Origin of the sequence: Pseudoalteromonas sp. CO325X, assembly GCF_004208955.1 — a bacterium.
GTDB classification, from domain to species: Bacteria; Pseudomonadota; Gammaproteobacteria; order Enterobacterales; family Alteromonadaceae; genus Pseudoalteromonas; species Pseudoalteromonas ruthenica.
Genome location: NZ_SGPG01000026.1, coordinates 1 through 57,671 on the forward strand (window position 1 = coordinate 1; position 57,671 = coordinate 57,671).

The 57,671-nt window shown below is 47.0% G+C and carries 49 protein-coding genes and 1 riboswitch (1 of these 50 running past the window's edge); of the genes, 27 read left to right on the top strand and 22 right to left on the bottom strand.

The window, feature by feature from the left end; all coding sequences use genetic code 11:
• The first annotated feature begins 525 nt into the window (after positions 1 to 525).
• The 3 genes from EXT46_RS14070 to EXT46_RS14080 are packed head-to-tail and all read left to right on the top strand — an operon-like array spanning position 526 to position 4,425.
• Positions 526 to 1,140 (top strand): trimeric intracellular cation channel family protein, encoded by a 615-nt coding sequence (locus tag EXT46_RS14070; protein ID WP_130148005.1) that lies wholly within the window; start codon positions 526 to 528, stop codon positions 1,138 to 1,140.
• 36 nt (positions 1,141 to 1,176) lie between these two features.
• A complete protein-coding gene (locus EXT46_RS14075) occupies positions 1,177 to 2,688 on the top strand; it encodes a YifB family Mg chelatase-like AAA ATPase (protein ID WP_130148007.1) in 1,512 nt (503 codons plus the stop codon).
• A gap of 60 nt (positions 2,689 to 2,748) precedes the next feature.
• Positions 2,749 to 4,425, top strand: a complete 1,677-nt coding sequence (locus tag EXT46_RS14080) for an SEL1-like repeat protein (protein WP_130148009.1) — start codon at positions 2,749 to 2,751, stop codon at positions 4,423 to 4,425.
• On the opposite strand, the gene EXT46_RS14085 is transcribed toward EXT46_RS14080, so the two are convergent.
• The 3 genes from EXT46_RS14085 to EXT46_RS14095 form a co-directional block, all read right to left on the bottom strand.
• Positions 4,422 to 5,132: a response regulator transcription factor gene (locus EXT46_RS14085; protein ID WP_045980468.1), complete on the bottom strand. Its 711-nt coding sequence runs from the start codon at positions 5,130 to 5,132 to the stop codon at positions 4,422 to 4,424. The genes EXT46_RS14080 and EXT46_RS14085 overlap by 4 nt on opposite strands.
• 224 nt (positions 5,133 to 5,356) lie before the next feature.
• On the bottom strand, positions 5,357 to 6,580 hold the full coding sequence (locus EXT46_RS14090; RefSeq protein ID WP_022946695.1) for an EAL domain-containing response regulator: 1,224 nt from the start codon (positions 6,578 to 6,580) through the stop codon (positions 5,357 to 5,359).
• A 111-nt stretch (positions 6,581 to 6,691) separates the two neighbouring features.
• Positions 6,692 to 7,996 (bottom strand): TIGR00366 family protein, encoded by a 1,305-nt coding sequence (locus EXT46_RS14095; protein ID WP_130148011.1) that lies wholly within the window; start codon positions 7,994 to 7,996, stop codon positions 6,692 to 6,694.
• A gap of 202 nt (positions 7,997 to 8,198) precedes the next feature.
• Between EXT46_RS14095 and EXT46_RS14100 the strand changes: the two genes are divergently transcribed.
• Complete coding sequence (locus EXT46_RS14100; RefSeq protein WP_022946693.1) at positions 8,199 to 8,423, top strand: hypothetical protein; 225 nt, start codon at positions 8,199 to 8,201, stop codon at positions 8,421 to 8,423.
• A 363-nt stretch (positions 8,424 to 8,786) separates the two neighbouring features.
• Positions 8,787 to 11,723: a TonB-dependent receptor gene (locus EXT46_RS14105; RefSeq protein ID WP_022946692.1), complete on the top strand. Its 2,937-nt coding sequence runs from the start codon at positions 8,787 to 8,789 to the stop codon at positions 11,721 to 11,723.
• Between the two features lie 47 nt (positions 11,724 to 11,770).
• Here the strand turns inward: EXT46_RS14105 and EXT46_RS14110 are convergent, their stop codons facing one another.
• Positions 11,771 to 12,685: an AEC family transporter gene (locus tag EXT46_RS14110; RefSeq protein ID WP_130148013.1), complete on the bottom strand. Its 915-nt coding sequence runs from the start codon at positions 12,683 to 12,685 to the stop codon at positions 11,771 to 11,773.
• A gap of 137 nt (positions 12,686 to 12,822) precedes the next feature.
• Between EXT46_RS14110 and EXT46_RS14115 the strand changes: the two genes are divergently transcribed.
• Positions 12,823 to 13,179, top strand: coding sequence for a YacL family protein (locus tag EXT46_RS14115; protein WP_130148015.1), 357 nt, complete (start codon positions 12,823 to 12,825; stop codon positions 13,177 to 13,179).
• Here the strand turns inward: EXT46_RS14115 and EXT46_RS14120 are convergent.
• The 5 genes from EXT46_RS14120 to glnA form a co-directional block, all read right to left on the bottom strand.
• Complete coding sequence (locus EXT46_RS14120; RefSeq protein WP_045980464.1) at positions 13,176 to 13,637, bottom strand: cyclic nucleotide-binding domain-containing protein; 462 nt, start codon at positions 13,635 to 13,637, stop codon at positions 13,176 to 13,178. The two genes, EXT46_RS14115 and EXT46_RS14120, sit on opposite strands and share 4 nt — an antisense overlap.
• Before the next feature lie 22 nt (positions 13,638 to 13,659).
• Positions 13,660 to 15,051, bottom strand: coding sequence for a nitrogen regulation protein NR(I) (gene ntrC / locus EXT46_RS14125; RefSeq protein WP_022946688.1), 1,392 nt, complete (start codon positions 15,049 to 15,051; stop codon positions 13,660 to 13,662).
• 19 nt (positions 15,052 to 15,070) lie between these two features.
• Positions 15,071 to 16,123 carry a nitrogen regulation protein NR(II) gene (gene glnL, locus EXT46_RS14130; RefSeq protein ID WP_045980463.1) on the bottom strand — a complete coding sequence of 351 codons (1,053 nt, stop codon included), beginning with the start codon at positions 16,121 to 16,123 and terminating at the stop codon, positions 15,071 to 15,073.
• Positions 16,124 to 16,218: 95 nt separating this feature from the next.
• Positions 16,219 to 16,752 carry a DUF4124 domain-containing protein gene (locus EXT46_RS14135; protein ID WP_026111369.1) on the bottom strand — a complete coding sequence of 178 codons (534 nt, stop codon included), beginning with the start codon at positions 16,750 to 16,752 and terminating at the stop codon, positions 16,219 to 16,221.
• A gap of 165 nt (positions 16,753 to 16,917) precedes the next feature.
• A complete protein-coding gene (glnA, locus tag EXT46_RS14140) occupies positions 16,918 to 18,324 on the bottom strand; it encodes a glutamate--ammonia ligase (protein WP_022946685.1) in 1,407 nt (468 codons plus the stop codon).
• A gap of 442 nt (positions 18,325 to 18,766) precedes the next feature.
• On the opposite strand from glnA, the gene typA reads away from it, so the two are divergent.
• Positions 18,767 to 20,593 (top strand): translational GTPase TypA, encoded by a 1,827-nt coding sequence (gene typA, locus EXT46_RS14145; RefSeq protein ID WP_022946684.1) that lies wholly within the window; start codon positions 18,767 to 18,769, stop codon positions 20,591 to 20,593.
• Between the two features lie 298 nt (positions 20,594 to 20,891).
• On the opposite strand, the gene EXT46_RS14150 is transcribed toward typA, so the two are convergent.
• Positions 20,892 to 21,533, bottom strand: coding sequence for a DUF2959 domain-containing protein (locus EXT46_RS14150; RefSeq protein WP_026111368.1), 642 nt, complete (start codon positions 21,531 to 21,533; stop codon positions 20,892 to 20,894).
• Positions 21,534 to 21,621: 88 nt separating this feature from the next.
• Here EXT46_RS14150 and EXT46_RS14155 point away from each other — a divergent pair, with 88 nt between their 5' ends.
• The 3 genes from EXT46_RS14155 to dtd are packed head-to-tail and all read left to right on the top strand — an operon-like array spanning position 21,622 to position 23,896.
• Positions 21,622 to 22,515 (top strand): virulence factor BrkB family protein, encoded by an 894-nt coding sequence (locus tag EXT46_RS14155; protein WP_130148017.1) that lies wholly within the window; start codon positions 21,622 to 21,624, stop codon positions 22,513 to 22,515.
• A 2-nt stretch (positions 22,516 to 22,517) separates the two neighbouring features.
• Complete coding sequence (locus EXT46_RS14160) at positions 22,518 to 23,471, top strand: alpha/beta fold hydrolase (RefSeq protein WP_130148019.1); 954 nt, start codon at positions 22,518 to 22,520, stop codon at positions 23,469 to 23,471.
• Entirely contained in the window at positions 23,459 to 23,896 is a 438-nt protein-coding gene (dtd, locus tag EXT46_RS14165; protein WP_130148021.1) for a D-aminoacyl-tRNA deacylase, read from the top strand. The genes EXT46_RS14160 and dtd overlap by 13 nt, the downstream gene beginning before the upstream one ends.
• Here the strand turns inward: dtd and EXT46_RS14170 are convergent.
• Positions 23,893 to 24,582, bottom strand: coding sequence for an SAM-dependent methyltransferase (locus EXT46_RS14170; protein ID WP_053910221.1), 690 nt, complete (start codon positions 24,580 to 24,582; stop codon positions 23,893 to 23,895). The genes dtd and EXT46_RS14170 overlap by 4 nt on opposite strands.
• Positions 24,583 to 24,723: 141 nt before the next feature.
• Between EXT46_RS14170 and EXT46_RS14175 the strand changes: the two genes are divergently transcribed.
• The gene (locus tag EXT46_RS14175) at positions 24,724 to 25,623 is read left to right on the top strand and encodes a bifunctional GNAT family N-acetyltransferase/hotdog fold thioesterase (RefSeq protein WP_130148023.1); all 900 of its coding nucleotides are present in this window, start codon (positions 24,724 to 24,726) and stop codon (positions 25,621 to 25,623) included.
• A gap of 35 nt (positions 25,624 to 25,658) precedes the next feature.
• Here EXT46_RS14175 and EXT46_RS14180 read toward each other — a convergent pair whose 3' ends face one another.
• The 5 genes from EXT46_RS14180 to dapA all read right to left on the bottom strand — a co-directional run bounded on the left by EXT46_RS14180 (position 25,659) and on the right by dapA (position 30,816).
• On the bottom strand, positions 25,659 to 26,696 hold the full coding sequence (locus tag EXT46_RS14180; protein ID WP_022946676.1) for a phospholipase A: 1,038 nt from the start codon (positions 26,694 to 26,696) through the stop codon (positions 25,659 to 25,661).
• Positions 26,697 to 26,842: 146 nt separating this feature from the next.
• Positions 26,843 to 27,955 carry a succinylglutamate desuccinylase/aspartoacylase family protein gene (locus tag EXT46_RS14185; protein WP_130148025.1) on the bottom strand — a complete coding sequence of 371 codons (1,113 nt, stop codon included), beginning with the start codon at positions 27,953 to 27,955 and terminating at the stop codon, positions 26,843 to 26,845.
• Between the two features lie 2 nt (positions 27,956 to 27,957).
• Positions 27,958 to 29,160: a PLP-dependent decarboxylase gene (locus tag EXT46_RS14190; protein WP_130148027.1), complete on the bottom strand. Its 1,203-nt coding sequence runs from the start codon at positions 29,158 to 29,160 to the stop codon at positions 27,958 to 27,960.
• Positions 29,160 to 29,900 carry a 2,3,4,5-tetrahydropyridine-2,6-dicarboxylate N-succinyltransferase gene (locus EXT46_RS14195; protein WP_130148029.1) on the bottom strand — a complete coding sequence of 247 codons (741 nt, stop codon included), beginning with the start codon at positions 29,898 to 29,900 and terminating at the stop codon, positions 29,160 to 29,162. Before EXT46_RS14195 ends, EXT46_RS14190 begins: the two co-directional genes overlap by 1 nt.
• Before the next feature lie 28 nt (positions 29,901 to 29,928).
• Entirely contained in the window at positions 29,929 to 30,816 is an 888-nt protein-coding gene (gene dapA, locus EXT46_RS14200; protein WP_130148031.1) for a 4-hydroxy-tetrahydrodipicolinate synthase, read from the bottom strand.
• 122 nt (positions 30,817 to 30,938) lie between these two features.
• Positions 30,939 to 31,130: riboswitch (Lysine riboswitch) on the bottom strand.
• Between the two features lie 148 nt (positions 31,131 to 31,278).
• Between dapA and EXT46_RS14205 the strand changes: the two genes are divergently transcribed.
• Together EXT46_RS14205 and EXT46_RS14210 are read left to right on the top strand one after the other, a co-directional pair.
• Positions 31,279 to 32,274 (top strand): histidine kinase dimerization/phospho-acceptor domain-containing protein, encoded by a 996-nt coding sequence (locus EXT46_RS14205; RefSeq protein WP_130148033.1) that lies wholly within the window; start codon positions 31,279 to 31,281, stop codon positions 32,272 to 32,274.
• Between the two features lie 7 nt (positions 32,275 to 32,281).
• Positions 32,282 to 32,989 carry a response regulator gene (locus EXT46_RS14210; RefSeq protein ID WP_130148035.1) on the top strand — a complete coding sequence of 236 codons (708 nt, stop codon included), beginning with the start codon at positions 32,282 to 32,284 and terminating at the stop codon, positions 32,987 to 32,989.
• On the opposite strand, the gene EXT46_RS14215 is transcribed toward EXT46_RS14210, so the two are convergent.
• The gene (locus EXT46_RS14215) at positions 32,964 to 33,851 is read right to left on the bottom strand and encodes a TraB/GumN family protein (RefSeq protein WP_130148037.1); all 888 of its coding nucleotides are present in this window, start codon (positions 33,849 to 33,851) and stop codon (positions 32,964 to 32,966) included. The two genes, EXT46_RS14210 and EXT46_RS14215, sit on opposite strands and share 26 nt — an antisense overlap.
• A 483-nt stretch (positions 33,852 to 34,334) precedes the next feature.
• Between EXT46_RS14215 and ilvG the strand changes: the two genes are divergently transcribed.
• From ilvG to can, 8 genes are all read left to right on the top strand, one after another.
• Complete coding sequence (ilvG, locus tag EXT46_RS14220) at positions 34,335 to 35,996, top strand: acetolactate synthase 2 catalytic subunit (protein ID WP_130148039.1); 1,662 nt, start codon at positions 34,335 to 34,337, stop codon at positions 35,994 to 35,996.
• On the top strand, positions 35,993 to 36,235 hold the full coding sequence (gene ilvM, locus EXT46_RS14225) for an acetolactate synthase 2 small subunit (protein ID WP_130148041.1): 243 nt from the start codon (positions 35,993 to 35,995) through the stop codon (positions 36,233 to 36,235). The genes ilvG and ilvM overlap by 4 nt, the downstream gene beginning before the upstream one ends.
• A gap of 54 nt (positions 36,236 to 36,289) precedes the next feature.
• Positions 36,290 to 37,213 carry a branched-chain amino acid transaminase gene (locus EXT46_RS14230; RefSeq protein ID WP_130148043.1) on the top strand — a complete coding sequence of 308 codons (924 nt, stop codon included), beginning with the start codon at positions 36,290 to 36,292 and terminating at the stop codon, positions 37,211 to 37,213.
• Between the two features lie 86 nt (positions 37,214 to 37,299).
• Positions 37,300 to 39,156, top strand: a complete 1,857-nt coding sequence (gene ilvD / locus EXT46_RS14235; RefSeq protein WP_130148045.1) for a dihydroxy-acid dehydratase — start codon at positions 37,300 to 37,302, stop codon at positions 39,154 to 39,156.
• Complete coding sequence (gene ilvA, locus EXT46_RS14240; RefSeq protein WP_130148047.1) at positions 39,156 to 40,715, top strand: threonine ammonia-lyase, biosynthetic; 1,560 nt, start codon at positions 39,156 to 39,158, stop codon at positions 40,713 to 40,715. Before ilvD ends, ilvA begins: the two co-directional genes overlap by 1 nt.
• Before the next feature lie 47 nt (positions 40,716 to 40,762).
• Positions 40,763 to 41,824, top strand: coding sequence for an ABC transporter substrate-binding protein (locus tag EXT46_RS14245; protein ID WP_130148050.1), 1,062 nt, complete (start codon positions 40,763 to 40,765; stop codon positions 41,822 to 41,824).
• 81 nt (positions 41,825 to 41,905) lie between these two features.
• A complete protein-coding gene (locus EXT46_RS14250) occupies positions 41,906 to 43,108 on the top strand; it encodes a methyltransferase (RefSeq protein ID WP_130148052.1) in 1,203 nt (400 codons plus the stop codon).
• Positions 43,105 to 43,770, top strand: a complete 666-nt coding sequence (gene can, locus EXT46_RS14255) for a carbonate dehydratase (protein ID WP_022946622.1) — start codon at positions 43,105 to 43,107, stop codon at positions 43,768 to 43,770. Before EXT46_RS14250 ends, can begins: the two co-directional genes overlap by 4 nt.
• Positions 43,771 to 43,801: 31 nt before the next feature.
• Here the strand turns inward: can and EXT46_RS14260 are convergent, their stop codons facing one another.
• Entirely contained in the window at positions 43,802 to 44,074 is a 273-nt protein-coding gene (locus tag EXT46_RS14260; protein ID WP_053910192.1) for an accessory factor UbiK family protein, read from the bottom strand.
• 223 nt (positions 44,075 to 44,297) lie between these two features.
• Here EXT46_RS14260 and rep point away from each other — a divergent pair, with 223 nt between their 5' ends.
• Entirely contained in the window at positions 44,298 to 46,313 is a 2,016-nt protein-coding gene (rep, locus tag EXT46_RS14265) for a DNA helicase Rep (RefSeq protein ID WP_130148054.1), read from the top strand.
• Here the strand turns inward: rep and EXT46_RS14270 are convergent.
• The 3 genes from EXT46_RS14270 to elbB form a co-directional block, all read right to left on the bottom strand.
• Positions 46,300 to 48,864 (bottom strand): diguanylate cyclase, encoded by a 2,565-nt coding sequence (locus tag EXT46_RS14270; RefSeq protein ID WP_130148056.1) that lies wholly within the window; start codon positions 48,862 to 48,864, stop codon positions 46,300 to 46,302. The two genes, rep and EXT46_RS14270, sit on opposite strands and share 14 nt — an antisense overlap.
• A 134-nt stretch (positions 48,865 to 48,998) precedes the next feature.
• Positions 48,999 to 49,391: a cytochrome c5 family protein gene (locus EXT46_RS14275; RefSeq protein ID WP_022946626.1), complete on the bottom strand. Its 393-nt coding sequence runs from the start codon at positions 49,389 to 49,391 to the stop codon at positions 48,999 to 49,001.
• A gap of 166 nt (positions 49,392 to 49,557) precedes the next feature.
• Positions 49,558 to 50,208 carry an isoprenoid biosynthesis glyoxalase ElbB gene (gene elbB / locus EXT46_RS14280; RefSeq protein WP_130148058.1) on the bottom strand — a complete coding sequence of 217 codons (651 nt, stop codon included), beginning with the start codon at positions 50,206 to 50,208 and terminating at the stop codon, positions 49,558 to 49,560.
• A gap of 491 nt (positions 50,209 to 50,699) precedes the next feature.
• Here elbB and polA point away from each other — a divergent pair, with 491 nt between their 5' ends.
• From polA to EXT46_RS14295, 3 genes are all read left to right on the top strand, one after another.
• Positions 50,700 to 53,432 carry a DNA polymerase I gene (gene polA / locus EXT46_RS14285; protein WP_130148060.1) on the top strand — a complete coding sequence of 911 codons (2,733 nt, stop codon included), beginning with the start codon at positions 50,700 to 50,702 and terminating at the stop codon, positions 53,430 to 53,432.
• A gap of 432 nt (positions 53,433 to 53,864) precedes the next feature.
• The gene (locus tag EXT46_RS14290) at positions 53,865 to 54,449 is read left to right on the top strand and encodes a YceI family protein (RefSeq protein WP_240701145.1); all 585 of its coding nucleotides are present in this window, start codon (positions 53,865 to 53,867) and stop codon (positions 54,447 to 54,449) included.
• Complete coding sequence (locus EXT46_RS14295) at positions 54,439 to 54,984, top strand: DUF1285 domain-containing protein (protein WP_130148062.1); 546 nt, start codon at positions 54,439 to 54,441, stop codon at positions 54,982 to 54,984. Before EXT46_RS14290 ends, EXT46_RS14295 begins: the two co-directional genes overlap by 11 nt.
• Here EXT46_RS14295 and yihA read toward each other — a convergent pair.
• Positions 54,948 to 55,595, bottom strand: coding sequence for a ribosome biogenesis GTP-binding protein YihA/YsxC (yihA, locus tag EXT46_RS14300; protein WP_022946631.1), 648 nt, complete (start codon positions 55,593 to 55,595; stop codon positions 54,948 to 54,950). The two genes, EXT46_RS14295 and yihA, sit on opposite strands and share 37 nt — an antisense overlap.
• Positions 55,596 to 55,850: 255 nt before the next feature.
• Between yihA and EXT46_RS14305 the strand changes: the two genes are divergently transcribed.
• Positions 55,851 to 56,483 (top strand): c-type cytochrome, encoded by a 633-nt coding sequence (locus tag EXT46_RS14305; RefSeq protein ID WP_022946632.1) that lies wholly within the window; start codon positions 55,851 to 55,853, stop codon positions 56,481 to 56,483.
• A 573-nt stretch (positions 56,484 to 57,056) separates the two neighbouring features.
• Positions 57,057 to 57,671 carry the 5' portion of a class I SAM-dependent methyltransferase gene (locus EXT46_RS14310; RefSeq protein ID WP_130148064.1) on the top strand. The gene runs 39 nt beyond the window's last position, so 615 of the gene's 654 nt are visible here — the first part of the coding sequence; it begins with the start codon at positions 57,057 to 57,059; its stop codon lies off the right edge, out of view.

A 57,671-nucleotide genomic window follows, 5' to 3' on the forward strand; every position in this document is an offset into this window, starting at 1 on the left:
GTGAAACGGAACTGCGCCGATGATAGTGTGGGTTCGCCCATGTGAAAGTAGGTCATCACCAGGCTCCTAATTAGAGAGACCCGTTGCACCAGTGCAGCGGGTTTTTTTATGCGTGCAGAAAAGCGCTCTCCCAAACCGCCCGTAGGCAAGGCTTCAGCCTTGCAGCATCTAGTCAGGGTAAACCCTGACCTACAACACAGCGAAATACTCGTCACCATATCTATATCTGTAGGCCAGGCTTTAGCCTTGCAACACCCCAGTCAGGATAAACCCTGACCCACAACACAGCACCACCGGTTACCAAACCTGTAGGCAAGGTTTTTAGCTTTGCGACACCCAGTCAGGGTGAACCCTGACCTACAACACATCTAAACATCCATTACCAAACCTGTAGGCAAGGCTTTAGCCTTGCATACCCCAGTCAAAGTAAACCCTGACCTACAACCAAATATACCATTCTTCCTTCGCGGGGCGCCTATTGGGTGCTATCTTACTGTTTACTATAGAGCAATTGAGTATTGAGAAATGGGAGAACTCTATCATTGGTTTGACTTGCTAGGAGTCGCAGTCTTCGCTATTTCCGGCACTTTGTTGGCGCACGAAAAATCAATGGATGGCTTTGGTGTTATCGTACTCGCTTCGGTCACAGCAATAGGCGGCGGTACACTGCGAGATCTCATTCTCGATATGCCAGTGTTTTGGGTGCATGACACCAGTTACTTTATAACCATATTAGTGACAGTGGCGGCAACTATAGTGTGGTTAAATATTCGCCAAAGCTTTCCTCATTTCTTATTGCAATTGGCAGATGCCCTGGGGATAGCCTTCTTTGCAATTATGGGGGCGCAAAAGGCATTGGGAGCAGGGGTGCCAGTGATGACGGCGGTGATCATGGGAGTTTTGACTGGCTGTTTTGGCGGTATGATCCGTGATGTGCTAGCAAGAGAAGTACCTATGCTGCTTAAAGGGCCGCTTTATGCGATTGCCTGTGCTATTGGGGCCGGCTTGTATGCACAACTAGTTAGTATGGAAATAAACCAACAGCTTGCTATGTGGATTGGCGGGCTGACGACACTGATGGTGCGCCTTGCCGCTATAAGATGGCAATTAAGCTTACATGTTTTCCGTTATCACAACTAAACTCTATAGAGAACTAACTAGTGTAGGAACAAGGATGTGTCACTGGCTCATGTATTTACTCGTGCTCAAGTCGGTATAGAAACACCACAGGTGACGGTTGAGGTCTATCTTGGCTCCGGGTTGCCCGCATTCAATATAGTTGGGCTTCCTGAGACCTCGGTTAAAGAGGCCAAAGATCGGGTACGCAGCGCATTGGAAAACAGTCACTTTGCGTTCCCCAGTCAAAGAATAACGGTGAATTTAGCCCCCGCTGACTTACCTAAGGAGGGTGGCCGTTATGACTTGGCTATCGCTATAGGCATACTTATCGCCTCTGGGCAGCTAACTGTGTCGCAACCCTTGGCTTGTGAGTTTTTAGCTGAGCTTGGGTTAGATGGTAAGTTAAGGCCTGTACGTGGGGTGTTACCGGCAATGATGGCGGTGAGAAATGCGCAGCGTACAGCATATTTGAGTTCAGAAAATGAAAGGGAAGCTGAACTTGTCGCTGATGCGCAGTGTAAATGTGCAAATTCACTGCACCAAGTTTGGCTAGACCTCAATAATCAGCAGTCGCTACCTTTGCTCCTGCCACAGTCCGAGATGGTTAATGCCAGCCCTGAACTGCCAGTTGATTTTAGTGAGGTGAAGGGCCAAGAGTTGGCAAAACGTGTACTCGAGATAGCTGCTGCCGGTGGACACAATGTCTTGTTTACAGGTCCTCCTGGCACTGGAAAATCAATGTTAGCGCAGCGCATGGCAACGATTATGCCACGGATGACGACGGATCAGGCATTACAGACCGCAGCCGTATATTCGGTTTCAGGACACGATATTGATTTGGCGAGTTGGCGGCAGCGACCTTTTCGTTCTCCACATCATACCTGCTCAGCAGTAGCCCTTGTTGGCGGCTCATCAAAGCCAAAGCCCGGAGAAATATCACTGGCACACAACGGTGTGTTGTTTCTTGATGAGTTGCCAGAGTTTGAGCGCAAAGTTATTGATAGTCTGCGCGAGCCCATGGAAACAGGTGTCGTCACTATCTCTAGAGCCGCGATTCAAGTTGAGTTCCCTGCGCGCTTTCAACTTATTGCAGCGTTAAACCCAAGCCCAACAGGACATCATACCGACAAAAGAGCCAACCCTGAGCAAGTGCTCCGCTATTTGTCTCGTATTTCTGGTCCATTTGTTGACCGCATAGACTTACAGATAGAGTTATCTAGAATCCCCAGTACTGAGTTATTGAAAGACAGTAAACAAGAGTCAAGTGCTACGGTCAGGAAGCGCGTTGAGCAAGCTTATGAATTCCAGCTGCAGCGCCAAGGGGTTGTTAATGCCTTATTATCCAATAAAGAGCTCAGCCAACACTGTCGGTTAGATGCGAAAAGTCATGAATATTTGGCGCTAGCTAGTGAGCGCTTACAGTTATCTCCGCGCTCGCACCATCGTGTGATAAAAGTAGCTCGAACTATTGCCGATTTGAATGCGATGGCGAATATCCAAGTAGAGCATATTAAAGAAGCGCTAAGCTACCGTGCCTTTGAACGTCTACTGGCTCGGCTTGGGGAATAGCCATTGCGCGGTTATTTACCAGCTGTTAACATTGGCGCTTAGAACTGCTAGGAGTGAACAATGAAAGCGTGGATTTTAACCATAGCGCTTACCCCCATGTTAAGCTGGGGTAATGCCAATGAAGCGATGGACCTGTATTTAAATCAAGATTATCAACGCGCCTTTACTCTTTTTGAAAAGACGGCCGAGTTAGGCGATGGCCGCAGCCAATTTAACTTAGCTGTACAGTACCTACGTGGTCAAGGCGTTAAGGCCGACCCCGTTAAAGCGTATGCATATTTCTCCGTGGCGATGGCCAACGATTTCAAAATGGCGCAACAGGCCCGAAAGTCTGTTATTAAGCGTCTAAGCAGTGATGAATTACAACGGGCACAGCGCCTAGCTCAGCGGCTGATTGCCGAGATTGGTCGTCAAGGTAGCGCCACTGTGCGCTATGAGCTAAGCCGTGCATTGACATATAACCCCGCACCAAGCAAACGCATTAATCCACCTACTGAATACCCTAGCGGACTAAAGAGCGATGGGGTCCCTGGTGTCGCGAGCTATATTTTTGATATAGATAGCCAAGGTATTCCGAGGGATTATATTTTACTGCACAGCTACCCTGCACCAGAGTTCGCACAAAGTATTGCCGAAAAGCTGGATGAAACACGCTTTAGTTATTCAGGTGAAGTATTTCATAATGCGGTTATACGAGGGGTGTTTAGTGGCTCACCTGATAGTGAGGTGATGCAGCAGTTACGCACCAAGCAGCAACACTTATTACAGCAAGCCCGGCGTGGAGATGTTGATGCTCAAGCTGAGTTGGCTGAACTGCTAAGAGTGCTCGATTATCAACCTGAGTTATGGCCAGTGGATAGCGACGTGCAAGTTGTGGCAAAGCAAGCGCCAATGGTTCGTTTTAATTCGATTACACAGCCTGATTTTACTCCTACAAAAACGATTGACCCCAGTTACTATAATTTCAACTATCTAGTGAACGTTGATAATCAGGGGCGTGTTCAAGAAGTGTCGGCCTTTGAGCATATTGATATCCCCGTTCAATTAGACGAGCATGCGCGAGAAGTGATGAGTCAGTGGTCACTGGGTGCAGAGCAGGGATTGTTGGGTGATAGCAACTGGTATTTAGCACGGTTTTTTTACAACAACCAAGAGCAACAGGCGAGCTATGAGAACCACAGCGTAGTAGCTTACGCTGATGTAAAACCTTTGGTTAATAAAGAGAAGGAGCAGCAATGGCGCTATTGGCAGCTCAAAGCTGCGGCAGCTGGGCATAGCGATATGCTTTATCAACTCGGAATTAACTGTAACCAACGATTGCTACTCGAAGCCGCCGAGCGCCAGCATAGTCGTGCCCAGCTCCAGCTTGGTCGTTGTTTACTTACGCAAGCATCAGGGCAACGAGAGCAATTAGAGCTAGCTCGCTACTGGCTTAATGAAGCCGCTAAGCAGGGTGAGTTAATCGCGATGCGAGAGTTAGCTGGGTGGTATGTTCGCTACTCCGATAATGGCGCACAGCTCAAAAATGCTATTGCCCTTGCGGAGCGGGTCAGTGATGAGACCGACCATCCTTTAGCGTACGCCTATTTAGCGGCCGCCCACGCGAAGTTAGGTAACTTTGATGAGGCGATCGACTATCAAGAACAGGCTTTGAGTGAAGCAGAAGATCAGTCTTATGCGCAACAGCCTTTTGAGCAAACTCTAGCGGCTTATCAAAAGGGGCAGCTCATTTTTTAGCTAGAAGAGAGCATATAACCCTTGCCACGAACAGTGACAATACGTTTTTGCTCTTTTTCATCCCCTAACTTTTTGCGTAACCTGCCGATAAGAACATCTACCGTTCTATCGGTTGGGCTCCAATCTGGCTGGCCTATTTCTTCCGATACTTTCTCCCGTGATGTTGCCTTGCCAGCATTGGCAATCAGGCAAATAAGCACCTTATGCTCGGCTTCGGTTAGGCGCATCTCCTCACCTGTTGCGGTAACGAGAGTGCGATTATCTGGATGAAGCTTGAAATCTGCATATTCAATGTACTCGGTAGAGTCTTCTTGACTTGCCGAGCCGTTTAAGCGCTTATAAACCGCACGCATTCTTAACTCGAGCTCTAACAAATCGACAGGCTTACAAATATAGTCGTCTGCGCCTTGTGCAAGTCCGGCAATACGATCGGATTGTGAGTCTCGGCTTGAGAGCACGATAACGCCGATTTCTGTCAAGGTAGTCAGCTCTCTAGCTAGCATCAGGCCATCCTGCTCTGGTAATACAATATCGACAATGGCCAGTTGAATCGGCTGCTGGCCAGTTGCTTGTGAGGCTTGAACCATAGGCAAAGCATTACTACCCGTAGTATCTACGTGGATAGTAAACTCAGTGCCGGTGAAGTGATTCTCTATGCGCTTTACCAGCAACTCATCATCTTCAACAAGTAATACATTAATCGACATTCAAATACACCTAGAATCAAACAGACAGCAGCGACTGCATTCAATATTATCAGCTTGCTCAATGGGAACAAATTTCAACCATACTTTACGATAAAGTTGAAGTTTTTGCATTATTCTCTGGCTGCATGGGGGCAGCCTAGGAAAGAAGAATATCTGAATGTTGGTTCAATAAACAGTAGTTGGCACGCTTAGATTGTTAACAACTGTTTCAAAGGTGGGTTCACTCAGTTGCTAGCTTGTGTTGTTTGTTGTTCAAGCCAGACGAGTAAATCCTCTCGAGAAAGCGGCTTGCACACCAGTGGCCCCTGAACATACATATGTGGAAAGCGTTGAGCTAAGTAGTCTAACTCCTGCGTGCTGCTTAATCCAACGGCACATAAGCGTAACTTGCGGTCAGTGGCCAAATCATCCAAGCGATAGACTATCTGTTGCGCAAAATTGTCGCGTTCAATATGAGAAATGAGAGGTTGTCCCACTTTGATTTCATCAAGTGGCAAACTCCTCAGTTGCTCCTCCTCAGTAAAACCACTGCCGAAGTCGTCTAAAGAAAGCTCAAATCCACGCATTTTCAAGCGGCTAATGGTCTCTAGAATATGTTTATCATTAAGTGGCTGATGCTCTGTCATTTCAATCAAGATGTCTGCTGGAGCAAGTTGATTAAGTGATAATATTAACGCTAACTTGTCAGGGCAACTAAGGTCTGCGAGCTGGCAAGGGTGGAGATTAATTGCCAGTTTTAGGTGCGAGCCATACGCGTGCCGAAAAGAACTTAAATCTTTGGCAGCCTTCTCAATTAGCTGAAAGGTCAATAAGTTAAGTAACTCATTGTCACGAGCAACGTCAACGAAGCACTCAGGCATGGAATCACTATCTTGATAGCGGGGAAGTATGCGTGACATCACTTCTAGGCTCACCACTTTACCGTTACTAATGTGTCGCTTGGGCTGGTAAAGAGGAAGGACACGGCTGTGACTAATGGCGTCTAAAAGAGCGATTTCAGAAACGGTGCGCAAAGGGTCTCTAGAAGAAGCATGTAAACATTCAAGTTTCTGAATTAGGTGCTCAACATAATGCAAGTGCACGGGTTTTTCTATATTTCCCAACAAATGTACTTGGTGCTGCCTAGCTACGCGTGCTGCAAGGGCAATTATCTCTGGATGCATCTCGGATACAATGACAACAGCTCCTCCGTATTTGAGCTCCCCGAGTTTACGCATAAAAGCCATACCGTCCATGCCGGGCATGTTCAGATCTGTTAACACAATATCGTAAAGGCTAGGCGCTTTTTCGATCGCCGCATAGGCCGACTCAGCGTCATCGAATGTAGACACTTCCTCAATACCTAGTTCATTAAACACCGCGCGCAGCACCACTAAAATGGCTGGTGAGTCGTCGACGATGGCAACACGGTATTTATGTTGCAGATTGGCTTGCGTGTAGGTTTTCATCCATTCTCCCTCTAATCCCTTATTGTAATGTAGAAGTGGTTGCTAAGCCCTGCAACTAAATGACACGAGAATTATTGGTAATTATCTAAAAACCCACCCTTTTGTATTGTTTTATGCCACTGTCAGCAAAATAACACTGATGTAGCCACCAGTGATTAATAATTGAATGATACAAAAGCCCATGATGTCTTTTGCTTTTAACCCAGCAATCGCCAGTACAGGGATAGCCCAAAAAGGTTGAATAAGGTTAGTCCAAGCGTCTCCCCAAGCGACAGCCATAGCCACCGAAGCGATAGGGACTTCTAACGCTTGTGCGGCAGGAATAACAAGAGGTGCTTGAAGCGCCCACTGGCCTCCTCCTGAGGGGACAAATATGTTGACCAATCCAGCGCTCAAGAAACTTAAAAGAGGCAGCGTTTGGCTATTCGCTAAAGACATCAGTGTGGCCGATATATTCTCAGCAAGTCCGCTATCACTCATTATGGCCATCAGCCCTGCATAGAAAGGAAATTGGATAACAATGCCACTGCCACTGCGAACAGCCTCATACAGATGCTCGAGCAGAGAGTGTGTGCTGTGATGTAGTAGAAAAGCGCAAAATAAAAACAGCGCAATAACGACATTAAGATTAAGCCCGCCCTGCTGTTGCACAAAGAAATGAGCTAGGTAGCTGAGACCCAGTAAGCCAACTACAACACACGGCCAACGAGCGTGGTCTATTCCTTTCGCTGGCGGTTTTACAGTTTTATCCTTGGATTGTAAACGTGTACGGTCTACATAAACGCTGTGCTGTGGCTTAGGTAATAATAAATAATTGATAGTAGGTAGTAAGATAGATAACCCCAGCAATAAAGACAGGTTCAGGGCTGAAAATAGCGTATCACTTGTGGGTAGAAGACCAATTTCACTTTCGCTGAAGTGTCCTGGTGTCGCTATAGTCAATGGCACAGAACCAGAGAGTCCACCATGCCAAACAATAAACCCAGAGTAAGCGCTGGCCACTAAGACGCGATAGTCGATACGGCAGTATTGTGCCACGGCTTTGGCAAATAATGCACCAGCGACCAAGCCAAAGCCCCAGTTAATCCAACTTGCTAGCATAGCTACAAAGGTTGTTACTATGACTGCTAAAGCAGGTGATTTTAATCGCCGCGCCACGGCATGTAAGTAACGTGATACAACGGGCGTTGTGGCCAATAGGTAGCCGCTGACTAACACCAATAACATCTGCATTGCAAAGCTCAGTAGGTTGCTTAAGCCACTTCCCCACATAGTCAATATGGCAGTTGGCGAGTGAGGTGTAGAGAACAAAGCACTGAACATCGCCAAGAATGTAAGCAAGATCACTATAACAAGAGGGTCGGGTAAGTACTTCTCCACTAGCGCAGCGAGTGGACGAGATAATGTTGTTAACATAGCCTGATGATGTATTTTTATTCTGTATGAACCTGTATTAACATATTTCATGGTCAGCAAAAAAGGCTAACTTTTAGCATGAACAACTAAATTATGCTTTTGTTATCCAAGTGTTTATTTTTAACCTGTTGAAAATAAAGCTTTTTTACTTGGCCTGAAACTTGATAAGTAAAAGAGAAACTAACTATATATTGAGGTAATTATGTCAGGACAAGGCTCTGGTGGTAATGTCATTGCGGCGCTATGTAACGTGTTTTTCCCTGGGTTAGGACAACTTGTTCAAGGTCGCATCTTAGCCGCGCTGCTTTTTGCGATTTTTGTTTTCGGTGGTGCGGCACTGTGGTGGTTGATTGTGCCGGGAATCATCGCCGCAATTGCCTATGTGTGGGCCATTATCGACGCTGCGAAGTATCGCCGAGATTATTAGAATAGCCGCGATAATATGCCCCCTCAATGTTGGGGGTATTCACCCAATTATCAATTTAGCAACATTTTGAGGTTAAAAAATTCTATTGTTGCTTAAAAAACACCTATCCACGCCATCCACTTATGAACTCCTTTTTTTTGTAAATAAACATCGAAAATTTAAGCTGTATTCTCATTAATTTAACATTTTTGGCTTTTATTGTTCTGATTTTGGTCTTTTGATATGGCTCGTAACGCCATGTGGATGTTGAGTTTTTATTCTTTGTGATTAATATTATGTTCACCTTGTTATCTCAAGGTGAACATAATATTGGGTTTGTTTTTATTATATCTTTATAATGGAAACCTTACAGGGAAAAACAAAATGAAGAACTATAGCAAATTATCAACAGGTATAAAGCTGGCACTCTGTGCGGCTAGCTTAGGTGCATACTCTGGTTTATCCTATGCGGCTGAGGAAGGTGTTGAAGAAGTAGAGCGTATTCAGGTTACCGGATCGCGGATTCGTTCAGCCGAAGCAATGTCAGCTTCACCGATTCAAGTACTTGACGGTGCCAGTATTGATAAGTCTGGTACTCTAAACCTACAAGACTTATTAATGGAAAATCCAACCTTTGGTACTCCAGCAATAAGTCGAACTAACTCTAACTTCTCTACATCCAGTGGTGGTGTTGCTACTGTTGATCTACGTAACTTGGGTACAGCGCGTACCCTAGTGCTAGTTAATGGTCGCCGCTACGTTTCAGGTGTTCCTGGTAGCTCGGCTGTCGATTTAAATACTATCCCAGCGCAATTTGTTGAACGCGTAGAAATTATGACCGGTGGTGCGTCTTCGGTATATGGTTCAGATGCTGTAGCTGGTGTTGTTAACTTTGTGCTCAAAGATGATTTTGAAGGTATAGAGTTTGAAGGTCAGTATGGAGAATCTGCAGAGGGTGACAATACTGAGAAGCAATTTTCTGTAACAACCGGAACAACAACTTCTGATGGTGCAGGTCAAGTTATGTTCCACCTCGGCTATTCTGACCAGGGTGCAGTATATTCACGTGACCGTGATATCTCAGCTGTTGACCAAATTTCGGCTATCTATTTCAACGACCCGTATGAAAACCCAGGTTCAATTTTTGAATATGTCCGCCCTTACTACTCAAGCTTCTCACCTCAGGGTCGCTTTGATGCTGGCGATACACGTTTCACTTTTGATGAAAACAACAACTTAAAAGAAGGTTTTGACACCAACGGTGATAACGGTCCTGCCGATGGCTTTAACCGTTCTGGACGTCGTACTATTGCGATCCCAACCGAACGTTACCTTTTCGCATCCAATGGTAGTTATGAGCTTGATGATAACCATAAGTTCTTTTACGAAGCGACCTATGCAGCGACAACATCGGTAACTGAACTCGAGCCTTTCCCGTTCGCATCAGATGATATTTACAGCAATGGTCGGGTACCTATTGAGTTTATGCGAAACGGTGAGCTTCTGCGTAACCCATATGTTCCAGATGCCATTTATAACAGCGCTACAGACACTGATGGCGATGGTATGAGGGATATTTTCTTCGCTAAGCGTCTAGCTGACATTGGTAACCGAGGCTATCAGGCTGATCGTGATACCTTCCGCTTTACTACAGGTTTTGAAGGCCAAATCAGTGATAACTGGTACTATGATGCTTATTACATCTACGGCAAAACGAAAGAAAACCAAGTTTCTAATGGCCTAGTTAACGTGCAAAACTTCCGCTATGCATTAGAAGCGGTTACAGATACCCAAGATCTCGATGGCGATGGCATTACAGACGAAGCAATCTGTCTTGATGAGACAGCACGTGGTTTCGGGTGTACACCAATTAATGTATTTGGTTTTAACTCAATCACTAGCGACGCATTCGACTATGTTAAAGCGCCAAGTATGTTGTCAACGCGAGTAGAGCAGGAAATTATTGGTGCTAACTTCACTGGTGAGCTATTTGAACTGCCTGCTGGTTATGTTGGTGTGGCGTTCGGTGCAGAGTACCGTGAAGAGTTCTCACGCAGTGAGTTCGATGCCCTGCAGCAAGCTGGCTTGAACGCAGGTAATGCTATTCCTGCTACAGAGGGTGAGTTTGACGTTACCGAATATTATGTTGAAGCGAACGTTCCTGTATTAGATAGCTTGTCACTCAAAGCAGCAGTGCGCCTTTCTGACTATTCTACAGTAGGCAATACTGAAAGCTGGAACGTGGGCTTAGATTGGACAGTCGTTGATGGTGTGCGTGTTCGTGCAACGCGCGCTCGTTCAACTCGTGCTCCTAACATCGACGAGTTGTACTCACCACCTAGCCAGACTTTCCCAAGTGACCTTATCGACCCTTGTAATGGTGTCACTGCTTCTTCAAGCGGCGCAGCAGCAGATGCATGTCGTGCTGATGCTGGCGTAGCTGCGAACATCGCTGAAAACGGTGAGTTCACACTGAATCAATCTGATATTCAAGGTATCAGTGGTTTCAACCGTGGTAATACTGAGCTTACCGAGGAAGTGGGTGACTCTTTCACGGTCGGTATCGTGTTAACTCCTGAGAACATTATCTCAGGCCTAGATATCACTATCGACTATTTCGATATTGAAATCGAAGATGCAATTGTATCGACTCCTCGTCAATTCATTCTTGATCAATGTTATGGCGGTGGTGATACAAGCTTCTGTGATTTCATAACACGTCGTCCAACGAATGCCGGTAATAACAGTGCGGGCTCTATTGAGTTTATCGATTCAGGCCAATCAAACAGTGGCGGTACCGCAACTGAGGGTGTCGACTTAACTGCAACTTACTCAACGGACCTAGGTCCTGGTATGTTCAAGTCGCGTCTAGCTTATACTTACCTAATTGATGGTTACGATATTCCATTACCAGGTGCTGATAAGGACAACTGGGCGGGAGAAATTGGTTACTCTGAGCACAAAGCAAACTGGACGTTTGGCTATGACGTCGATGATTTCAGCTTCAACTGGTCAATGACCTATATTGGCGCAGCTGACTTTGATGATCAATTCTTAGCTGGCCTTGTAAGCGACAGTGCGCCAGATGGTTTACCTGCAGGCTATATCGGTATTGGCAGTGAGGTTTACCACGATATTCAGCTATCTTACTACATCACTGAGCAATACGAGCTATATGGTGGTGTTGATAACTTACTTGATAATGAAGCTCCACGTATCCTAACGGGTATATCAGGCAATGACACTGGCACAGAAACTGATGCGGGTACTTATGATCCTATCGGTCAGCGCTTCTATGTTGGTATTAGAGCTAAGTTCTAATTATTGCCCTTAAAGCGTTCTATTAAGCCCCTCGCAGAGGGGCTTTTTTATGAACTTAATACAGCCAGCCATAAAACAAAGCTCACCACACTTAATAGCGTGCTGAGCACAACCGTACTGGCTAAGGTGGCTGATTCTCGTTGCAATTGCTTGCTCACTAAATATGCATTAACCCCTAAAGGAGAGGCGCTAAGTAGCACCAAAAGCAAGGTTTGCTCTTGGGCTAAAGCAAATCCGTAGGTCGCGGTTAGGTAAACAAGCGTCGGCAATACCGCGAGCTTTAACAAGGTTAACGTAAGAGCCGATTTGATACCCGGCTTGATCTGATAATGGTGTAGGTTTGCCCCAAGCACAAATAAGGCGCCGGCGATGGCTGGCTCTGCCAGTAATGTCAGTCCTTCATTGATTACCTTGGGTAGCGCTAAATTGACTGCATTCGCTAACAGCCCTAGGGCAATTGCCAGTATTACCGGGTTGATAACTAATTGCCGGATGATGTTTGGCCAAGTAACGCGCTGCTCTTTACCGGCGAAGCTGTAAGTTAGCAAAAACAATAACGCACTATGAAAGGTAATGATGACGAAAACCGTTGCGGCTACGTGCTTACCGAGTGCTTGCATCGCGATAGGTAAACCGATAAGTACAGTATTGGAATAACACGCCCCAAGCGCGCGAATGGCGCTTATACTCCACTGCCCACAGCGGCACCGATAAAAACCCAGTACCAGTAGATACAGGCCGATAACGGGAAGATAGAAGCTAAGCATGACATCGAGGCTGACTGCTTTGCTGAGCTCAGCTTGGGACATATTAACAAACAAAAAAGCCGGAATGCTGATGTAAAATACAAAGCGGCTTATGCCACTAAGGTGTTCGGCTGTTAAAAACGAGCGTGCTGCACTAATGTAACCGGCTGTCGCCACGAAAATGAGTGGAAAAATTATTGCTAGGGTGTTGAACATAATCGATATAGGAAGCCGACAGGGTAGGCGTATACTAACATGATGCCGTTAGTGCTGATATCGCAGTACAATGAGCAGCTCGATTTAGCGTATCGATATTGCTATTATGCGCGCCGCATCTTTTTGGCAGCACTATTATGGAATACCAACTCTACTCAGACCCAACATGGGGTAAGCGGGTAAAAATATCTGACGAACACCGGCTTATTGCCCGTTGGTTCAATGACGAGCTCTATGAAAACGATGAGCTCGTTGAAGCGTTTTTTGCCGCTCTTGATAGCACTGCAGAGCAGCTCGTGCAGGGACGAGAAATGAGGTTGCTACTCGGTGATGGTGAGGCATGTTTTCAAAGTCATGGTTTATTTCATGACGACGAGCAGATATTGGCGCTTTATAGTGGCGATGACCTCGCACTTGATGAATCGGAGCTGCAAGCATGGTGCGGAGTCGAGGATTTACGTGCGTTAGCCAGTGCGTGGCGATATTTTCGCTAGGGAGTATGGCGCTCTAACAGGCTACTGAGGCGGGCGATGCGCTCGCTCATACCGAGTATCAATTGATCTTTTATTTTCTCACGCACCACCACAGGTAATTTAGTTAAAGCCAGTGGCTCAATAGCTAACACTATGGTGTCGGTGAGCGCTTTGGCATTGGTGCTGCGCTCGCGGTGGGCAATAAAGGCACCTTCACCGACAAAGTCGCCAGGTCGAATATGGCCCAGTTCTTTATGGTCAGATTGGCGGAACACTACCAGCTCGCCGCTTAACACGATATATAGCTGCTGGCTTTGCTCGTGCAACTTGAATACGTAGCGCCCTTGTTGGCATAAGTACAGCTGCGAAAATGACTCTAAGAGCATTTGCCGCTCGGCTAACTCAAAGCTGCGAAAGAAAGGCACGCGATTGATAATCTCCATGCGTTTATACATGGCAATATGTTCAATCAGCTTCATGCCTATCCTCTTCGTCGGTGCGTCAATTGGCGTTTATATTGCGCTCTTTTAGCTTACGCGTCAACGTGTTGCGGCCCCATCCGATGCGTTGAGCAGCATCCTGTTTATGCCCTCCACAGCTAGCAAGGGCCGATTTAATCAGCCTGGTTTCCAGCTGTGCTTGAATTTCTGGCCAGACATTGTCTTTGCCTTGCTTAAACTCATTGTTTAGCCATTGTTGGAATAAATCCAACCAATCGGCATCAACTTGAGACGTTTGCGCATTGAGTATTTCTGGCGGCAAGTCTTCTGCGGTTACGTACTCACCGGGAGCCATTACCGTTAGCCAGCGACAGGTGTTTTCAAGTTGCCGCACATTTCCAGGCCAATTGAACAAGCGCATTTGATCGCATGCTTGAGGGCTTAGCGTCTTGCTATCAATTTTTAACTCTTGTGCGCTTTTATTGAGGAAGTACTCTGCCAGTTGCTCTATGTCCTCTGGGCGTTCTCGCAAAGCTGGCAGCTTTAAGCGAACCACATTTAAGCGGTGGAACAAGTCTTCTCGAAACTTACCTTGTTGAGCTAAACGTTCTAAATCCTGGTGAGTGGCAGCGATGATGCGCACATCAACTTTTATACTTTGATGGCCGCCCACACGGTAGAATTCGCCATCGGCGAGTACACGCAGTAGGCGAGTTTGCACATCAAGTGGCATATCGCCAATTTCATCAAGGAAGAGCGTTCCGCCATTTGCTTGTTCGAAGCGCCCTTTACGAACGCTGTCAGCCCCAGTAAACGCGCCTTTCTCGTGACCAAATAACTCTGACTCCACCAAATCCTTAGGGATGGCCGCCATATTTAAGGCGATAAACGGATTGTCTTTACGTGGGCTGTGCTGGTGTAAGGCACTGGCAACCAGCTCTTTACCGGTGCCAGACTCGCCATTGATAAGTACGCTCATGCTTGATGCGCTCAACTTGCCAATGGCGCGAAACACCTCTTGCATGGCGGGGGCTTCACCGATAATAACTGAACGCTTTTGTTCACTATTGGCCTTTTTCGCTTTTTTCTGCGAATGCGCACGCATGGCTCGCTCAACAACACTAACAGCTTCTTCTAAATCGAAGGGCTTAGCCAAGTATTCAAAGGCGCCTTTTTGGAATGCCTGCACTGCAGAGTCTAAATCTGAATGGGCCGTCATAATGATCACCGGCAGATTGGGATTATCTTCGCTGATCTGCTCCAATAAGCGCATGCCATCCATACCCGGCATGCGCACATCCGAGAGCAACACGGCCGGTTTTGAAAACTCCAAGGCACTGAGTACATCATGAGCGTTGGCGAAACTTTCTACCTCATAGCCTGCACGGGAGAGTGCTTTTTGTAATACAAAGCGAATTGACGCATCATCATCGACTAGCCAAACAGATTTCATCGTATACCTCGTGGCCCAATTACAGTGGCAAGTATAGTGTAAACTCGGTATGGCCCGGCCAGCTATCACATTCGATAAACCCTTGGTGTTGGTCTATGAGAGTTTGGGCGATAGATAACCCTAACCCTGAGCCCCCCTCTTTATTGGTCACCATGGGGTAGAACAAGGTCTCTCTAACCTCCGGAGCAATGCCCGGGCCGTTATCAGTTATTTTGATCTGCAGGGCTTTTTTTAGTGTCGTATCGTGTCGGCGTACATGGTATCGCACTCGGGTTTTAACATTAATATGGCCCCCTTCACTGAGTGCTTGCATAGCATTGCGCACGATATTGAGAAGCACTTGTTGCAACTTATCACCATCAGCTTTTACATCTGGAATGCTCGGATCATAATCTTTGTGCAAGGTAATTGCCTTGCTGCTATCCAAAGTGCAAAGGCGTAAAACATTCTCCAGTGTTTGGTGAATATTAATAGCCTGTTTTTGTAAACGCTGATTCGGGCCGAGTAACTTGTCTACTAAATGGCGTAAACGGTCAGCCTCATCAATAATAAGCTGTGCACATTCATCCCGCTCCTGCTGATCAACCTCATATTGCAATAATTGCGCCGCTCCGCGTATTCCTCCTAAAGGATTTTTAATTTCATGAGCAAGGTTACGAATTAAGGTACGCGCCGCTTGGTGTTGATGCATTTGGTTAGACGCCTGATCAAGGCGAATTTCTTCGTCGGTTTGGCGAATTTCAAACAGCAGAAAATACTGATCTTGGTGGCTTAAACGCCGACAGTTGAGCGCCAAATTGGCATGGCGAGAGTCTACGAATACCACGTCAGCTCTGTGTTGGTGGCAATCGACCCCTTGTTTAAGGGTATAGTCAGCGATGCGCTCTAATTCTACCGAGTGGTAATTAAATAATGCTTTGAAAGGCTGGCCCACGATGCGCTTTAAGCCTAGCCCAAGGAGTTCGGTACAGCTGGTATTGGCATACACCAGATTGAAATCTTGGTCTAAGACTAAAATAGCGGTATGTAGGTTTTCCCACATTTGTTGGAAAAAATCACGAGGAAGCTTCATTATTAATTTCGGTGTTGCACCAATTTGGTGCGAGTTATCTTAGCAGTATTTAGCCGGGTTGCCCAATCGGTGCGCAACCCGGAGTGATATGCAGCTTAAGGGCCTGTGATCACTGAACGGCGATGCAGATAAAATGTCACAGGTTCAGAAGTGGCCAGCTGTTTACCATTGCCATCCACTAGGCGCAACCGTACTTGATGCGCCCCTCTATCAACATTACGCATCACAAACACCGTTGATGATTGTGGTTTATCGTAAGGCTTTCCATCGAGCATAAGTTGCACGCGGTGGCCTTGCATAAAGCGCGGTGATACTTGGCCTGTAACATGTACAGAGCCTGTGTTATCACGAATTGTTTCTTCTTGATTTGGAGTGGTAATAGCGACGGAGAAATTAACTCCTTGGTCAGCGCTATTATCTTGCTCAAGAATTTGCGTGTCAGTTGAGGGCATACTCATCGCTGGGGAGTTTAACTTTACCTTCTCAGCTCCTTTTCTTGGAGAGTCAGAAAAAACTAATACACCATTCTCATCCTTCCATACATAGATGCTTTTATTGGTTGCGTTGGCGTTAAAGGCACTCAAACCCAGAACCATGAAAACGCATAAGATAGACCACTTCGTTGTCACGCTACTTCCTATTTTACGTTTATTATTCTTATAGTTAGCCGAAAATTAACCAATTACTTGGTTAAACCCTAACTTTAGTCTATTTACAACTTTTTTACCATAAAAAAAGCCTGCTAAGCAGGCTTTGAGAACACACATGATATAACTAAGTGGTAGTTATGCGGTTTACACGCTGTAGTACATTTCAAATTCTACAGGGTGTGTAGTCATGTTGAGCTTTTCTACTTCAGCTGATTTCAAGCCGATGTATGCATCAATAAGGTCGTCAGTGAATACGCCGCCTTGCGTCAAGAATTCACGATCCGCATCAAGTGAATCAAGAGCTTCTTGCAATGACGCTGCCACTGTTGGAATCTCTGCTGCCTCTTCTGCAGGTAAGTCATATAGATCTTTATCCATGGCGTCGCCAGGGTGGATCTTGTTCTTAATGCCGTCAAGACCCGCCATTAGCATCGCTGAGAAGGCAAGGTATGGGTTCGCCGTAGGGTCAGGGAAGCGTACCTCAATACGGCGAGCTTTCTCTGATGGAACCACAGGGATACGAATAGACGCTGAGCGGTTACGTGCTGAATAAGCAAGCATAACAGGTGCTTCGAAACCCGGAACAAGGCGCTTGTATGAGTTTGTCGAAGCGTTGGCAAAGGCGTTAATAGCTTTGGCGTGCTTGATGATACCACCAATGTAGTAAAGCGCTTCTTCTGATAGGCCACCATACTTGTCGCCTGCAAAGATGTTTTTACCATCTTTACCTAGAGATTGGTGACAATGCATGCCTGAACCGTTGTCGCCAACCACAGGCTTAGGCATGAAAGTAGCGGTTTTACCATATAGATGCGCCATGTTGTGAATAACATACTTCATCTCTTGAATTTCGTCCGCTTTCAAAACCATGGTGTTAAAGCGGGTGGCGATTTCGTTTTGGCCAGCTGTTGCTACTTCGTGGTGATGAGCTTCAACGACTTGGCCGAGTTCTTCAAGCACCATGCAAGTGGCACTACGCCAATCTTGTGATGAGTCCACTGGAGCAACAGGGAAGTAACCACCTTTGACGCCAGGACGGTGACCGGTGTTACCGCCTTCGTAATCTTTATCTGAGTTCCAGCATGCTTCTTCAGCGTCGATTTTATACATTGACCCAGACATATCTGTTTTGTACTTAACATCGTCAAAAAGGAAGAATTCTGGTTCAGGGCCAAACAGAATCGTATCGGCAATACCTGTTGAGCGCATATATTCTTCAGCACGCTTAGCCACAGAGCGAGGGTCGCGCTCATAGCCTTGAAGAGTTGAAGGTTCAACAACGTCACAACGTACGATAAGTGTGGTTTCTTCGGCGAACGGATCAAGCTTAGCGCTTTCAGCATCTGGCATCAGCACCATGTCTGACTCGTTAATGCCTTTCCAGCCTGCAATTGAAGAGCCGTCAAACATTTTACCGTCTTCAAAGAAATCTTCATCAGCCTGGTGATGAGGAATAGAGACATGCTGCTCTTTACCTTTGGTGTCGGTGAAACGAAGGTCAACGAATTTTACGTCGTGCTCTTTAATAAAATCTAATACCGATTGTGACATGTGTCCTCCAACTATGGATTATTATTTGCTGCAATTTACTGCATTTGTGCATGGGTAAGCTTAAACCATGCCAAAAGTATAAGTATCTGTTTAGTAGGGGGTTACTTTCTATTTGGTAATCTCAAACTTATTTTTTGCACCAATAGGGTGCGAACTTGCTACATTGTAGTGCAAATTTTTCAGGCTGCATTGTCATGTATCAAGGGATGACTCAAATAAGGCAGTGAGCGCACTAAAAAACACTGATAACACAGTCTCGGTGTCATTTTTATGTCAAGCGACTAGGCTATGTTAGGCACGGAAGTAAATTAATTAGCTGGATAAACTTTCATCTAGTGGCGTTATAAGGGATAATACGCGACCTTTTAAACTCGACACAGGTGGCCCGCGCCGCTGGGTGTGGATCATTTAGGAAATATGGGGTTAGCCTCTAAGTAAATATATGAGCATCGAAAAGTTAAGAAATATCGCGATTATCGCACACGTTGACCATGGTAAAACGACTTTGGTTGATAAATTGCTTGAGCAATCGGGCACACTACAAACCCGTGGTGGCAACGAAGAGCGAGTGATGGACTCGAACGATCTTGAAAAAGAACGTGGTATTACCATCCTAGCTAAAAACACGGCAATCAACTGGAAAGACTACCATATCAATATCGTCGATACCCCTGGGCACGCCGACTTTGGTGGCGAGGTAGAGCGCGTACTTTCGATGGCTGACTCCGTACTATTACTTGTTGACGCACAAGAAGGGCCAATGCCGCAGACGCGCTTTGTAACGCAAAAAGCGTTCGCGCAAGGGCTGAAGCCAATCGTTGTTATTAACAAGGTTGATAAGCCGGGTGCACGCCCTGATTGGGTTATGGACCAAGTATTTGACTTGTTCGATAACTTAGGTGCAACCGACGAACAGTTAGACTTTAAAGTTATTTATGCATCAGCGATTAATGGTTGGGCAACGCTCGACTTAGATGAGCCTTCTGACAACATGGAACCAATGTTTGAAGCCATTGTTAAAGAAGTTGAAGCACCAGATGCGGATCCTGAGGGGCCGCTACAGATGCAAATTTCACAGCTTGACTACAACTCGTACGTTGGCGTTATCGGCGTAGGCCGTATTAAGCGTGGTACTGTGAAAGTAAATCAGCAGGTTACTATTGTCGGTGCTGATGGCAGTAAACGTAACGGCAAAGTGGGCCAAGTGCTTACTTACCTAGGTCTTGACCGTCATGATGCGACAGAGGCAACTGCCGGCGACATCATCGCGGTGAGTGGCCTGGGCGAGTTGAAAATCTCTGATACCATCTGTGATGTCAACACGGTTGAAGCGTTACCAGCACTGAGTGTTGATGAGCCTACTGTTACCATGACGTTCTCTGTAAACACCTCACCTTTTGCTGGCCAAGAAGGTAAATACGTCACCTCACGTAATATCCTTGAACGTTTGCAAGCCGAGCTAGTTCACAATGTGGCGTTACGCGTAGAAGAGACCGATAACCCTGATAGCTTCCGTGTATCAGGCCGTGGTGAATTACACTTGGGCGTACTTATCGAAAACATGCGTCGTGAAGGCTATGAACTTGCCGTGTCTCGTCCAGAAGTTATTTTGCGTGAAGTTGATGGTGAAATCCAAGAACCTTACGAAACAGTGACTATCGACTGTGAAGACGAGCACCAAGGCTCTATCATGGAGCAACTGGGTTTACGTAAAGCAGAAATGACTGATATGTCTCCAGATGGTAAAGGCCGTATTCGTATGGACTTTATGATCCCAAGCCGTGGCTTAATTGGCTTCCAGACTGATTTCATGACGTTAACCTCAGGTTCTGGTTTGATGTACCACACGTTTGATCATTACGGCCCACACAAAGGCGGTAAGATCGGCCAACGTATGAACGGTGTATTGATAGCGAATGCCCAAGGTAAGGCGCTGACTAACGCGCTATTTAACCTGCAAGAGCGTGGTAAGCTATTTATCGGCCATGGTGTTGAAGTCTACGAAGGTATGGTTATTGGTATTCACAGCCGTGACAATGACCTTACGGTTAATGCCCTAAAAGGTAAACAGTTAACCAACGTGCGTGCTTCAGGTACTGATGAAGCGCAAACACTTGTGCCACCTATCAAGATGACCCTTGAGCAAGCGCTTGAGTTCATTGATGATGATGAGCTGGTAGAAGTGACTCCGGAAAGCATCCGTATCCGTAAGAAATTATTGACTGAGAGCGAGCGTAAGCGCGCATCTCGTGAGTCAAAGAAGAGCTAATTAGCCCTTAATTTGAAAAACCCGCACTGTGTTGCGGGTTTTTTTATGCCTAAAGCAAATGCTCTGGGTGTTGTTACCTGTGCGAAATCGTTGGAATAAAGTCTTGCTCATTTCACACTTTTCCTAGATAGGCAAGAACATTTAGTGCTGGATATGCGGTGAACACATGGCGATGGCCAAGGGGCATGGCCATTCACCATGACTATTGAAAAGTTAGATAGTGGGGTGGGACAGTTTACTGTAGTACAACAAGTAGAACATGCCCGCCATCAAGCGGGCAGTGGGTTATCAAAGAGAGTTAGCTTTGATTCATTTGCTCAATAAAGCGGTTAGAGTCTTCGATTGAACGATTCATATCATCAATAAGTACTTGAATGTCGCGCTTAAGATTCGTGAATTCACCTTTTATCGCGGCGATTGCTTGCGCGTTGAGGTTGTGCTTAAGGTAGAGCACGTTGTCTTGTAAAGACTCTAACACGGGTTGCATCTTCGCCTCGCTGGCACGCATAGAGCGTAGGAGCTGCTCAAATTGGCGTTCCGTGGCACGCAATTTTTTACTGCTTTCGCGTTTCAGAGCGGCGCTTTGGTACTCTTCTAGTTCATCGGCCCATTCGTCAAATAGAGCCTCTGCCACATCTTCTACTTTATCAATGTTAGTTGAGACCTCATCAGCCGCCGCTAGGCTTGACTCATAGTCATCATTGAGCTGCTCGTACGCGTCTTGTAAATCACCGCCATCGAAATTAATTAACGTACTTAAACGCTCCAATGCTGACTGAAATTCCTGCTGTGAATCCTGCTGTGACTCTTTCGTTTCCTCAACACGATCAACAAGGATATCTCGTTTATGTACGCCGACAGATTCCATTGCCGAATAGTAAGCTGACTGACACGCTGTGAGCGTCATAAATGCAGTAGCTAGCGCGATTTTTTTAATCATTTTCAACCCTTGTATGGATACTTGATACTGTAAATTATGTGGTCGATTGCTATGATAAGCAAAAGGTTTTTCATATTTTAGGTAACTCATGCAGTTCAACGGTGAGAAAATCAAAGCGCAACTCTCCATCTGGGTAAAAGCACAGCCGCGCTGGTGGCGGTATTTTTTTACTCGGTGTATGGAAGATCAAATCACTGTTAACGCAGGCTATCTAGCCTATGTAACCCTGCTTTCCTTAGTGCCTTTAATTGCTGTAGGTGTGGCCATTTTCTCGGCTTTCCCTGGCTTTGAAGATACCCGTATTGCTATCGAAAGCTTTATTTTTAATAACATGGTGCCCACCTCAACGGATGTAATTAAAGAGCATATCGGCGCATTTACAGGAAATGCGAATAAAATGACCGCCGTGGGGGTCTCTTTCTTGGCTGTTGTGGCGTTATTTTTAATACGTAATATCGATCTCACCTTAAACCGGATTTGGCGTATCAAAAAGAAACGCCCTGCGGTTATTTCTTTCGCTATTTATTGGATGGTGCTGAGTTTAGGGCCAGTATTGCTTGGGTTAAGTATTGGTGCCACGTCTTACATTGTGTCTTTGGTGTCTTTTGCTGATGGTGGCATTCCTGGTTTTAGTGGTTTTGTTTTAAAGTCGCTTCCTTACGTTATTTCTACTGTTGGCTTTGTGATGCTCTATACTCTAGTACCAAATACACGAGTTCCATTTAGAGCAGCGGTTCCCGGGGCTATTTTTGCAGCACTGTTATTTGAGCTGACAAAAAAGGGGTTTGCTATGTACATCAGTCATTTCCCCTCATATGAAGTGATTTATGGGGCGCTAGCGACAGTACCTATCTTATTTGTGTGGGTGTATCTGTCGTGGGCTGTGGTACTACTCGGTGCAGAGTTCACTGTGTGTATCAGTGTGAGCAAGCCTCCTATCGATGATATTGTCGCCGAGGAGAAACGCGCACTTAAGGAGTAACAATGGCATTGAGCTACCCCGTTAGTGCGCCACGGAAAACCCACCATGTCTTGGTCGGACAAGGGCACCAACTAGAAATTGAGGAACATGGCAGCGGGGATGGCTTGCCGGTGATTATCTGTCACGGGGGGCCTGGTGGAGGGCTCAGTCGCTTTGAGTGCGCACACTTTAATCCCGAGCACTACCGAATTTTACTTTTCAGTCAACGAGGGTGTGGTAATTCCACCCCTCATAGTTGCGAGCATAATACCCTCGAACATTTGATTGGCGACCTCGAGTGCATTCGCCGTCATTTGGGAATTGGCCGCTGGGTTGTGTGTGGTGAGTCTTTCGGGGCTACTCTAGCGATGGTGTATGCTTTGCGACACCGTGAGCACGTAAGCGCCTTGATGCTTTGGGCCAGCTTTTTTGCTAGCCAACAGGATTACGACTGGTGTCTGGGGAAAAGTGGCGCCGGAGCACAATTTTACCCTGAATATTATCGCCAATTTAACCCACAAAACCAGCCAACGTCAGCATTGATCGAAGGTTTCCATCAGCAACTTTTTAGTGATAGCGAGCCCACGCAGCTCAAAGCCGCCAAAGCATGGGTAGCCTGGGAGGAAACCTTATGTTGCGGCACGGCACCAAGTATTAAACTGCTAGAACCCGCTGCTCTTATCAACCGAGCACAGCTACAGCTGCACTACTTCAAGCACCAGTTTTTTCTACGTGACGATATGCTCATGGACCATGCCAAGGAGTTCGCAGGCCTGCCAGTATGGATGGTTCACGGGCGCCACGACTTGGTGTGTTCATACGCGCGAGCCCAAGCATTTGCCACGGCCGCACAAGCACATTTAGATATTTTTGAAGGCCTTGGTCACAGCTTGGCTGATGAGGTATATTGCCAAGCTCAATGTCGGGCAACCGACCATATGTATTTGAAGTTAAAGAGGCAGCAGTGCAAGGATTAATACAGCGCGTTAGTCGCGCCGAAGTCACCGTTGAAGGGCATGTAGTAGGGAAAATAGACCAAGGGATTGTGCTGTTATTAGGCGTAGAAAAGGCCGATAGCGAACAACAGGTCGACAAACTACTCCATAAAGTGAGTAACTATCGTATTTTTACCGATGAGCAAGGTAAGATGAATTTAAGCCTAAAAGACATCGGTGGTGAGCTTTTGGTGGTGTCGCAGTTCACGCTTGCCGCCGATACTCGCAAAGGGATGCGTCCTAGCTTTTCCAGTGCGGCAACGCCACAACAAGCTAGACAGCTATATGACCTGTTTGTTGATAAAGCTAAAGCAGCAGGCATCACTGTGGCGACCGGACAATTTGCTGCAGATATGCAAGTATCATTAGTCAATGATGGCCCGGTGACGTTCAATTTAGCCGTTTAACGGGACAAAAACACTAAATGATTGGAGTAGCCCTTTACTTTAACCATATCGGGTGGCTTGCCAAAACAAGTGATCAACAAATGTTTAAGTTGCTGCAACTGTGACTCATGGTGGGCCAAGAAGTTGATAAAGAGGTGCCCATCATGGTTCAACGCAGCGCGTATTTTGTCATAAAACCGATGTTTGTAGAGGAACATCGGAGCATCGAGCTCACTGAATAAATCAATAATTATCCAGTCGTAACACCCAGGCTCACTCAGCACTTGCTCGGCATCTGCACAGCGTAAAGTGGTGTCATGACGACCACCGAAGTAGCGTTTATAGCAATGAATAATATCGGGGTTTTGCTCTACGGAAATAAGCTCGGTATCAGGGTAGCTGTGGTGTAAATAGTTGCGTATCGCCCCTCCACCTAGCCCTAATTCCAGAACTCTGTCCGGGGTGGGCAAGGTGTGCCAATACTGAGCAAAAATTTGTAGGTGCGGAAAAAGTAGGTGATTAGGGCGACTGCGCTCAATAATGGATTGCAGTGTTTGGTTTATCAGCAACCAGCGAAACTGTTTATGTTGGCGTACCTGAATACTTGTGCAGCCGAATTTGTGCCAATACAAAAGTTGGCCGATATTTGCACAATCAGCAACAAAGTGCTCGGAGACGGCTCCGCTATGTTCGATTACTGTTTCCATAACAACAGCATAGACACCTTGTGACATTTTACCTAATTGTGCACTAAATTTTACGGTGCGAGAAACCGCAGTGCTTTGGTCTTATTTTATCCCGTTGGTAAATCTTGTAAGGTGAGGCATCACTTTTTATCTGGAGTTGGCATGTTCGAAGTAACTATTCCGCAAAGTAGCGATGATTGGCAGGCCTATTATCATTTACGTTGGCAAGTTTTGCGTGCACCTTGGGAGCAGCCTAGAGGCAGCGAGCAGGATGATTTAGAACAAGAGTCAGAGCATCGGTTTATTAAGAATAAGGACGGTGAGGTGATCGCCGTGGCACGTTTGCACTTTAATAACTCGCAACAAGCCCAAGTCCGTTATATGGCTGTGGATGACGCTCACCGAGGCCAACATCTGGGTAGCCGGCTATTACATGAGCTGGAGAAAATAGCTTGGAATCAGGATGCGAGTGAATTGGTTTTGTTTGCTCGCGAGCGAGCTTTGAAGTTTTATCAACGCCATGGCTACGAGCTTAAAGAAAAAGCGCATCTTGCCTTTGGTGATGTGCAGCATTGGAAAATGGTAAAGCAACGCCCTAGCGAGCCAGGTTGGTTTCGTCATCCAGACTGGACTCAGGTCTTGCAAGACACTTGGCGCGAATCGATTCCTATCAGCGATAAGATGGGAATAAAAGTAGAAACGTACACTGACTGGCAGTTTAGTGTCAGTGCTGATCTGGATGCGAATGTTAATGTGCACAACACCATGTTTGCTGGCTCTGTTTATTCTATGGCAACGCTAGCAGGGTGGGGGGCAACTTATTTGGCACTTCAAGAGTCGCAACTTATGGGGGACATTGTGCTTGCTGATGCGCAGATAAAGTACCTTAAACCTATCACCAAAGAGCCTAGAGCCCAGGTTGATTTAACCCAGTGTGAGGGGAATGTTGGCGATTTAACAACCCAAGGGAAAGCACGTTATCAGGTGCCAGTACACATTTATGATGGCGACATATTGGTTGGGGAATTTACCGGTCGCTTTGTTATCGTTAAAAGTGAGTAAGATTAAAAAAGCCCCTGACGGGGCTTTCTTTTATACTACAGAAGGTCGGTGAGTAGAATACCGACACCAAAGCGCTCGGTATCTTGGTTGTAGTCAATCAAGCTTTCACCATAACCATTAAAGTACTGAGCATAGCCACGAAGACGGCCCCATACAGGGAAAGACCAATCTAATTGAATGGCACCGCGATTATCCGAGTTTAAGTTGTTGCGCAACATAAAGCTAAACTCATGCTCTTCGAAACGGCGTACGCCTTTAAGCTCAAAGTAACCCATGTATTTATAAATATCTGGATTGTCATCACCATCGGCGACCATAGGATCTTCTTTTTCATCTTCTGGGATGCGGTACCACGGCTTAAAGCTAAATACATAGCCGTCTTTTTCCCAGATAAAGTCGACGTATAAGCGGTTCCAGGAACGCGAGTAAGGTTGGCTGCGGCCGTTGGACTGATGCACAGCACCCACAGCAATGGCCATTTCGTCGCCCCAAAGCACGTTTTCAGGGTCTAGATAATTAATCCAAAAAATTTCTGGCTCATAATTGGTTTCTCTAAATGGCGCAGAAATATCTTTGTTGTAATACTGCCAATAAGATTGCAAGGTAAAGCCGAAATAGACGGCTTGGTCCTCGTCACTGAAGTTGTCATAAAGCGGTACTTTTAGCGACAGCTGATACTTAATCTCAACATTATCTAAGTTTTCGCCGGTATTGGTGTCGCCTAAAGCACTGATATCCCCAAAGGGTTCTTCATTCGGGTGCTTCATGTAGGTCACGGGCAAAATATAGTTGCGCTTGTGCGGCGTGATCACGTTGCGGTTTTTCTCCGTCACCTCTTCACGAGCCTTGCGCTTATCAATGGCTGTAAGCTGTTTGCTTTCTTCTAAATCAGAGCATTTTTTACGCAGCTCATCCAAGGTTTGTTTCCCATCACCGGCTATCGCTTCATTAAGAATGCACTGTTTGACAATACTGAGCTCATTGTCTTGTTCGTTATTTGCATTTGTTGCAGGCTCATCCGCCCACGCATGGCCGCTCAGGGTCAAGGCCAATAAAGTGTATCGCCAATTCATAAAAATCCGTGTGCTGAATAAAAGGGACAGAAGATGAAATCAATAGTACACGTTTTTAGCAACAAGCGGGTGAATTTAAGCTGAAAAAGTGGGCGACTAAGTCGCCCACTGGCAGTGAGTAAACTCACTGACTCTCACGCAATGGTTTACAACTCGAAGGTGTTGGTAAAGAATTTATAGAGTTCGGTGCCCTGATTTACACTCGCAGAGGCAAAATGAAGAATGGCAATCGCATCGCTGTCAGCACACAAAGTGTGCAGCGGCGTTTCACTTAAATATCGCTCCATTCGCAATATGTTGGCGATAGGAGTTCCCGCTGCAATCGGCTCCCCCAGTGGGGCTAAATATTCCACCATCCCCCCCATCGGGGCATAATAGGTTTTATAATCGCTGAGCATACAACCATAGCGCGTCATTTCTTTTGGGTAGAAGGGTGCGTCGTGCAACACGCCTTGGTAGTTAAGATAAGTTAAAATATTGTCGGCATCGTTTTTGGCGGCACTGAGGTCGATACGCTCTTGTGAGCCAAGCTCAACGGTAAATGCTTCCACAGGCACTTCAAAAGCATAGTCCAATGCATTGAGCTGAGCCTTAAGTTGCCACCAAGGGCAAAACGCCGCTTCATCTAGGGCACCGTCGAACTCATTGGGTATCAGTAAAACGTTAGCGATATTAAAATACTTAGCGCTAGCACGGGCATATTCAGGACAATACAAATGCTGAGTAGATATCGGTCCGGTGTGTAAATCTAAAACAATATCGGCCTGATGTGCGAGCTGCTGAAGTTGCAAAGCGATGCGCTTACCCGTTGACAGCGTGTGCGCAGGGGCCTCAAGTAGAGCGTCGATACTCGCAATTAGCGCGTGCTGAAATGTATCGCGAATTTCGCCGCTAGACAGGTGCGCGCATTGCTCGGCCATTGTCGCTGGCAACTGGCTATCGTAATGATACATACGATTCCAGTTAACACCGGTAATTGGGTCAAAGCGACCCAGCGTGAACTCGCCTGATTTTTGGTTGCAACCAATGGGGTTCGCATAGGGGACTAGGGTGATGTCACCGTTAAGCTTTAGGGTCTGTAACTGCTCCAATAGTTGGTAAATGACGGCATTACCTTGCACCTCTGCGCCATGCATATTGGCCTGAATATACACGTTTTTACCTGTGCCATTACCTTTTAACCGGTAAACTGGAATGGTTAACGGCAGGCCATTGGCCACCTCACCCACATAAATGTTTTCTTGACTGACAGGGTGCATACTTACCTCAGATAATAACTGGCCGGTTGTGGCTCACGAACCACGCGCAAAGCGCCGTGTTCAAACACGTATTCACCAGCCAATGAGTGGCACAGAAAAAACGGCATACTCTCGGTGAAGCCATAGGCTCCGGCCTGCATAAACACGAGCCAATCATGTTCATCAATATCCTCAGGCAGCGAGTGTTGTCCTAGGCTATCCAGCGCCGTACACAAAGGCCCATGGATACGATAGTTTACCTGTTCGGCTTTACTTCGGCGTAATAACTGCGCAGGGAAGTTTTGCCCTGCTACAGCGGGGCGTAAAAGATGGTTAATACCACCTGCGACGATCAGTTGGCGCTCGCCATAATTTATTTTTTGTTCAATCACGGGGTCTAAATAGTAACCACATTGTGCGACGGCGTAACGGCCCAACTCCATCCACAACTCTCTTACTCCGCTTTGGCGCTTAATATCGCGCAGTGCGCCGAGCACATCCTGCCAATTTAGCGGGCTGCTTTCGCTGTCATAAGGAACGCCTAAACCGCCACCTAAATCCAGTACTTGCATGGCAAAACCAAGGCGTTCACAGAGTGCTTGTAATGGCGCTAACATGCTTTGCCATAGGTGAAGCAACTGGGCCGCATCAAGCATGTTGCCCCACTGGAAAATATGCAGGCCAATGCAATTCAGCGCAGGGTAGTCGGCTAAGTAGAGCTCTTGCCACTGCTCTGGCGCTAAGCCAAACGGAGTCAGGGTATTGCCACCGAGCGGATTGCGCTCACCCTCTGGCCAGCGCAACTGCACTCTGAGCAGCACATCCACTTCAATCCCCTGGTTATATGCCAGTTCATTAAGCCAGCGAACTTGATTGATACTCTCCAACACAAAGGTACGCACCCCAGCGTCTAAAAATTCGCCTAACTGCTGGCGCGATTTTGCCGGCCCAGTGTTGAGGATACGTTGTGCACCAACATGTTGTGAAAGCACCTGGTTGAGCTCGCCACTGCTGGCGACATCAAAGTCAAAGCCAGCGGCTGCCAGAGTATCGATAACCGCAGATAAAGGATTCGCTTTTACCGCATACCATAACTTCACCACATCTTGCGCCATCAGCTCATCAAGGTGCTTACGCAGACTGTCAAGATCGTAAACAAAGCAAGGTTCCTGGCGCTCCTGAGTGAGCGTATCAAAAGCGTTTAACAATGCGCCAGAGACAGGCATTAGCGTAATACCTCTTCTAACTCCAGCGATGCATCGCTGTGCTGATCGCGATACTTTACAATAAGCGCACAGCTCATACTGAGCCCTTGTTCGCGTCCCCAAGCGCTAGAGCTTGGGCGGGAGCCAGGTATAACAATGGCATTGGCCGGAATCGCTTCGCCCTTATCGAGTTGTCGCTCGTTAACGCAGTCATATACTGGGATAGTGGCGCTTAAACGTACACCAGGGGCGAGTACCGCACCTTGGCGGACCACCACCCCTTCGACAATGACACAGCCCGCGCCGATAAAGGCATCATCTTCAATCACCACAGGGTTAGCGCCAATTGGCTCGAGCACGCCACCTAATTGCACGGCGGCGCTAAGGTGAACGTTTTTGCCCACTTGCGCACATGACCCTACCAAGGCATGACTGTCGACCATAGTTCCACTGTCGATGAAGGCACCAATATTGACATATGCAGGTGGCATGATGATGGTGCCAGGGGCAACGTAAGCGCCTCGACGCACAGCACTACCGCCAGGCACCATGCGAATATTATCTTGGGCGCTAAAACCGCGAGGAGCTAGATTATGCTTATCAACAAAGCCGCCCGCAAACTCGGTGTTATTACCATTTTTGAAGGCTTCGAGAATGCCTTTTTTTACGTCCACATTGGCGTGCCATTGGCCGTGTTCGTCTTGTGTTGCGGCGCGTACGTGGCCGCTTTCGAGGTCATTTAGTAAGTCTAACCAACTCATAACTGAGGTACCTTGTTAACTAATTTTATCAATGTGCCCACGCAACAATGCGTTCATGGGCATTAAGAAGTGGTTGTGTGTCATTAAGCTCAAGGTGGCTTAATGGGGGTCGTAACATCGGGCTGTTGAGGCGTTCAAGAGCATGCAAAAGGCACTTAACGGGCACTGGATTGGCTGCACTGAACAGCGCATCAATTGCACTGCGCCAGGTTACAAAGGCATTGATGCTTTGCCCTTGAAGGCATTGTTGTACCAGGTGCTGTGTCTGCTGTGGCCAGACGTTGGCTGCCACAGATACAAGGCCCGTTGCACCGGCCTGAGCAAAATAAGGCATCAGCGCGTCGTCGCCACTGAAAATCGCTAACTCAGGCGCGGCTTCGCGGTAAGCCTCAAATTGTGCAATATCACCGCTGGCTTCTTTAAGTGCCCAGCACAGAGGGTGCTGCTGTAGCTGTGCTAAGACTGTGGGGGGAATACTGACTGCAGCGCGTCCGGGCACGTTGTACAACATGCACGGCTTTTTGCTGGCATCCAGCAGTGCCGAGTACCAATGTAGCTGCCCTTGAATACCCGGTTTAGCATATAGGGGCGCTCCCAGAAGGTAGGCGTCTATGGGGTGTTGGTTACAAAAACTAAGCCATTGTAGTTGTTGGCTAAGGTTAAAACCGCCCACGCCAACCATCAGTGGCACACGCAAGGTGAGCGCCGTAACGTGACGAACCACGGCTTGTTGCTCATCTATACTGAGAGCCAGAGCTTCACCAGTAGAGCCAAGAATAAGAATGCCGTTTCCCGCTTGCTCTTGCTCGCGCACAAGTAGAGTTAAGGTATTGAAGTCAATACTGCCGTCAGCATGCATCGGAGTGATCAATGCTGTCCAGACAATGGTATCTGCTAAAGAATGAGTTGTAGTCATCTCTCACGAACTTAGTGCGAGTTCGATTGAATTAGGAAGGGGTTGCCCGCCTCGCATCGAACTGGTTAAATTCGAAGAGCGAATGGGCTTAAAACACAGAGCCAAATGGGCCCAGCGTTACTAAGACCAGAAGCTCTCCACCAAAAACATAGCGCTAAGCGCTAATGGTGACAGTCGCTGGGATTCAACCCATGCGCCCGAGACAGTAAGTAGCAAACTTTACAGGTCTCTCGGCGTACATTCCCCTCGTTATGGTGCTTTGGAGTTTGCTCTCCTTCCCATAACTACCTGAATGACGCTCCTCTTCTAGCCCTTGCGACCACAGCACATGCGGCCGACTCAATAAGGGTGCCTTTTTATTCAATCACTTTATGCTTAACGCTGTCAACGCCAAAGCGAGAACAAATTTTACAAAGGCTGATTTTGTGTCAGTATTAAGGAGTTATTGCAAAGGCCCCTCTTATGCAACGTCTTACCAAACACTTACAAAAACGTTATTTCTGGGCAGCCAGTATGCTTGTTGTTGTCATACTTAGCTCTACAGTGTATGTGATGAAAAGTATCGATATGCAGCGAAATGACGCAAAAGTGATAAATATTGCGGGTATGCAACGGATGCTTTCGCAGAAGATTGCATTACATAAATTGGCCGTCAATGACCGTGCTGTAAGATTTGAGCAGCAGCAACTCGCTCGTGCCACTATGCGCTTTTACAATAACCATGAGTTTTTATTAGGCTCACAGTTGGTGCAGCAAAGCCCTCAGGTGCTGGCGCTTTATCACCAGCAGGGCTTGGATGGTCGGGTGCGCCAGTATGTGCAGTTAGCGAGTCGCAGCGATGCACCTTTAAGTGCTTTTCAGGGTCAAAAACTACTGTCGTTATTGCAGGACTTAGATGCTGTTGTCACCGTTTTAGAGTCAGAATCTAAGCAAAAAATAGAACATTTACAGCTTGTTATTCCCCTTTTAACGCTGGCAGCCATTGCTACTATTTTATGTGAGTGGTGGCTCATCTTTAATCCTTTGACACGTCGAGTGTCAGCTATTTTTTATCGGCTTCGTTACCAACGGCGTCAAGCCGCGCATGCGCATCGGGTAAAATCTGACTTTTTAGCTAATATGAGTCATGAGCTAATGACGCCAATTACGGGGATTATTGGCCTATTGGACTCTCGTACTGCGGCTGGTCGCGAAGAACAGCAAACGGCATTGGGCTGCGCCCGACATTTGCAGGCGCTAGTGCAAGAAATGTTGGAATTACAGAAGCTTAAGTCGGGAGCGTTTACTACTTTAGTGACCGAGCAGTCATTAAAGCAAACCGTGAGTGCAATATTGGCGCCTTGGCAGCTTAAGTCTGAAACCCTGCAGCGATTGAGTGTCGAGGGTGAAGATAGCCTACCTGTTCAAGCACAAACTGATCATCTGCATTTAATCCAAGCAGTTAATCCAAGCAGTTAATCAGCTATTGAGCAACGCCTTTATACATACGCGCGCTGCGGTGCATGCGCAATTTGAATACCATGAACCAGCTGGGCTGCTGAGTGTTGTCGTTAAAGATAACGGCGATGGCATTGCCACTGCTGATATTGAGGCTGCTCAGCAGCATGCTTTGTATTACAACACCGAGCAGGTACAGCACTTTCAGGGCGCTAAATTAGGTCTCAGCCTCGTGTATGCGTTGGCTCAAGAGGTGGGTGGAAGCCTTACGATTTGTAGCACCACAACAGGCACTGAGGCCAAGCTAACTTGGCCCGTACTTACTATCGACAAAGCCCGGTTAGAGCCAAGCAGCCAGCATGGCGATATTCTGATTGTTGAAGATAACCCAATAAATCAGTTAGTGCTTGCTAAACAAGCTCAGCAAATAGGCTTTAACACCACCATTGTTGATGATGGTGAGCAAGCACTCGATAAATTACTAGAACATCACTATCAATGTGTATTAATGGATTTAAATATGCCAAACAAAGACGGCATAAGTACCATTATTGAGATTCGTGAGCGCTTAGCGCTCAGCGTGCCTATTTTTTTGGTGACTGCCAGTCAAGACGAGCATCGCATCGCGCAGAGTATCACTGTCGGCGCCAATGCCGTACTTAACAAGCCGGTCAACACTCAGCAGTTGAGCGCGTTGTTGAAAAAACACGTTACTGAGAGGGCTGCTTTTTCGTAACCGTGAAACCTTGTTCGCGCAGTAGGTTAACGAGCCCATTTTTTTCCGGCAAATGGAGCGCACCTACGGCGATAAACAGTGACTGCTGCTGCATTGGCTGGCTAAGTTGTGCGACCCAGTTTTGATTACGCTCAATAAGTAAAATATGCTCGTTAAGTTGGCCGAATTCAGAGTCATCAAAAGCATCGTGGTAGTACTGCCTCAGTATGTCTGTATCTCCCTGCTTCCACGCGCTGATCAATCGAGCAAAATAGTGGTCGAGGTCTTTGAGTTGGCGAAAAGTATCGTTGACCATTTCATCAGCGTAATTATCTAAGGCGCTGAACATTTCTAGTTGCTGCTCTAGCGACTCGAGCTCCATTATCGGCTTACCTATTGCGTTTGCCTTAGCTAACACTTGCTTGTCGATTCCGTTTTGCTCTGAATAGCCTGCATTTTGATACTCGATTTGCACCATAGTGAGTAAAACGGCCCAAGGCTTCAAGCCCGAGAACATGGCAATATTAATACTCTTTTGTGCAAAATAGTCACTGAGGCGTTGATAATTTTTACTACTCAGTTCAGTTTCTAGCGTGCGGCCGTTACGCAGCATCATTAGCGGCATGGAGCGTTGTTGAATTTGCATAGGTGAGAGCGCGCTAATATCTACTTCAACGACCACTTTATCACTGCGGCTAATTGCTTGCTCAACATAAGAGGGGAGGCCTTTCATTGCTTCATCACCAACATGCACAGTGCCAAACAAATAGGAAGTAACGCCATTTTTCTCCACTTGCCACAGTGCCGGAATGGTGTTTGCGAGGCAGAGCTGAGTGAAAAATGCAAAACAAATGTACAGCAGTGACCAGAAGGTTTTTTTCATAATGGTATCCAGAGGTAGTTGTTTTTAGCCAGTGTAACTGAGTTCGGTAATTTAGCCTATTGGCTGACCATTTTTACTAAAAATATTCAGCTGTTACAGCACACTATGTTAAATACGTTTTAATGTTGCAATGAAAAAGTTGGAATTATTTTTCTCTTAACTGGCTTTTGGGGTTTTTTTATGTGATTGACGTCTTGATTTTTAGTTGTTTCGCATTGTTTTTATGGTTGACTTAGAGGGGCTGCCAAGGTACTAATAGAAAAAGAGCGCAGAAATGCGGTAACAAACTTAAAAAAGCGAAGCGAAAAGTACATGTTGAATACGCAACTTAGCCTAGTCCTAGTGATTAACGTCGTGGTGATTATTATTACCACGGGGGCTTTGTAGTGCGTTAAAAAAGTAATTTCGCAAAGAAGCCCCCCGCACTGAAAAGTTCGGGGGGCTTCTTCGTTTATGGGCCAACACATTGAGGAATGAGGAAAAATGACTGGCGCAGAATTAGTGATCGACATATTAGCCAAAGAGGGCATAAACGAGGTATTTGGTTACCCTGGTGGGGCCATCATGCCCATTTACGATGCCCTTTATGAATCTCCAGTCACTCATTACTTAACTCGCCATGAGCAAGGAGCGGGCTTCGCCGCTGTGGGTTATGCACGCAGTAGTGGCAAACTGGGTGTGTGCATGGCCACTAGTGGCCCAGGGGCCACAAACCTGATCACCGCCCTTGCCGATGCCATGATGGACTCCGTGCCGTTATTAGCTATCACTGGGCAGGTACCCACAGCGGCAATCGGCTCGGATGCATTCCAAGAAGTTGACGTCTTGGGAATGTCTCTTTCATGCACTAAACACAGTTTTATGGTTGAGCGCAGTGAAGATTTAGCGCATACCCTGCAACAAGCCATCCACTTAGCTCAAAGTGGTCGTCCAGGCCCTGTGCTTGTTGATATCCCGAAAGATATTCAAATGAATGAGGCGCATTACCAGCCTTGGCTAGCCGAATCAGAGCCGACGTCGCAACCTTGCCAACAACAAGTTCAATTGGCTAATCAGCTGCTAAGCGAAGCTCAGCGGCCAGTGGCCTATATCGGTGGTGGGGTTCAAAGTGCTGGAGCCCAGCAACAGCTCATGCAGTTTCTATACAAGACCAATATGCCAGCGGTGCAAACACTTAAGGCGTTAGGTAGCGTCACACCTGATTATCCACTTAATTTGGGCATGTTAGGTATGCATGGCACTAAGGCCGCTAACTTGGCGGTACAAGAATGTGACCTGTTGTTGTGTATTGGTGCCCGTTTTGACGATCGCGTGACCGGCAACCTGACTAAGTTCGCGGCGAACGCGAAAGTTGTGCACCTTGATATCGATGCTGCTGAAGTAGGCAAGCGAAAGCCTACAGATGCATCGCTGGTGGCGGATTTAAAAATATCACTGCCGCAATTGCAATGTTTTGTCAGCGAGCCGCAGTGGTGTAACTATGTTGAGAAGCTAAACCAAGAGCATGCGTGGCGCTACGACTACCCCGGTGAAGCCGTGTATGCACCAGCTTTACTTAATCAACTGTCGCAGCAGCTAAGTGCCGATGCAGTGGTATGTTGTGACGTTGGTCAGCACCAAATGTGGGTCGCGCAGCACATGCAATTTAGCCACCCGAGCAACCACTTAAGTAGCGGCGGGGCCGGGACCATGGGGTTTGGTTTACCTGCTGCCATTGGCGCGAAAATCGCCCGTCCCGAAGATACCGTGGTGGTGGTCTCTGGTGATGGCTCCATCATGATGAATATTCAAGAGCTGGCCACCATCCGCCGTAATAATTTAGATATCAAAATTGTGGTTATTGATAACCAAAGGTTGGGTATGGTGCGCCAATGGCAGCAGCTTTTTTTCGCTGAACGCTACAGTGAAACAACCCTTTCTGACAATCCAGATTTTGTCGCCTTAGCGCGCGTTTTTGGCATCGCAGGGCGCTGCATCACTTCGCAGGAGCAAGTACAAGCTGCGCTTAGCGAGTTACACAGCAGTGACGGCCCGTATTTGCTGCATGTGTGTATTGATGATGCCGATAACGTCTGGCCATTGGTACCGCCAGGTGCCGCGAACGATCAAATGCTGACGCAAACAAACCAACAGGGGCAACCATGAAACATCGCTTAACTTTACATCTTGCCAATCAAACCGTCGCCGTTGAACGCTTTTTACGAGTTGCTCGCCACCGTGGTTTCAAGCTAACGGCGTTGGAATTAGCCAGCAGTGAAGAGCATTATGCTATCAATATGACTGTCGACAGCGACAAACCCATCTATCTTTTAACGCAACAACTGAATAAGCTGGTAGATGTGCAAAGCGTGACTTTGCAACAACGACAACAACAAGCGATTTAGCGCTGCGACCAGCAAGGCGCACAGCAACACGGATTTATAAGAAGGTATTAACACATGACACAAACATCCGAACTAATCTGGCACAACGGCGAGATGATCCCTTACCAGCAAGCCACCACGCACGTATTAAGCCATGCCTTACATTATGGTAGCTCGGTATTTGAGGGGATCCGTGCCTATGACACCGCTAATGGGCCGGCTATTTTTCGTTTAACTGACCATATGAAGCGGCTCTTTGATTCGGCAAAAATCTACCGCATGGAAATCCCGTTTTCACTGGAAGAGTTAAATCAGGCGTGTAAAGAAGCGGTGAAACAAAATGGCTTTAGCGATGCTTATCTGCGCCCGTTTGCCTTTTTAGGTCACGTTGGCTTGGGGTTAAACCCCAAATCACACCTAGCCGATGTCACCGTAGCGGCCATGGAGTGGGGCGCCTATCTCGGTGAGGACAGTCTCGCTCAAGGCGTTGATGTATGTATCTCTTCATGGAACCGCCTGGCGCCTAATACCATGCCCACGGCGGCAAAAGCGGGCGGCAACTATTTGTCTTCGCAGCTTATATCAGGTGAAGCCAAGCGTAACGGCTATGTTGAAGGCATCGCCTTAGACACCAATGGGTGTTTGAGTGAAGGAGCAGGCGAAAACCTCTTTGTGGTTAAAAATGGTGTGCTATACACGCCACCGACCACCGCCTGTATTTTACCTGGCCTGACCCGCGACACCATTATGACGCTTGCCAAAGAGCGCGGTTATGAAGTACGTGAAGAGTCAATTGCCCGTGAGGCATTGTACCTTGCCGACGAATTCTTTATGACCGGTACGGCCGCCGAGGTCGTTCCGGTGCGCAGTGTCGACCAAATTCAGGTCGGCGAAGGCCAGCGTGGCGCTATCACCGAAGAGCTGCAAACCGCCTATTTTGATTTGGTCAAAGGGCGCAGTGAAGACCCGCGCGGCTGGCTAGAGTACGTAAACGACTAACGACGAGGTGCCACTAGCACCACCATTTTGGGAATGAGGTAAGTCAAGGCAGCCACGGCTGCGCTTGCAAATATATAGAGGTAAACATGGCAAAACTGCGTAGCGCAACAACCACCGAAGGACGCAAAAGAGCAGGGGCTCGGGCGCTTTGGCGAGCGACCGGCATGAACGACAGCGATTTTAAAAAACCGATTATCGCGGTGGTTAATTCATACACTCAGTTCGTGCCGGGGCACGTGCATTTGAACCAGCTCAGCGAGCTAATGGCACACACCATTCGTGATGCCGGTGGGGTGCCACGTGAATTTAATACCATCGCCATTGATGACGGTATCGCCATGGGTCACGGCGGCATGCTGTATTCTCTGCCGTCACGAGACCTCATTGCCGATTCGGTGGAGTATATGGTTAATGCTCACTGTGCCGATGCCATGGTATGTATCTCTAACTGTGACAAAATCACCCCAGGGATGATGTTAGCCGCATTGCGATTAAATATTCCGGTGATCTTCGTCTCTGGCGGGCCGATGGAAGCGGGCAAAACTCGCCTTGCGGATATCGACATTAAATTAGATTTGGTTGATGCCATGGTCAAAGGCGCCGACCCTAGCGTCAGCGATGAAGACTCAGAACAAGTAGAGCGCTCTGCGTGTCCAACCTGTGGCTCGTGCTCGGGTATGTTTACTGCCAACTCGATGAATTGTTTATTGGAAGCCCTAGGCCTGGCCCTTCCAGGTAACGGCACCACCTTAGCAACGCATAAGGACCGGATGCAGCTTTATGTTGAAGCCGGTCAACGCATCGTTGATTTATGTCAGCGTTATTATGGCCAAGAAGACGACTCGGTGCTGCCGCGTAATATCGCCAATCAGGCTGCTTTTATGAACTCGATGACGTTGGATATCGCCATGGGCGGTTCATCCAATACGGTGCTGCATTTATTAGCCGCCGCCCAAGAGGCTGGGGTAGATTTCGATATGAATGACATTGATAGGCTCTCACGCAGCACCCCATTTTTATGTAAAGTCGCTCCTGCGACGCAGCAATACCATATTGAGGATGTGCATCGCGCTGGCGGGATTATGGCCATTCTCAACGAATTGGCGAAAGCGGATAAGCTGGATTTATCCGTCGGCCACGTCGGTGGGGCCAACCTTGGCGAGGTGATCGCTCGCTATGATGCCAGCAAAGAAGAGAACACGGCGGCGCGCACATTTTACCGTGCAGGTCCTGCTGGCATCCGCACCACCAAAGCCATGAGTCAGGATTACCGTTGGCAAGAGATGGACTTGGACCGTGAGCAGGGCTGTATTCGCAGTGTCGAACATGCCTTTCGCCAAGATGGTGGGCTGGCGGTGCTTTATGGCAACTTAGCTCCCAACGGCTGTATTGTGAAAAGCGCGGGGGTCAGTGATGACATGTTAGTGTTTAAAGGCACTGCTAGAGTATTTGAATCACAAGACGATGCAGTCGAAGGCATTTTAGGCGGCCAAGTACAAAAAGGCGATGTGGTGGTGATCCGCTACGAGGGTCCCAAGGGCGGCCCAGGCATGCAGGAAATGCTGTACCCGACTAGTTATCTAAAATCCATGGCTTTAGACAAGGACTGTGCGCTTATTACCGATGGCCGCTTTTCCGGTGGTACGTCGGGCTTTTCTGTGGGTCATGTTTCTCCTGAGGCTGCCAGTGGCGGTGCGATTGCTTTAGTCGAAGATGGGGATGAAGTGGTACTCGATATCCCCAATCGGGGTATCAATCTGAGTTTATCGCAGCAGCAGCTTGAGGCGCGGGCACAAAAACAGCAGCAACGTGGCAAAGATGCATATAAGCCGCTCAAGCGTAATCGTCCCGTAACAGCCGCACTCAAGGCGTATGCGCTATTGGCAACCAGTGCGGATAAAGGCGCTGTTCGCGACCTTGAAAAGCTTGAGGAGCTAAGCTGATGGCCGCCTCCGAGCTTGACTATTTTCGCGCTATTATCCAAGCCAATATGGAGCCTTTGGTTAAGTTTACTGAGGTCAGTGAACTGACTGCATTAGAGCAAAAACTAGGGTGCAAGGTGTGGCTTAAGCGTGAGGACCAACAACCCGTTTACTCCTTTAAGTTGCGGGGGGCTTATAACAAGTTAAGGCAGCTAGAAAAAGGCAGTAAGGTGATCACTGCGTCAGCCGGTAATCACGCGCAAGGAGTGGCGTTAAGTGCCACCGAGTTAGGGCATCAGGCCATTATCGTGATGCCCCTTACCACGCCGCAGATTAAGGTCAATGCAGTACGTGGCTTCGGCGGTGAGGTGATTTTACACGGCCATCACTTTGATGCCGCAAAAGCCCATGCCTTAAAACTGGCCGAGCAACTGCAGGCGGTATTTGTGCCGCCATTCGACGATCCCGATGTGATCATTGGCCAAGGCACGATTGCGCGTGAGTTAATGCAGCAGCTTCCGCAATTGGATGCGGTGTTTGTCCCGGTTGGTGGCGGCGGTTTGTTAGCCGGTATGGCGGTTTATATTAAATCACTGCGCCCAGACATCCGCATCATTGCTGTTGAAGCCGAGGAAAGCGCCTGTTTGCAAGCGGCTATGGCGGCTGGAAAACCTGTAGAGCTGGAGCGGGTGGGCAGTTTTGCCGATGGCGTTGCGGTGAAGACCATCGGCAGCGAAACCTTTCGTCTGGCGCAGCAGTTTTGCGATGAAGTCGTGACTGTCAGTGGTGATGAGATTTGCGCTGCGGTACAAGATATTTTCGTCAGCACGCGGGCAGTAGCGGAGCCCTCTGGCGCGCTGTCTTTGGCAGGGCTAAAAAAATGGGCGACAACACAGGCTCAGCAAGGTACTAATTTAGCGGCGGTGCTCTCCGGGGCGAACTTAAATTTTGATCGTCTTCGCCACATCGCCGAGAGAACAGCGCTCGGTGAGAAGAACGAGGCGTTATTGGCGGTGACCATTAAAGAGGAGAAAGGTAGCTTCAAGCGCTTTTGCCAATGTCTAGGCGGGCGTGCGATCACTGAGTTTAATTACCGTTATGCCGGCCCGGGTGAAGCACAAATCTTTGTTGGTATCGGGTTGCGTCAAGGTGTTAGTGAGCTTGAAGAACTACTCGGTGAGCTTGAATATCAAGGCTACCACTATGTTGATATGTCCGACAACGAGCTTGCTAAATTACATGTGCGTTATATGGTTGGCGGCAAGCCAACACAGCAGCTGCAAGAGCGGGTGTTGCGCTTTGAATTTCCCGAATACCCAGGTGCTCTAGCGCGGTTTCTCGATACTTTGGGGAGCAAATGGAATATTAGCTTATTCCACTATCGTAATCATGGGGCTGCGCTGGGTAATGTGTTGGCGGCATTTGAAGTACCCGGGCAAGATTACAATGCCTTTGATGAGCATTTGAAACGCCTTGGATATGGGTTTGTAGAAGAAACAGGTAATTTATGTTATCAGCAGTTTCTCGCACACAACGGCTGCGAAGAGGAGGGTAAAATTGCCCAACAAGCTGGTATTTAAGCCTAAGCTTTAATATAGTATTAGCAGCATTAGCACAAGGAAGTACAGTGAAGCAGCGCATGGAATGGAAAAGGGGCCTACTGAGTTTATTTTTGCTTTGTGGCCCTTTTTTAGTAATGGCCAGCCCTACGAAAGTGACCTTACAGTTAAAATGGCGACATCAATTTCAATTTGCAGGTTATTATGTTGCCAAAGAGCTGGGTTATTACCGTGACCTGGGCTTAGAGGTCGACATTGTCGAGGCTGTTGGTAACGACACTGACAGCGTGGCCAAGGTGCTCGATAATCATGCTCAGTTTGGTATCAGTCACTCCGGTTTGCTTAAGCATCGTCTGCGGGGCCAGCCTGTAGTCGCAATGGCCGCACTGATGCAATCCTCTCCCTATTGCTGGCTAGTAAAGAAACACTCACCAATATTCGCTCCGCAAGATTTCGATAGTAAGAAAATCAGCTCGCTTAGCGCCAGTGAGAATGCTGAGCTTATCACTATGCTTGCCAATGAAGGCATACAGCCAGAGATTGTTGATATTGGTGCTCAGGCGCCATTGGCTGCTTGGATTGAAGGGCGTCTCGATGCCATTCAGGTGTACATTACCAACGAGCCCTATACCTTGGCGCAGCAAGGTATTGATTACCGTCTCGTATGCCCAAAGCAACATGGCTTCAATGTATACGGTGACGTGTTGTTTACATCACAGACCTTCCTTGATGCTCAGCCTGAAGTGGTCGCGCGTTTTTATCAAGCGAGCATGCGGGGTTGGCGTTACGCGTTACTCAACCTACAGCACAGTATTGCCCTCACTAAGCGTCATTATGCCGTTGATAAAAGCCTACAAGAGCTGGCTTTTGAAGCAGACCAACTCAAACCTTTGATGATGCGAACGGGCAGTACGCTAGGTGCAATGTCTGATGCGCGGTGGCGACTGATTGCAGAGCTTTATGCACTGGATGATAAACTTATGCAGGAGTACTTTCGCGGTTTTATGTATCAGCCAATGCAACAAAGTGGTATGCGCTTGTCGTGGATGTTCATTCTGGCTATTGCCATCATCTTAGTTGCCGTTCCGACTTATGTTCGACTCGTGGTGCAAGCGCGAAAATCTAAATAGTATAGTAGCGAGATAAAGTTTTCTGCGCTTGAGCCAAGCGATTTGATATAATCTAACAATTGCAGTCCGTTAGTTTTTCTCATGCCATCGTTAACATCGCACTTTCAACGCCTAGATCAATTGCTTAATGACACTCGAGGTTACTGGCAATGTGTGGCATTTTCATGCGAGCACTATCCTTGGCCTGAACTGACAACGGTACTGGAGAATCTCAGTGATGAGCAAGTGGCTGAGCTTGATGCCCAACCATCACAGTTAATAGGCTACTTCAGTACTCATATTGACCAGCTTTCGCAGTTGCCAGAACTAACCGATTTGCCTATCAGCACACAAGCACAGCCTAAAGCGCTACCATTTTGGCTAAGTAATGGTATTAAAGGCCGTAAATTGACCCAGCTACAGTGCTTTGTTGATGGCCTCGCCCCTGTGCAGGAAGGCAGTACCATCTTGGAGTGGTGTGCGGGTAAAGGTCATCTTGGGCGCCTCCTCGCGCACCAACATCAGGCGCCCGTACACAGTGTGGAAATTCAGCAGCACCTATGTGAGCAAGGTGAACAGCTAGCGGATAAGCTAAACTTACCGATTCACTTTCACCAAGGTAATGTACTGACAGATGATTTTAGTGCCCTAATTGAGCAGTGTGATCACGCTGTTGCCCTGCATGCTTGCGGTGGCTTGCATCAATCCTTGTTGCGTCAGGCCTGTCAGCAGCAAACACCGCGTATTTCAATCTCTCCCTGTTGCTATCATTTGTTTATCAATGGCGACTATTACCAACCAATGAGCGCAGCTGCACAGGCAAGCTCATTGCGGTTGACCAGCAGTGATCTAAAACTTGCGCTGCAACAAACTGTGACAGCACCACAGCGAGTGCGGCGCGTGCGGCAAAAAGAGGTGTTATGGCGACTCGGGTTTGATCAGTTGGTGCGTGAGCAATTTAAACGCTCACAGTACACACCCGTGCCTTCGGTCGGTAAGCAAATATTCAGCGGTGAATTCTCAGATTTTTGTTTGTGGGCGGCACGAGAAAAGGGTTTAACCCTGCCAGCAAAGTGTGATTTTGCACGCTATTTGAAGCTCGCAGAGCAAAGGAAGCGCATGACGGAGCGAATCGAACTGGTAAGACATCTCTTTAGAAGAGCAATAGAAGTTTGGCTGGTGTTAGATCGTGCTTTATATTTGCAGCAACACAATTATCAGGTGGGCCTCAGTGAGTTTTGCGAAACTGAAATCACACCTCGTAATATCTTAATTGAAGCCAGCATAAACAGTGAGATGCAATGAAGAATCTAGGTCACCTTTTTGAAAGTAATAGGCAATGGGCTGAACGAACTACGGACCATGACCCAGAATTTTTTCAAAAGTTATCGCAGCAGCAAAGCCCTAAGTATTTGTGGATTGGTTGTTCAGACTCTCGAGTCCCTGCAAACCAAATAGTAGACCTTATGCCGGGCGAGTTATTTGTTCATCGCAACGTCGCGAATGTTGTGGTGCACACTGATCATAACTGTTTGTCGGTGATGCAATATGCAGTAGAAGTTTTGAAAGTTCAGCATATTATGGTGGTGGGCCATTATGGCTGTGGCGGCGTTAAGGCGGTACTTGATGAGGCCAAGCTGGGGCTGATTGATAATTGGTTACGCCACGTTGATGACGTTAAAGCCCAGCATTTATCACTGTTAAATAGCGCACCTGAGGCTCAGCGTCTGGCTCGTTTAATCGAGCTTAATGTGATTGAACAAGTACGTAATGTTTGCCGTACCAACATAGTACAAGATGCATGGGCTAGAGAGCAGCCGTTGACAGTGCATGGTTGGGTGTATGGGCTTGAAAACGGCCGTTTACATGATCTCGATGCCGTGGTTCGCTGTCATCAAGAGCTACACAGCAGCTACAAAGAGGCGCTGCACAACGTTGCCTTGCGCGTGAGAGCTAATGCGCAATAACGAATAGTTGGGCAGCCAGTCTAGACTCGAATTAATCTTCGTCTTGGTTTTCTTGGTTACCCTGAATTTGCGCTTCTAAAAGCGCTACTTTTTGCTCTAGCGCCGTCAGCTTTTCACGTGTTCTTACTAGCACTTGGCTTTGAATATCGAACTCTTCACGGCTCACGAAGTCCATCTCTGAGAGTTTATTTTGCAGTACTTGTTTAGTTTTACTTTCAAAGTTTTCGGCCATATCGCGCATGCCTTTAGGCATGTTACTGCCAATCTGGCGAGCAATTTCTTCAATTTTTGCAGGGTTTATCATTGCACAGCTCCTTTTCTCGCATACTTAAGTGTAACTAACCTCAAGCACAAATAACAACTTGTTTGCCTTAGAGTAGCGTTTATATACGCTGTATCTAAACCAAGTCACAATACAGTTTGCGTTAGAGCATACTTATTTATTTGTCACGGCCCTGATATCGCGGCTGTATCACTTGCGCTAATAAGATAAAATACGTAGCCCACGGATACTCAGATTAGGTTTTATGAAGCTCAACCCTCAACAAAACGAAGCAGTGAAATACATTAGCGGGCCTTGTCTCGTCCTCGCTGGTGCGGGCTCTGGTAAAACCCGCGTGATCACTAATAAGATAGCTTATTTGGTTCAGCAGTGTGAGTATCGAGCTCGTAACATCGCAGCGGTAACCTTCACCAACAAGGCTGCCAAGGAAATGCGTGAGCGCGTTGCGCAAACTTTAGGTAAGCAAGAGGCCAAAGGGCTGTGGGTATCCACCTTTCATACCCTCGGCTTAGAGATAATTAAAAAAGAGTTGAAAACCTTAGGTTTCAAAGCAGGCTTTTCACTCTTTGACGACCAAGATACGAATCAGCTTCTCAATGAGCTGACCGCAGACGAGCTCGATGGTGACAAAGACTTACTTAAGTTGTTGAAAATGCAAATCAGCGACTGGAAAAACGAGCTGATCTTGCCACAACAGGCAATTGCGGCTGCTCGAGAGCAACAAAAAGCCCTTTTTGCACAACTTTATGCCCGCTATCAAACCCAGTTGCGTGCTTACAATGCGCTCGACTTTGACGATCTGATTATGATCCCGACGTTATTGCTCAATAGCCATGCCGAGGTGCGTGAGCGTTGGCAAAACCGCTTTCGTTATATGCTGGTGGATGAATATCAAGATACCAATACCAGCCAATACCAATTGGTTAAGCTATTGGTCGGTCAGCGGGCGCGCTTTACTGTCGTAGGTGATGATGACCAATCTATTTATTCGTGGCGCGGGGCAAAGCCACAAAACCTTGTACAATTGAGTAAAGACTACCCACATCTGCGTCTTATCAAGCTAGAGCAAAATTACCGTAGTGCTGGACGCATTCTCAAGGCGGCTAATATTCTCATTGCCAATAACCCGCATGTTTTTGATAAAAAACTGTTTAGTGAGCTGGGCTTTGGTGATCAGATTAAAGTCATTGGTACTCGCGATGAGGAGCACGAAGCCGAACGTGTGGTAGCAGAGATTATTTCTCATAAGTTTACCAAGCGCACAAGCTACCGCGACTACGCTATTTTATATCGCGGTAATCACCAAGCGCGGGTGTTTGAAAAGGCGCTAATGAGTAACCGTATACCCTATAAAATCAGTGGTGGCATGTCCTTCTTTGCGCGCGCAGAAATCAAAGACATGATGGCTTACCTGCGATTGCTAGTAAACCAAGATGACGATAATGCGTTTTTGCGCATCGTTAACACTCCCAAGCGTGAAATTGGCCCTATGACCTTGGAGAAGCTGGGTTCGTTGGCGAATGACAAGCACATTAGCTTATTTGCTGCATGTTTTGAGCCCGAGCTAGCACAGCGTTTACAAGGGCGAGGTTTTAACGCGTTAATGGGGTTTGCTCGGTGGGTCGTGGAGTTAGCCGATAACTGCCAACGTAGTGACACCCTTGAGGCGGTGAAAGATTTAGTGCGACAAATTAATTATGAAGCCTATTTATATGAGACTTCGACTAGCGCTAAAGCCGCTGAGATGCGCATGAAGAATGTCTCTGAGTTATATCGTTGGATCACCGACATGCTCACTGGTGATGCTGACAATCCAGCCCTCACCCTACCAGAGGTGGTGATGAAGCTCACCCTGCGCGATATGATGGAGCGTAATGAAGAGGAAGATGACAGTGATGCGGTGCAACTACTGACACTGCATGCCTCTAAGGGCTTGGAGTATCCTTATGTATTTATGGTAGGTATGGAAGAGGGGCTGTTGCCACACCAAACCAGTATTGACGAGGACAATGTTGAAGAGGAGCGTCGCTTGGCCTATGTAGGGATCACCCGAGCGCAACAAGAGTTAGTGATGACGTATGCCAAAAGCCGTCGTCAATTTGGTGAAACCATGACCCCAGAAATTAGCCGTTTTGTGGAAGAACTCCCGCAGCAAGATTTGGCTTTCGAAGCACGAAAAGCCCCACAAAATCAGCAACAACGCATGGAGCAAGGGCAGGCCCGAGTGGCTAATTTAAGGGCCATGCTTAAGAAGGAATAGCGTGTAGTGGTTGTTGCTCGGCAATAGCATGTTGCTGACCAATAAAGTGGTGTACACCGTGATGCTCAAGCAACGAGCGATAATTAAGAATACAGGGCCCTTTAGCGATCACCATGCAGTCATTTAGTTGTGTGACTGCCAACACGCCTTGCAGCATATGATCGTAACGTGGGTCCTGTAATATTCGACGGCTAAAGGTGGCATTGAGTAATACGCAGAAGTAGGGCAGCTGGGTCAGTAAGCTTAACTCGCAGCGATCTTTACCAAACTCATTGAGCCCAATATGCAATCCCTGCTGGTAGAGCTTGTCTAAATTTTTCATTTGGTTAGCGCTACAAAAGCGCAGCTCGGCTTCACTGAACAACAGGCAAAGTTTATCTTTATTCGTTAGTTGACCGACCCAATGACTAAGCCCCTCAAAGTGTTTATCATCCAGCAACAAACTTGAGCAATTGAGTAAACTCATAATGTCGCTCTGGTGTTGATTAAAGCCATATTTGAGCAGTTTGAGCTTTACCTTAGCGAGCTCGTAATTATCACTGGCAAAACGCTTAAGTTGTTCAAAACTGGTACTCCCGAGCACCGGATGCTCGCCATAAGCATCGAGTAATTGCGCGTGAGGCTGCTGCTGGTCGAAGTTTACGATGTCGCTAGCACGAAAATGGGTGTGCAAATCCATTAGATGATGACGTTGATGTGGCTCTTGCTGATCGTTGCCATAGCCTAGCAGCGGGTGATAAAACTCAAAGCGGCCTTTGCCAGTTTGTTTGGCATAATACATGGCGGCATCGGCATCACGAATGATTTCATCAGTATGGCTGTAGTCGCGTTTACTGTAAGTAATGCCAATACTGGCACCGCTTTGAATACAAATCCCTTGGTTGCAGAAGGGTTGCTGCATCACTGCAATAATGCGCTTGGCAACATCTTCGGCTTGTTGACGCTCGTTGAGTTGGGTGAGCAAAATGACAAATTCGTCGCCACCAAGGCGGGCGATCAAATCATGATCGCGAATACATTGCTTAAGCTTATCCGCCACTTCAATGAGAAACTGGTCGCCACACTGATGACCCAGCTTATCATTGATATCTTTAAACTTATCTAGGTCGATGAACAATACGGCAAAGTCTTTTTCAGGAAAGCGCTGATATTGCCCCAATGTGCGCTCAAGCTGAGATAAGAACAAACTGCGATTAGGTAACCCTGTTAGGGAGTCATGATGAGCATCATGATAAAGCTGCTGCTCTATTTTACGGCGCTCATCAATTTGTAGTTGTAAATGTAAGTTGGCTTGACGTAGCTCCCGCGTTTTTTCGGCCACACGTAACTCTAATTCTTGGTGACTCTGTCGCAGCGCTTGCTGCGATAAATGGTTTTGCAGTACGTTGGCAATTTGGTTGGAGACGTAAGCGATGAGCTCAACATCCTCTTGCACGAAGTCGTACTTGTTGTTGTATGCCTGGCAAACAATGAGTCCAATCACTCCTTGCGCTGTTTTTAGGGGAGCTCCTAGCCAGCTAGTACAGCGACAGCTTGGGTCTAATTTACCTTGGCGCTCAATGATACCCTCAGCAATCAACTGCTCGCTGCGAGCCCTATCTATTAATTGGCACTGCTTGGATGTTAGTACTAACTCACTAAAGCCTTTTGCAAAGGGTCGCGGACCAAAGTCTTCGCTGCACTCATCGACGGCGTAAGGGAAGGTAAGCCAATTATTGTCTTTATCATACAGCGCAATATAAAGGTTTTCCGCATAGGTGATGGACTTCATGATCTGGTGAACATGGTAGTAGACATCATCAATATTGATCGACTGGCTCGCCAGTTCCGATATTTGGAATAACGTTTGCTGTCGTTCTAAAGCTTTTTTACGTTGGCTAATTTCGTCATTAAGCGCTTGGTTGCTAAGCGTTAATGCTTGAGTACGTTGCTTTACTTGGCTTTCAAGTAATTCGCGCTTTTTTACCCGCTCAATGGCCGTTGCTAGATACAGCGCGATGACCTCAAAAAGCTCAATTTGCTCTTGGCTATAGCCTTGTTTGGCATCATAGCTTTGCGACACCATGACACCAATCACATCGGTATCTTGATAAATAGGCACACCAAGCCAATGTTCGGCTTGCGCCCCTAAAATTTTGAACTTGCCTTGTTGCTGCGCTGCCGTCATGGTTTCACGAGTGAAGTAGGCAGTTGCCCGAGAACGAAATACGTAGCCAGTCACACCTTGCTCAAAATGCTGATCGGTAACTAGGGGTGTTTGTATTCCGTCTTTCTGATCAACGAAGTAGGAAAGCTCGAGTAGTCCTGTATCTGGGTTACGCAGGACCACATAAAAATTTTTACTCGGTACGTAATCGGCTAGCAGACGTTGAATTGCAGGGTAGAAAGAGCACAGCTCAGGAATGGTACTGGCTTGTTCTGACAGTAAAATAAGGGCATGTTGGAGGTGGTGTTGCTGCTTGTATTTTTGCAGCAACGCCTTCAGGCGTTTATTCTTTTTCTGGAGCTTATTGAGCTCCTGCGGGGACCACTCATCCACTGAACGTGCCATTTGTTATTTTTGTTTATTTATTAACCGCCAAATATTCCATCTTTTTTGGTTCAGGTCAAGGAGTATCGACCTCTATACTAGGAACGAAAAAGGGAGGCCATTGCCTCCCTTTTTAACTCTTTAACAAGTCGTAGTTACTGCTTAACCATAAAGTCGATAGCAGCTTGGATTTCCTCATCCGAACAATCCATACAAGTACCGCGCGGAGGCATTGCATTGAAACCATTAATCGCGTGATCAAGCAATGTATCCATGCCTTTTGCTAGGCGAGGTTCCCAGTCAGCTGCTGTTTTTGGAGCACCGAGTGCACCTGAACCATGACATGCGAAACAGGCCGCTTGATATACTTGTTCGCCACTGCGAGGGCCGCTTGGCGCCGCATCGGCAGCAGCAGTTTCACCGGCAAGGTAAACATCACCAACAGGTTGCAGGCGCTTTTTGATAGCTTCCTCGGTGAGTGAGTTGTCGTAAGGTTGCGCGTAAACAGCAGTGGATAACAGTAACAGTGCAGCTGATAGTTTCTTCATGTTTCTTTGCTCATTCGGGTGCTAACGGTCTATACGACCTGGTGACGAAATATCGGCAAATTATAACCGCAGCGAGCGATTTATAAAATGCCTAGATTTCATTAATGCGTTAAAAAGTAGCCATTTTATGCGCTAGCGCAAAATATTGTCGCCGTTGCACATCGCGTTAAACCCAGCTCAACAGCTTATTCACGGCTTTTTCGATACCGCTGGCAGCCTCTTTGACGGAGCCCGCAAGCATGTAGGCAGGCGTGGAAACGACCTTCGCTTTTTCATCAGCGACGATGTCATCAACGGCACAGTCCACATGCTCGGCGCCAAGTGCATTCATCGCCGAGGCCGTATCGTTGTCGTTACCTATGGTCGCTTTTGTGCCTTGTGGGTAGATGTGCGCAATCATTGCTGGCGCGATACACAAATAAGCCGCCGGTTTGCCTTGTTCGGCAAAGCTTTTACAGACCCGCTCTACCTCTGGATTTAATGAGCTATCGGCACCTTTTAGAGCGAAGTCGCATAAATTTTTTGCAGCGCCAAAGCCTCCAGGCAAAATAAGGGCGTCGTAGTCGCTAACATTAAGCTCTTTGAGATCAAGAATCTCCCCTCGGGCTATACGCGCCGCTTCTTCCAATACATTGCGTGTTTGCTGCTGCTCTCCCCCAGTTAAGTGATTAATCACATGGTGCTGGTCTATATTGGGGGCAAAACATTGATACTGCGCGCCCGCTTGCTCAAGATAAAGTAAAGTCAGTACTGATTCATGAATTTCGGCGCCATCAAAGACCCCACAGCCACTTAAAATTATCGCCACATTCGCCATTGTTTTGCTCCTTGATCAGATGAAAGATAAAATTCTCTGCCCTAGTAAGGTAACGATCCTAGGTAGCTACCGTCAACGCTGATTTATGCTCAGCTCTCATGCCATTAAGAGAAAAAAGTTATAAAGGATCACTAGGATCTTTGATCCTTTATGCTAGAATGCGTAGCTGGTTATCGAAAAGGACGTTGTACACGCATTCTTAGCGCCCCTTAGAAAGCCACTTTCCACATCGGATAAATAAAATAAAAAAGAAAACCGAATTACGTAGTCTTTTCTTTTTCTAACTAAAACAATAAGTTACAAACCTATCTGGATTCGAAAAATGAACCTGGAGGGTAAGTCATGGTTTTTATCTACAAAGTTATCCACAGGTTTTTAGTTCACTACTTTTACTCTATTTACAGCGCTTAACAGCAATTGCAACTCGTTTTCTTAAGCGCCTTATGGCATCCTTGCGTTATTAAAAAACTGACATGTTTGAGTGTTGAAAAATGGCGCAGATCGCAGAAAATCCGCTTATCCTCGTTGATGGTTCCTCCTATTTATTCCGTGCATATCATGCGCCACCACACCTAACTAATTCTAAAGGGGAAGCTACGGGGGCTATTTATGGCGTAGTCAACATGCTGAAAAGTCTAGTCAAGCAGTATGACCCTACGCACATGGTGGTGATTTTTGATGCCAAAGGGAAAACCTTTCGCAACGATATGTACAGTGAGTACAAGGCTAATCGCCCACCCATGCCGGATGACTTACGTACTCAGATAGAGCCGTTGCATAATATTATTCGTGCGATGGGTTTTCCTTTGATTAGTATTGAAGGTGTCGAAGCGGATGATGTGATCGGCACTTATGCACGTATTGCCAGTGAGCAGCAGCGTCATGTTTTGATATCCACAGGCGATAAAGATATGGCGCAGTTGGTCAACGAACACGTGACCTTGATCAATACCATGACGGGCAGTATTTCCGATCCCGATAGTGTAAAAGAAAAGTTCGGCGTGGGGCCCGATCGTATCATCGATTATTTAGCCTTGATGGGTGATAAAGTCGACAATATCCCCGGTGTAGAGGGATGTGGTCCTAAAACCGCAGTTAAGTGGCTCGACAAGTACGGCTCTCTCGATGAAGTGATTGCCCATGCCGATGAAGTCAAGGGCAAAATAGGCGACAAATTGCGCAATGCCGTGGAGCACCTGCCACTGAGCTATGAATTAGCAACGATCAAGCTTGATGTTGAACTCGACAGCGATTTGGAGCAGTTAAAACTGCAGCAACCTGATACCGATGCCCTGATTGAGCTATATGGTGAGTGTGAGTTCCGTCGTTGGTTGGCTGAAGTGCTGGATAAAGGCAGCAACACCGACACCCATCTTGATGCCCCCACCGATACTCAAGAAGTGCCAACCCGTGATGCTCATTACGAAACGATTTTAACTGAGCAGCAGCTGGATACTTGGGTGGAAAAGCTTAATCAGGCTGAGCTCATAGCCTTTGATACCGAAACCACAAGCGTGAACTACATGGAAGCGCAGCTAGTCGGTATGAGTTTTGCCGTGACTATAGGTGAGGCTGCTTATCTGCCGCTTACCCATGACTACCCTGGAGCACCTGAGCAACTGCCTCTTGACCTTGTATTGGAAAAAATTGGACCGATTTTGGCCGACGCAAACAAGGCGAAAGTAGGACAAAATCTTAAATACGATAAAAGTGTACTAGCCAATGCTGGTATCGAGTTTAATGGTATTGCTTTCGATACCATGCTCGAGTCCTATGTGTTTAATAGCGTGGGTACTCGCCATGATATGGATTCCCTCGCATTGAAATATCTGGGCCATAAAACCATTAGCTTTGAGGATATTGCCGGCAAGGGTAAAAAGCAGCTGACCTTCAATCAGATTGAGTTAGAAAAGGCGGCTCCTTATGCTGCCGAAGATGCTGATATTACCTTGCGTTTACACCAGCATTTGTGGCCAAAAGTTGAGGCGGATAGCAGTTTAAAAACCGTGTTTAGCGATATAGAACTGCCTTTAGTTAACGTGCTTTCTGATATTGAGCGTACTGGCGTTGCTATTGATTCAACGATGCTGGCAAAGCACTCGCAGCGCCTTGGTGAGCGTTTGCAGGAATTGGAAAAAGAAGCCTTCGATATCGCTGGCGAGGAGTTTAATCTAGGCTCGCCAAAACAGCTACAGGCGATTTTGTTTGAGAAGCTAGAACTGCCGGTCATCAAAAAGACTCCTAAGGGAGCTCCTTCAACCGCAGAAGAAGTCTTGCAAGAGTTGGCGCATGATTATCCACTGCCGAAAGTCATTATTGAGCACCGAGGGCTCGCTAAACTGAAGTCAACTTACACCGACAAGCTACCGCTGATGGTGAACGAGAAAACTCAACGTGTGCACACCTCTTATCATCAAGCGGTGACCGCCACCGGACGTTTAAGCTCGACCGATCCTAACCTGCAGAATATTCCTATTCGTTCAGAAGAAGGTCGCCGCATCCGTGAGGCTTTTGTTGCCGCCTCTGGCTATAAAATTGTCGCTGCCGACTACAGCCAGATAGAGCTGCGCATCATGGCCCATCTTTCACAGGATAAGGGCCTGCTCAGTGCCTTCGCTGACGGTTTGGATGTGCACAGTGCCACTGCCAGTGAGGTTTTCTCTGTACCATTGGAGGAAGTGACCAGTGATATGCGCCGTAAAGCTAAAGCCGTTAATTTTGGTTTGATTTATGGTATGTCGGCATTTGGCCTCTCGCGGCAACTCGATATTCCGCGTCATGAGGCTCAGCATTATATGGATAAATACTTCGAGCGTTTCCCTGGCGTTTTAGAATATATGGAACGCACTCGGGAAGGGGCCGCTGATAAAGGCTATGTCGAAACGCTATTTGGTCGCCGTTTACATTTACCGGAGATCAATGCCCGCAATGGAGCGCGGCGTAAGGCAGCAGAGCGGGCCGCAATTAATGCACCGATGCAGGGAACTGCTGCGGATATTATCAAAAAAGCGATGATCACCGTACACCAATGGGTGCAACAACAACCCGAGGGTACGGTCAAACTATTGATGCAGGTACACGATGAGCTGGTGTTTGAAATCGCTGAGCAACATGTAGATGCCTATACCAAAGAAATCTGCAATCTTATGGCCAAAGCCGCTAGCTTAGATGTGCCGTTAATCGCCGAGGCGGATAGCGGAGATAATTGGCAGCAGGCACACTAGGACCAAGCAGCTTGAGTCCTTTGTGCTCAAGCTGAACTTAGTTAAAACCCTGTAAAAGAGTATAAGAAATAGTTTTATTTGGTTTATATAGGATTAAATAAGCGCTGTTGCGCGCGCTTTGCGTTTATTTCTCGATATTGATTTGCTACAGTCCGCGCGTCCTCATCCTGTAGGACATCCTGTTGATGATGTGCCACTCGCTTTGCGATGGTACAGCGTATTGATAGCTTCTCCCCAGATTGCTATACCGGCTTACCGTTTTGGTAGGCCGGCTTTTTCTTTTCCTTCTCTGTTATGTTTTTTTATTCTCTTTCCAGGTATTCCACTGGCTGATCTTTTACTCATTTTCTTAAGTATCCTTGAGTAGTTAGTTCACCTGTAGATAGTTTATTGCTAGCATGGTGATAATCATTCTTATCGAAGGAAAGCGTAATGTTTAATAGTTTTGTTCGTACTTTAATGTGTGGTGCGCTGCTTGTTGGCAGTACCAGTGCATTAGCTGCATGGCAGGTAGATAATAACCACAGCCGCGTAAATTTTGTCTCAGTAAAGAATAATGCTATTGCGGAGAACCACTTCTTCAAAGACGTTTCAGGCAGCGTAGATGAGAGCGGCATGTTTAAGCTAGCGATCGATCTCAACAGTGTTGAGACACAGATCCCAATTCGCAACGAGCGCATGCAGAAATTTCTTTTTAACACCGTCGAGTTTCCCGCGATGGAAGTTACTGCGAATGTCAGTGAATTAATCGCACAAGCTAAAGACACCGGCGTGGCTCAAGGAAATGTTCAAGCACAGCTGGCGTTACACGGTAAAACTAAAGCGCAGCAAATAGCTGTGAGCGTGGTGGCAAGTAGTGCCGGTGACCTGGTGGTTAGTTCTATGATGCCAGTATTAGTAAGCCCTGCTGACTTTGCGTTGCAACCGGGGATCGACAAGTTGAAGTCATTAGCCGGGTTAGACTCTATAACTCGCGCCGTTCCTGTCTCTTTTGTACTGACCTTAAATGAGCAGTAATGAGCAAGCGCTAGCGGCTCTGTCGCAGCAACTTGAAGGGCAAATTGCGCCTTTAGATCAATGGTCGCCGCAGCAATGCGGCACCATCGACATTCACATTACTGCAGATGGTCGTTGGTTCCATCACGGCACTGAAATTAAACGTGCTCGTTTAGTTAAGTTGTTTGCTTCGGTGTTGTGGCGTGAGCAAGGGCAGTACTACTTAAAAACCCCTGTTGAACAGATGGCTATCAGGGTGGACGATGCGCCGCTACTAATTGTTGACTGGCGTCTTGCTACAGCGCAAAACGCAGCGCATCCAGCGGTTATTTGTATCGATAATATTGGCCGTGAATTTGTGCTCGGTGCACAGCATCCGTTGCTTATACATGCCGATCCGAAAGGGCAGAAGCTGCCTTATTTGCAGCTGCCTTATGGGGTGCAAGCGAAATTAGCGCGTACGGTGTATTATGCGTGGGCCGAGCAGCTCGCTCAGCCCCAGGGTGAGGAGTTTATAATCTATTCGGCAGGAGAGTCGTTTTCACTCGGCGGCTGAGTGACAACAGGCCCTAAAAACCACTCATCGAGCTGCTTTCTTAACTCATTCAAGCCGGTACCTTTAAGCGACGAGAATGCGTGTACGGTGATGTTGTCTGCTACCTCAGCAAGCTCGCGGCGCACCTTTAGCACCTCAGACTTACGTTTGCCTTGCTTGAACTTATCAGCCTTAGTCAGTAGCGCCAACACAGGAATGTCGCTGGAGCTGGCCCACTCGATGAGTTGACGGTCGAGATCTTTTAGGGGATGACGTATGTCCATCAACACTACTAAGCCTTTTAGACTCTCGCGTTTTTGTAAATACTCACCTAAAGAGCGTTGCCATTTTAGTTTCATCTCCATTGGCACTTTGGCAAAACCATATCCAGGTAAGTCAATTAGCCGCTGATCCTCTTGCAACGCAAAAGTATTGATCAATTGTGTGCGTCCAGGCGTTTTACTAGTACGAGCGAGTTTTTGTTCGGTCAGCGTATTTAGTGAACTGGATTTACCGGCATTGGAGCGCCCTGCAAACGCGATCTCAATACCTGTGTCCTCCGGTAATTTACTGATATCCGGGGCACTTGTTATAAACTTAGCTTGCGTATAATCAACGCGGGATTTGGCCACATGAACTCCTCAGTGAGGCACCAAAATTAGATTAACCGCTAGTTTATATCAGAAAGCGGCTAAGCTAAAGGTGCAAGCAATAGGTCAGGAAAGCTCGGCAAAACTATGCGCTGAGACAAATTTTCCTTAAAACCCCGCATTTTATAAGTTTAATGTGGGCAGAAAACGTGCCAGAGAAATTTTTATCGTGTAGAATAGAGCCATTGCATCGAAAAGATTGTAAACGAATACAGGGTCCGAAACAGAGAATTTACCATGAAGAAATTAGCACTATCCTTAACTATGTTAGTTGGTGTGTTGAGTGCAAACAACGCAGCAGCATTTGATGGCGACGCCAGCGCAGGTAAAGACAAATCGGCGACATGTGCTGCGTGTCATGGCGCTGATGGTAACGCGCCTGTCACCATGTACCCTAAGATCGCAGGTCAGCACGCTGAGTATTTATATAAGCAGCTTAAAGAATTTAAATTAGGCATGACCTCTGGGGGCGAAGAAGGTCGCGCGGATCCAGTCATGGGTGGCATGGCAATGCCATTGAGCGATCAAGATATGAAAGACTTGTCTGCTTATTTTGCTTCGCTCAATATGTCTGAGGGCACAACCCCTGAAGATGTTGTCGAGCAGGGCGAAATGCTTTACAAAGCAGGTGACGCTGAACGTGGAATTCCTGCTTGTGCTGCGTGCCATGGTCCTCGAGGTAACGGTACATCTTTAGCTGGATTCCCAAAAATCTCATTCCAGCATGCGGAATACCTTAAGGCGCAGCTAGAGAAATTCCGTGATGGTGCACGTGCAAATGACCACAATGGTATGATGCGTGACATCGCTAAGAAATTGACCGATGAAGATATCGAGGTCTTATCAAAGTACCTAGGTGGTCTACACTAAAATTCAGCCTCGTCTAAATGGATGAGGTTTTGAAAAGTGACTAAGAAAGCAGCATTAGCTGCTTTTTTTGTGCATGTTAATTAAGTTGACGATATCTCCACCTGCTTGTGAGACATTGACCATATGTGAATGTAATCTATTGCTCATTTTAAATCACAAAATAAACCTTAACTTAATGAAATTTAAAAATTTACCTGTTTTGGTACAGCAACAAAACTACAAAAAATAGTTAAACCAGTTGTAACTAAGTTATGAATCAGTAAATTAGTTGCTGTCGCAACAAACAATAACAACAGGGAAATTCGTAACGGAATCGCGGCAAGTTTGTGCGCTAGGGGAGCATCGAAAGATGCACAACCAAGGAAGAATAACAAAGAGTTAGGAAGACCGAGAAAAATAAAACACCACACGGAAGATAATAAAAACAATACGGAAAGTGATAACAAAAATAATAAAATAAGACTTAAAATCAAGTCGAAGGGAGAAGTGTCCAAATTCATTTTGGCGCTCGAGTTGCGAGGCGGTAGAGGTTAGCTCTACCGCCTTTTTATTTGTCCTGTTACAATAGTCGCTATGAAAGCGAATACCTGCCCGCTGTGTCAAAGCCCAAACCCAAATCACTACTACCGCGACAAAGTACGCGACTACTGGCAATGCCAGCGTTGTGCATTGGTGTTTGTGGCGGCATGCCAATACGTAACGGCAGCACAAGAGAAGGCCATCTATGATCATCATGAGAATGACCTTGATGACCCAGGGTACCGTCGCTTCCTAAGCAGGGTCTTTAATCCGTTGCAGCAACGTTTAGTTGCTCGAAGTAAAGGCTTAGATTTTGGCTGTGGGCCAGCGCCCTTACTCGCTGCTATGTTGCAAGAGCAAGAACATACAGTGGCATTGTATGATCTCTATTACTACCCTGATCAATGTGTGCTTTATGATCGTTATGACTTTATATGCAGCACCGAAGTAATAGAGCACCTGGCCGAGCCTAATATTGTCCTTGGACAATGGTACGAATTATTACGCCCAGGGGGCACTTTGGCTTTGATGACCAAGTTAGTTATCAATGCTGAGCGTTTTGCCACCTGGCACTATAAAAATGATCCAACACATATTGCCTTTTATAGCAAAGATACCATTGCTTATATCGCCGAGCAGTTTGGATTTAATGTGGAATTTATTGCGGCC

Excerpts from the sequence above, each read along its gene's own strand:
- EXT46_RS14070 (WP_130148005.1), top strand. The coding sequence starts at position 526 with ATGGGAGAACTCTATCATTGGTTTGACTTGCTAGGAGTCGCAGTCTTC.
- EXT46_RS14080 (WP_130148009.1), top strand. The coding sequence starts at position 2,749 with ATGAAAGCGTGGATTTTAACCATAGCGCTTACCCCCATGTTAAGCTGG.
- EXT46_RS14085 (WP_045980468.1), bottom strand. The coding sequence starts at position 5,132 with ATGTCGATTAATGTATTACTTGTTGAAGATGATGAGTTGCTGGTAAAG.
- EXT46_RS14090 (WP_022946695.1), bottom strand. The coding sequence starts at position 6,580 with ATGAAAACCTACACGCAAGCCAATCTGCAACATAAATACCGTGTTGCC.
- EXT46_RS14095 (WP_130148011.1), bottom strand. The coding sequence starts at position 7,996 with ATGTTAACAACATTATCTCGTCCACTCGCTGCGCTAGTGGAGAAGTAC.
- EXT46_RS14100 (WP_022946693.1), top strand. The coding sequence starts at position 8,199 with ATGTCAGGACAAGGCTCTGGTGGTAATGTCATTGCGGCGCTATGTAAC.
- EXT46_RS14105 (WP_022946692.1), top strand. The coding sequence starts at position 8,787 with ATGAAGAACTATAGCAAATTATCAACAGGTATAAAGCTGGCACTCTGT.
- EXT46_RS14110 (WP_130148013.1), bottom strand. The coding sequence starts at position 12,685 with ATGTTCAACACCCTAGCAATAATTTTTCCACTCATTTTCGTGGCGACA.
- EXT46_RS14115 (WP_130148015.1), top strand. The coding sequence starts at position 12,823 with ATGGAATACCAACTCTACTCAGACCCAACATGGGGTAAGCGGGTAAAA.
- EXT46_RS14120 (WP_045980464.1), bottom strand. The coding sequence starts at position 13,637 with ATGAAGCTGATTGAACATATTGCCATGTATAAACGCATGGAGATTATC.
- ntrC (WP_022946688.1), bottom strand. The coding sequence starts at position 15,051 with ATGAAATCTGTTTGGCTAGTCGATGATGATGCGTCAATTCGCTTTGTA.
- glnL (WP_045980463.1), bottom strand. The coding sequence starts at position 16,123 with ATGAAGCTTCCTCGTGATTTTTTCCAACAAATGTGGGAAAACCTACAT.
- glnA (WP_022946685.1), bottom strand. The coding sequence starts at position 18,324 with ATGTCACAATCGGTATTAGATTTTATTAAAGAGCACGACGTAAAATTC.
- typA (WP_022946684.1), top strand. The coding sequence starts at position 18,767 with ATGAGCATCGAAAAGTTAAGAAATATCGCGATTATCGCACACGTTGAC.
- EXT46_RS14150 (WP_026111368.1), bottom strand. The coding sequence starts at position 21,533 with ATGATTAAAAAAATCGCGCTAGCTACTGCATTTATGACGCTCACAGCG.
- EXT46_RS14155 (WP_130148017.1), top strand. The coding sequence starts at position 21,622 with ATGCAGTTCAACGGTGAGAAAATCAAAGCGCAACTCTCCATCTGGGTA.
- EXT46_RS14160 (WP_130148019.1), top strand. The coding sequence starts at position 22,518 with ATGGCATTGAGCTACCCCGTTAGTGCGCCACGGAAAACCCACCATGTC.
- EXT46_RS14170 (WP_053910221.1), bottom strand. The coding sequence starts at position 24,582 with ATGGAAACAGTAATCGAACATAGCGGAGCCGTCTCCGAGCACTTTGTT.
- EXT46_RS14175 (WP_130148023.1), top strand. The coding sequence starts at position 24,724 with ATGTTCGAAGTAACTATTCCGCAAAGTAGCGATGATTGGCAGGCCTAT.
- EXT46_RS14180 (WP_022946676.1), bottom strand. The coding sequence starts at position 26,696 with ATGAATTGGCGATACACTTTATTGGCCTTGACCCTGAGCGGCCATGCG.
- EXT46_RS14185 (WP_130148025.1), bottom strand. The coding sequence starts at position 27,955 with ATGCACCCTGTCAGTCAAGAAAACATTTATGTGGGTGAGGTGGCCAAT.
- EXT46_RS14190 (WP_130148027.1), bottom strand. The coding sequence starts at position 29,160 with ATGCCTGTCTCTGGCGCATTGTTAAACGCTTTTGATACGCTCACTCAG.
- EXT46_RS14195 (WP_130148029.1), bottom strand. The coding sequence starts at position 29,900 with ATGAGTTGGTTAGACTTACTAAATGACCTCGAAAGCGGCCACGTACGC.
- dapA (WP_130148031.1), bottom strand. The coding sequence starts at position 30,816 with ATGACTACAACTCATTCTTTAGCAGATACCATTGTCTGGACAGCATTG.
- EXT46_RS14205 (WP_130148033.1), top strand. The coding sequence starts at position 31,279 with ATGCAACGTCTTACCAAACACTTACAAAAACGTTATTTCTGGGCAGCC.
- EXT46_RS14215 (WP_130148037.1), bottom strand. The coding sequence starts at position 33,851 with ATGAAAAAAACCTTCTGGTCACTGCTGTACATTTGTTTTGCATTTTTC.
- ilvG (WP_130148039.1), top strand. The coding sequence starts at position 34,335 with ATGACTGGCGCAGAATTAGTGATCGACATATTAGCCAAAGAGGGCATA.
- ilvM (WP_130148041.1), top strand. The coding sequence starts at position 35,993 with ATGAAACATCGCTTAACTTTACATCTTGCCAATCAAACCGTCGCCGTT.
- EXT46_RS14230 (WP_130148043.1), top strand. The coding sequence starts at position 36,290 with ATGACACAAACATCCGAACTAATCTGGCACAACGGCGAGATGATCCCT.
- ilvD (WP_130148045.1), top strand. The coding sequence starts at position 37,300 with ATGGCAAAACTGCGTAGCGCAACAACCACCGAAGGACGCAAAAGAGCA.
- ilvA (WP_130148047.1), top strand. The coding sequence starts at position 39,156 with ATGGCCGCCTCCGAGCTTGACTATTTTCGCGCTATTATCCAAGCCAAT.
- EXT46_RS14250 (WP_130148052.1), top strand. The coding sequence starts at position 41,906 with ATGCCATCGTTAACATCGCACTTTCAACGCCTAGATCAATTGCTTAAT.
- can (WP_022946622.1), top strand. The coding sequence starts at position 43,105 with ATGAAGAATCTAGGTCACCTTTTTGAAAGTAATAGGCAATGGGCTGAA.
- EXT46_RS14260 (WP_053910192.1), bottom strand. The coding sequence starts at position 44,074 with ATGATAAACCCTGCAAAAATTGAAGAAATTGCTCGCCAGATTGGCAGT.
- rep (WP_130148054.1), top strand. The coding sequence starts at position 44,298 with ATGAAGCTCAACCCTCAACAAAACGAAGCAGTGAAATACATTAGCGGG.
- EXT46_RS14270 (WP_130148056.1), bottom strand. The coding sequence starts at position 48,864 with ATGGCACGTTCAGTGGATGAGTGGTCCCCGCAGGAGCTCAATAAGCTC.
- EXT46_RS14275 (WP_022946626.1), bottom strand. The coding sequence starts at position 49,391 with ATGAAGAAACTATCAGCTGCACTGTTACTGTTATCCACTGCTGTTTAC.
- elbB (WP_130148058.1), bottom strand. The coding sequence starts at position 50,208 with ATGGCGAATGTGGCGATAATTTTAAGTGGCTGTGGGGTCTTTGATGGC.
- polA (WP_130148060.1), top strand. The coding sequence starts at position 50,700 with ATGGCGCAGATCGCAGAAAATCCGCTTATCCTCGTTGATGGTTCCTCC.
- EXT46_RS14290 (WP_240701145.1), top strand. The coding sequence starts at position 53,865 with ATGTTTAATAGTTTTGTTCGTACTTTAATGTGTGGTGCGCTGCTTGTT.
- EXT46_RS14295 (WP_130148062.1), top strand. The coding sequence starts at position 54,439 with ATGAGCAGTAATGAGCAAGCGCTAGCGGCTCTGTCGCAGCAACTTGAA.
- EXT46_RS14305 (WP_022946632.1), top strand. The coding sequence starts at position 55,851 with ATGAAGAAATTAGCACTATCCTTAACTATGTTAGTTGGTGTGTTGAGT.